We start from the raw sequence: 56,873 nt of genomic DNA, 5'->3' as shown, positions 1-56,873 counted from the left end.
TTGTTCACGTCGTTGAAGTCGCAGCCGTTGCTGGTGTTAGCGATGTTTGTCACTTACCTGCTGTTCAAGCGCATGGCGCCGCGCTATGCGGTATTGGCGGTACTGGTGTGTGGGGTGAGCATCGCTGTCTTCAGTGGCGAATTGAATAGTTCTGCACTGGTGGTCGGCTTGGCGACGCCGGTCTGGACCCTGCCAGCGTTCAGCTGGCATGCGCTGTTGAGCATCAGCCTGCCGCTGGTGATGGTGGCGCTGACCGGGCAGTTTGTCCCGGGTATCGCCGTGTTGCGCAATGACGGCTATCAAACGCCAGCCAGTCCGATCATTGCCAGCAATGCCTTGGCCAGTGTGCTGCTGGCGCCTTTTGGTTGTCATGGCCTGAACCTGGCGGCGATCACGGCAGCCATCTGCACAGGCCGCGAAGCCCATGACGATCCGCGCAAGCGCTATTGGGCAGGCGTAAGCGGCGGTGTGTTGTACCTGTTGCTGGGCGTGTTCGGGGCAACGCTGGTCTCACTGTTCACTGCCTTTCCAGCAGCCCTGATCGCCGCGTTGGCCGGGCTGGCCTTGTTCGGTGCGATTGGCGGCGCGTTGGCAGGGGCGATGAGTGTACCGAGCGATCGAGAAGCGGCGCTGATCACCTTTTTGGTGACGGCTTCGGGGATGTCATTTCTGGGCCTGTCGGCGGCGTTCTGGGGGCTGATCTTTGGCTTGTTCGCCCACCTGCTGCTGAACCTGCGGCGACCAGCGCCGCAGGTGAGCAGGTCAGAGCTGCGAGCTGACTGAGGTCAGATCTGCATGGCCATGCCTTCGACGTTCATCGCCGCCTGGCGCAAGGCTTCGGAACGGGTCGGGTGCGGATGGCAGGTGAGGGCGATGTCTTCCGCCGACGCCGAGAACTCCATGGCCACGCAGAACTCACCGATCATTTCGCTGACGCTCGGGCCGACCAGGTGTACGCCGAGTACCTCGTCGGTCTTGGCGTCGGCCAGGACTTTGGCGAAGCCTTCGGTCTCATGGTTGATCTTGGCCCGGCTGTTGGCGGTGAAAGGGAACTTGCCGACTTTGTACTCGCGGCCTTCGGCCTTGAGCTGCTCTTCGGTCTTGCCAACGCTGGCCAGTTCCGGGCGGGTGTAGATCACCCCGGGAATCAGGTTGTAGTTGACCTCATGGGGTTTGCCGGCAATCCGCTCGATGCAGGCCACTGCTTCATCTTCGGCCTTGTGCGCGAGCATCGGGCCAGAGGTCACGTCACCGATCACCCACACGCCTGGCACTGAAGTGCAGTGATGTTCATTGCTGAGCATGCCACGCTTGTCGGTTTCCAGGCCGACGCTCTCCAGACCCAGGCCCTGGGTGTAAGGGCGACGGCCAATGGCGACCAGTACGTAGTCTGCTTCGAGGCTTTCGCTGGCCCCACCTGCGGCAGGTTCCAGGCTCAGGCTGACGGTCTCTGCTGAGGCGGTGGCTTGAGTGACCTTGCTGCCCAGCTTGAAGCTGATGCCTTGCTTGGCCAGTGCGCGCTGCAGGGTCTTGGCAGTTTCTTCATCGGTGCCTGGGCAGATGCGGTCCAGGTATTCGATCACCGTGACCTGGCTACCCAGGCGCCGCCACACCGAACCCAACTCCAGGCCAATCACTCCCGCACCAATCACCACCAGGTGCTTGGGCACGTTGGGCAACGACAAGGCGCCGGTGGAGTCGATAATGCGTTTGTTGTCGATGGTCACACCTGGCAACGGGGTTGGCTCGGAGCCCGTCGCGATGACGATGTCCTTGGCCTGCAGTTTAGTGACACTGCCATCCTCGGCACTGACATTGACTCGCCCCGGCCCTGCCAACTGACCCCAACCCTTGATCCAGTCGACCTTGTTCTTGCGGAACAGGAACTCGATGCCCTTGGTCAGGCCGGTCACGCTTTCATCTTTTTGCTTCATCATCTGCGCGAGATTCAAGGTCGGCTTGACCTCGATACCGAGGTTGGCGAACTCGCTGCCGACGGCTGCTTCATAAAGTTCCGAGGCATGCAGGAGCGCCTTGGATGGCATGCAACCGACGTTCAGACAGGTCCCGCCCAAGGTTGCACGGCCTTCCACACAAGCTACGCTCAGGCCCAACTGGCCGGCACGAATAGCAGCGTTATAGCCGCCGGGGCCACCGCCGATGATCACCACATCATAGGTTTTCATTGTTTTACTCCAGGATGAAGAATCGACAATGGCGCCAAGATTAGTCTGCCAGGCGACTGATTGTATACAATTTATCGTGTGGGTAGAGTGCTCTGGGAGGGTCTGGAACAGAGGGAATAGGCTCAGACTATGGTCATGATGAGCTGAAGTTTTCCGCAGATGAACTACCCTTTTGCGGTGACGACCGACGAAGAAAGGGAGGCTCCCTTCATGCTTTCGCAACTTCCACCTGTTCTGCAAAGCCTGCGACTGCCACTGCGCCTGAAGCTGTGGGATGGTCATGAGTTCGATCTGGGGCCCAAGCCGCAGGTCACCATCCTGGTCAAGGATCCACAACTGATCTCACAGCTCACCCATCCAAGCCTGGACGAGCTGGGCGCTGCCTTCGTTGAAGGCAAGCTGGAGCTGGAGGGCACCATCAGTGAGGTGATTCGGGTTTGCGATGAATTGAGTGAAGCGCTGCTTAAGGATGAAGTCGACAACCAACCCGTGCGCCGTGAGCACGACAAGGCCACCGATGAGGCGGCGATCTCCTACCACTACGACCTGTCCAACGACTTTTATCAGCTGTGGTTGGACCAGGACATGGCCTATTCCTGCGCTTACTTCAAAAGCGATCAGGACACCCTGGAGCAAGCCCAGCAAAACAAGTTCGAGCATCTGTGCCGCAAGTTGCGCTTGCAGAAGGGCGACTACCTGCTCGACGTCGGTTGCGGTTGGGGCGGGTTGTCGCGCTTTGCTGCGCGCGAATTTGGCGCCAAGGTCTTTGGTATCACCTTGAGCAAGGAGCAGCTCAAGCTGGGTCGCCAACGGGTCAAGGCTGAAGGGTTACAGAAGCAGGTCGATCTACAGATCCTCGACTATCGTGATCTGCCTCAGGATGGCCGCTTCGACAAGGTGGTCAGCGTCGGTATGTTCGAGCACGTCGGCCATGCCAATCTGGCGTTGTACTGCCAGCGCCTGTTCGGTGCGGTGCGTGAGGGTGGCCTGGTGATGAACCATGGCATCACCGCCAAGCATGTGGATGGCCGTCCCGTAGGGCGGGGTGCGGGGAGTTTCATTGAGCGTTATGTGTTTCCCCACGGCGAGCTGCCACACTTGTCGATGATCTCTGCCCGTATCAGCGAAGCGGGCCTGGAGATTGTCGATGTCGAAAGCTTACGCCTGCACTATGCGCGTACGCTCCAGCACTGGAGTGACCGACTGGAGAACCAGTTGCAGAAGGCTTCGACGCTGGTGCCGGAAAAAGCACTGCGCATCTGGCGCCTGTACCTGGCGGGTTGTTCCTACGCCTTCGCCAAGGGCCGGATCAACCTGCACCAAATCCTCGCGGTCAAACCTTTCGCTGATGGACACCACGATCTGCCGCTGACCCGCGAGGATCTTTACCGCTAGACAAGCCTAGAGAATCGGCGAGATCAGTCGGGCAATGCGCATCCCCAGTTGCTGCAGGCGATGGGTGTCCTGGCTGTCTTCGGAAGTGATTTCCCGGGCGAGTTCGAAGTCATGGATGAGCATGGCTTCGACCTGATCGGAGAAGGTTCGGTCGACCGTCAGCAACATCACTTCAAAGTTGAGTCGGAACGAGCGGTTGTCCAAGTTGGCACTGCCAATGGCACTGATCTCGTTGTCGATGAGCACCACCTTCTGGTGCAGGAACCCCGGACCGTAACGGAACATCCGAACGCCAGCGCGCACCGCTTCGAACGCGAACAAGCTGGAGGCGGCATAGACGATGCGATGGTCTGCGCGCGATGGCAGCAGGATGCGTACATCCACACCGCGTAGCACGGCCAGACGCAAGGCGGCGGTCACCGCTTCATCGGGGATGAAGTAGGGGCTGGTGATCCACAGCCGTTCACGCGCCGAGTGGATGGCTTCGACAAAGAACAGCGAACAGGTTTCCTGAGGGTCGGCTGGGCCGCTGGCCAGTACCTGACAGAGCACGCCATCTTCGGGGTAGGTGTCGGGCAGGATCAGCGGCGGTAGCTGCCGTGCGGCCCAGAACCAATCCTCCGCGAAGGACTCTTGCAGGCAAGCCAGCACCGGGCCGCTGACTTGTACGTGAGTGTCGCGCCAAGGAGAGAGTTTAGGTTTGGCACCCATGTACTCGTCCCCCACGTTGTGACCGCCGACAAAGCCTTGTACACCATCCACCACGACGATCTTTCGATGATTGCGGAAGTTGACCTGGAAGCGGTTGAACCAGCCTCGGCGTGTGGCAAACGCACGAATGTTGACGCCGCCGTCGCGCAGGGTCTGGCTGTAAGCGGAGGGCAGGGCATGGCTGCCAACCCGATCGTAGAGTACATAGACCTTCACCCCCTCGGCGGCTTTCTTGAGCAACAACGCTTGCAAGGCGCGGCCAAGGTTGTCGTCGTGGATGATGAAGAACTGCACCAGCACCGTATCCCGTGCTTGTTCAATAGCGGCGAAGATTGCATCGAAGGTTGCTTTGCCGTCGATGAGCAGCCGTACCTGATTATTCGCCAAGCAAGGCATCCGGCCCAACCTGGGCATGGCCCGCAGCGCGCCATAGGATTCGGAGTTGCGTGCCGCCAAGGCTTCGTCGACCCAGGGTCGCCAGTTGAGGTCAGCCATGGCCACATGCATTTCGCGGTTGGCCTGGCGCCGGGCCTGAATGTAGGCGTCGAATGTGCGACTGCCGAATATCAGGTACGGGATCAAGGTGAAGTAAGGGATAAAGAGCAGCGACAAGGCCCAGGCGATTGCCCCCTGGGCAGTGCGCACGGTGAGCACCGCATGCGTAGCGGCGATAGCCCCGAGTAGGTGCAAGGCACCGATGAGGTAACCGAAGAAGTAGGGGCTGTGGTAATCCATATGCATCCTGCTGTCCAATGGCACTGCCCCTAACAGAGCATGTTCCACACCCTACTTGCAACCGAAAGGCGAAATTGGCGTCTAAGCTTTGTTCCAGCGTGGGGCTGGAGTTTCGAGGAGCCATTACATGAAAAGTCGTCTGCCGATGCTGGCATTGGTCCTGGCGGTGTCGAGCCCATTGGTGCACGCACAAATGCTGCAGCCAGGGTTGTGGGAGCTGACTACCAGCAACATGCAGGTGGATGGCAAGGCACTCCCGGACATGGGCTTTATGCTCGGACAGCTGAAGAACCTGCCGCCCGAGCAGCGGGCGATGATCGAAGGTGGCTTGGCCAAGCAGGGTATCAGCGTGGCCGGTAAGGGCGTGCAGTCTTGCCTGACGCCTGAGCAGGTCAAAACTGACGACATTCCCCTGCAAGACCCGAAGTCTGGCTGTACCCAGAAGATTACCGAGCGCAATGGTAACGTCTGGAAGTTCACCTTCAGCTGCCCCAAAGCACAGGGAGCAGGTCAGGCTACTTTTGTCAGCGACCGTGAGTTCACTACAACGGTCAACGGCACTTTCAATGCCTCCGGGGTTCAGCAACAGGGCAGCATGAATACCCGAGCCGTTTGGGTGGGAAGCGAGTGTGGTAGCGTCAAACCGCGTACCTAGAGCTCGACTACCAATGCCACTGGCTAGCGGCGACAGCATCGTGGGCATGCAAACTTTCCGCGTGTTCCACGCGCAGGTCAAACCCGCTTAGCCAGTTCATCCGTTGCAGGGCCAGATGCAAACGCCGTGCAGCATCTTCACAGAACATCAGGTTCTGACCGTTGGCCAAGGCAAAGGCCTGTTCATCTGCTCGTTTCACCGCCGTCTGCACGGCGGTGCCTAGCGCGGTTTCAGCCTCATCAATCAATGCCACGATCGGCAATTCATTGACCCCATGCCCCAAACGTACCTGCAATAGCGCCACGCTGCGCTGGCTGTGAGGTGTCGCCACCACGCCTTGGGCGCTGCCCAACCAGCTGAGTACCGCCTCATGGCTGAGGCTACGATTGCCAAAATCGGTCAGGAATTGCTGTTGGATCAATTGCCTGGCTAACGCCGCTGAGCAGGGGCAAGTGGAGGAATAATCGACTTCCACTTTTAGTTCCACGTGGAACATTTCATCTTTTAGCTGCGCAGCAACGGTGACCGGATAGGCCTTCCATCCTGCTAGCGGGCTGATCAAAGCGGGCCGTTTTAGCATCAAATCAAAGCGCAAATTCAAATAAGCGCCCGCCGATAACCCAGCATGACTCTGCAGAAACTCATCCAGCACTTGTTGGAAGAGCATGGGCGTTAAGGGCTGATGCTCAAAAACTTCAAGCGCCAGATACAAGCGTGACATATGGATGCCACGTGAATTGCCATCGTCGAGGCTGACGCCAGCGTCGGCACTGGCACGCAGCGTGCGGTCAGCAAACAGAACAGGCAAGGCGATGTTGCACATACCTACCCAGTCCAGTGGCAGCGAGGTTTGGGTAACTTGCGTGGCAATATCCGGAAGATTAAGAACGCTCATGGACAGCTCGTTATTCAGGGTGGCAATAGCGATTACTGGCAGCCGCTCAGGCGATTGCAGCGCAGATTAAAGCGTTGCCCGCTGGAGCTGAAGACCCGGTTGAACGTGGTCCAGCCGATTTTACGGCTGTAGCCCACCCAGGTTTCACCGTCGCTGGCCAGGCCGGTATAGAAAGTTAGCTGCCCGTAACGGCTGTTGGTTTGTGTCCACAGTCGCTTTCCTTGCACTTCATAACCACGCAGGTACGTTGTTTGGCCATCGGTTCGCACGCTGTAGTAGTTACCTTGAGCGTCGCCGCAGGCGAGCAATGTGGCGCTGCGGGTGCATAACGCCAATCCCTTGCTCAAAGGACCGGCAACGGCGCCAACAGGCAGGCACAGTAGTAATGCGACAGCGGCACGCAACAACTTCATTTTTTAGCGTCCTTCGTCGAGGCTTCTGGTCGTGTTCAGGTAAAGCAGCTTGGCGAAATTGTATTGTTATAATATAACATTGCGCAATGCATCATTTGAATACGCTCGCCCTGATGAGGACCTGATCATGCCCAATCGCCTTCCTGTTACCGTGCTGTCCGGCTTTCTGGGTGCCGGTAAAAGTACGCTGCTCAACCATGTCTTGCGCAACCGCGAGAACCTGCGGGTAGCGGTGATCGTCAACGATATGAGTGAAATCAACATCGACGCGAGCGAGGTGCAACGCAATGTCAGCCTCAATCGTGCCGAAGAAAAACTGGTGGAGATGAGCAACGGCTGCATCTGCTGCACCTTGCGTGAGGACTTGCTGGAGGAAGTCAGCCGACTCGCGCAGGAAGGTCGTTTTGATTACCTGTTGATTGAGTCCACGGGTATTTCCGAACCCTTGCCGGTTGCCGAGACGTTTACCTTTCGTGATGACCAGGGCCGTAGCCTGGCCGACCAGGCACGCCTCGATACCATGGTCACGGTTGTCGACGGCCTGAACTTCCTGCGCGATTACCAGGCAGCTGAAAGCCTGGCCGGTCATGGCGAAACCCTGGGAGAAGATGATCAGCGTTCGATCAGTGACCTGCTGATCGAACAAGTGGAGTTCGCCGATGTCATCCTGCTCAGTAAGGTCGACCTAATCAGTAGTCACGAGCGTGAAGAGTTGAGTGCCATTCTGCGTCGACTCAACGCCCACGCGCGGATTGTCCCAATGCTGATGGGTCAGGTGCCTTTGGCGGAAATTCTCAACACGGGCCTGTTTGACTTTGAGCGTGCCGCCCAAGCGCCAGGATGGCTGCAGGAACTGCGCGGTGAACATGTGCCGGAAACCGAAGAGTATGGCATCGCAGCCACTACCTGGCAGGCCCGTCGTCCGCTGCATCCACAGCGCTTCTTCGACTTTATTAACGGTCCATGGAGCAACGGCCGATTGCTGCGCTCCAAGGGTTTCTTCTGGTTGGCCAACAAGCACCAGGATGCGGGAAGCTGGTCTCAGGCCGGGGGCATGATGCGTTATGGTTTTGCCGGACGCTGGTGGCGCTATGTACCGCGTCAGCACTGGCCGCAGGATGAACAGAGCAGCGCAGCGATCCTCAAGAACTGGACGGCTGAACAGGGGGATTGCCGTCAGGAACTGGTGTTCATCGGTCAGAATATCGACTTCTCCCGACTCAAATCCGAACTCGATGCCTGCCTGCTGAGTGACGCGGAAATGGCCGAAGGTGTCGATAGCTGGCGTCAGCTGCCGGATCCTTTTGGGCCTTGGTACGAAGAGGAGGCGGCATGAGATGGGCGTTAGCAGCTATTGACTGAATGCACTGAGATCAAGGCATAGTGACGAAAATCCCAGGTGCCTACTTTCACATGCTGCAGAACATCCCTACTCACGTCATTGCCGGTCCTTTGGGGGCCGGCAAGACGAGCCTGATCTGCCAGTTGCTGGCTCAACGGCCTGCTAACGAGCGCTGGGCGATCTTGGTCAATGAGTTCGGCCAGATCGGTCTGGATGCGGCGCTGCTCAGTACTGATGATCAGGGTATCGCTATGGGGGAGGTGGCCGGCGGCTGTCTATGTTGTGTGAATGGAACGCCATTTCAGGTCGGTTTGGGCCGTTTACTGCGCAAAGCCCAGCCACATCGGTTGTTTATCGAACCGTCGGGTTTAGGGCATCCGTTGCAACTGTTGGAGCAGCTCAAACAGTCGCCATGGCGCGGGGTGTTGACTGTACAGCCAGCGATCATGGTGTTGGATGCCCAGCAACTTGCTGCGCACAGGGCGTTGCCTCCGGCGCAGGAAGAGGCGCTGAGCAGCGCGGGCTTGTTGGTGCTGAACAAGTCGCAAGGGCTGGATGACCAACAACGCTTGTGGATAAGTTCACAGCTACCCCATCAGCCTATGTTTTGGACCGAGCAGGGGCGACTGCCGTTATCAGCTTTACCCATCCAGGTAGAGGTACCGGCTGCATTTGAGGTTGTGGATAAGCCTGCTTTGCCCACTGTTGATGGGCCTCTAGCGACCCTGTGGACAACTCCTGACGAGCCCATCTGCAGCATTCAGGAGGCTACCGAGGGGTGGAGTATCGGCTGGCGCTGGCATCCCCAGCAGGTCTTCGAACGATCAAAAATTGAACAGTTCTTGGGTGATTTTGACTGGCGCCGGGCCAAGCTAGTTATCCACAGCCCTCAAGGTTGGCAGTCTATCAATGCCTTGCAGGGGCAGAGTGCTCTGCAGTGGCAGCCTAGTGAATGGCGCCGTGACTCGCGCATTGAGCTGATTTTCGCCACCGTTCAGGACCGCAATCTGTTGCAGCAGGCCATGCAGGCCTGCCGGATCTAGTTACGCCAGCGGTTATGATCCTGGCGCCACTGCTTCATCTCGATGACGTTGTCGACATGCTCAACCGGTTTGATCTCGAACGGGTAGGGCGCCAGTTCGATCTGCATGCTATGGGCGCCAAACTGGGTGACAGTACCGGGGTGACGCTGCTCACCGGTGACGGTGAATTCGAAGTTATACACACGCGCCAGGCGCTTGCGACCCTGAGCATCGCGAACAAAGCCGATGCGCTTGAGCGCGACATTGCCATCGAGCAGTTCCAGATCGAGCTTTGCACAGTGCTGCTTGACCCGTTCCAGGGCCTTTTCACGCAATCCGTGGTTGTGCCACAGCCAGGCGCCGGCGGTAGCCAGCAACATCAGCACGGCGAGATTACCCAGGGTCAACATTTACCAATGCTCCAACAAAGTATACCCAGCTTAACCGCCTCCCTGGTCTGTCGTACAGGTGGCTTTTAGCGCCATACTGCGCGCCTTGTCTTTCATTCTTGCTTCGGAAGTTTTGCATGAAACGTACGCCGCATCTGCTCGCCATCCAGTCCCATGTAGTGTTCGGCCATGCCGGTAATGGCGCGGCGGTATTCCCGATGCAGCGGGTCGGTGTGAATGTCTGGGCGCTCAATACCGTGCAGTTCTCCAACCACACTCAGTATGGCCAGTGGACGGGAGAAGTGCTTGCGCCAGTTCAAATTCCGGCACTGGTAGAAGGCATTGCGGCGATTGGCGAACTGGGCAACTGCGATGCGGTGTTATCCGGTTACCTGGGTAGTGCCGAACAGGGGCGAGCCATTCTCAGTGGCGTCGCACGTATCAAGGCGGCTAATCCCAAGGCCTTGTACCTGTGTGACCCGGTCATGGGGCATCCGGAAAAGGGCTGCATCGTACCTGCTGAAGTGAGTACCTTCTTGCTCGAAGAAGCGTTAACGGTCGCTGACGTGTTGTGTCCGAACCAGCTGGAGCTGGACAGCTTCTGCGATCGTCGACCAGCGTCCTTGGACGATTGTGTAGCCATGGCGCGTAGCCTGCTGGAGCGGGGGCCGAAAGCGGTGCTGGTCAAGCACTTGGCTTATCCGGGGCGCGCGGCGGAAGATTTCGAGATGCTGCTGGTTACTGCCCAAGGCAGCTGGCACCTGCGCCGACCGCTGCTGGCCTTTCCACGGCAGCCAGTGGGTGTCGGCGACCTGACCTCAGGACTGTTCCTTGCCCGCGTGCTGCTGGGTGATGATTGGCTGGCCGCGTTCGAGTTTGCCGCCGCTGCGGTGCATGAGGTGTTGCTGGAAACCCAGGCCTGCGCCAGCTACGAACTCGAACTGGTGCGGGCCCAGGACCGCATCGTGCATCCACGGGTGCGTTTTGAAGCGCGTCGCCTGAGTTGTTAAAGGGCGTCGCCCTTGAGTTCCTGGTAGCGCTTTTCCAGCTCCTGGCGAATCAATCGACGCTGCTTACCCTGCAGGAAGCGGCGTTTTTCTTCGCTGCTTTCCGGTTGGCGTGGAGGCACGGCAACGGGTTTACGGTCGTCATCGACGGCGACCATGGTGAAAAAGCAGCTGTTGCTGTGGCGCACTGAACGCTCGCGAATGTTTTCGGTGACGACCTTGATGCCAACCTCCATCGAGGTATTGCCGGTGTAGTTGACCGAGGCCAGAAAGGTCACCAGTTCGCCGACATGCACCGGCTCGCGAAAGACCACCTGGTCGACCGACAAGGTCACCACATAGCGCCCTGCGTAGCGGCTGGCGCAGGCGTAGGCGACTTCATCGAGGTATTTGAGCAGCGTGCCGCCATGAACGTTGCCAGAAAAGTTGGCCATGTCCGGGGTCATCAGGACGGTCATCGACAGCTGGGCGTTTCCAGGTTCCATAGTGTGCTCACGGTGAGGTTGCGCTGAGGCGGGGTGGCGACTGGTGTTCACGCTTCTTTCCCCTATTACGATTCCCATCTAAAGACGGGACGCTGACAGCGGCCTTGCCGTCACGCTGTTTGTGCCATTTACGGCGTTGATTTGGTCGATCTGTTTCCACTTATTGCATCGGCTTTTCGCGACAGGCGGCGGTGTTAACCTGAGGAGACCCATGCAAGGTGGGCTCTTACATTAAAAACACTATGTACCCGCAACTCAATCAGTCAATTCCGGGGGTGAGTGGCGGTTTGTCTTTCGTCATAAGGTAAGGAGTGCCACGCCGTGCATGCCATCAGCTTTATCCAGGACTTGGCAGTGATCATGCTGGTCGCCGGTGTGGTCACCATCCTTTTCCACCGGTTCAAGCAGCCGGTGGTACTGGGTTACATTGTCGCCGGCTTTATTATCGGCCCGCACACCCCACCATTTGGCTTGATTCACGACGAAGTCACGATTAAGACGCTCGCTGAGCTGGGGGTGATCTTCCTGATGTTCTGCTTGGGCCTGGAGTTCAGCCTGCGCAAGCTGTTCAAGGTGGGGGCCACTGCGTTTATCGCAGCGTTCCTGGAAATCGTGCTGATGATCTGGATCGGCTTCGAGATCGGCCGCTGGTTCGGGTGGAGCACCATGGATTCGCTGTTCCTCGGTGCGATTCTGGCAATTTCCTCTACCACCATCATTGTCAAAGCGCTCAATGACCTGAAGATGAAGAATGAGCGCTTTGCTCAGCTGATCTTCGGCGTACTGATCGTCGAGGATATTCTTGGCATCGGTATCATCGCCTTGCTCTCAGGGATCGCTGTCAGTGGCTCGGTAAGCTCCGGTGAGGTGTTCTCCACGGTCGGTAAGCTGTCATTGTTCATGATTGTGGCGTTGGTCATCGGTATTCTGCTGGTGCCGCGCCTGCTGGCTTATGTAGCCCGTTTCGAAAGCAACGAGATGCTGCTGATCACGGTGTTGGGGTTGTGTTTCGGCTTCTGTCTGTTGGTGGTCAAACTCGAGTACAGCATGGTGCTCGGCGCCTTCCTGATTGGCGCAATCATGGCCGAATCTCGACAACTGGTGAAAATCGAGCGCCTTATCGAACCGGTTCGCGACCTGTTCAGTGCGATTTTTTTCGTTGCCATCGGCATGATGATCGACCCTATGGTGTTGGTCGAGTACGCCTGGCCGATCGTGGTGATTACGGTCGCGGTGGTGCTAGGCAAGATGCTGTCCTGCGGCATGGGGGCCTTCATCGCCGGTAATGACGGGCGTACTTCGCTGCGTGTCGGGATGGGCCTGTCTCAAATTGGCGAATTCTCGTTCATCATTGCTGCGTTGGGCATGACACTGCAGGTGACCAGCGACTTTCTCTATCCGGTCGCGGTAGCCGTGTCGGCTATTACCACCTTGCTAACGCCCTACCTGATCCGTGGCGCCGACCCCTTGTCGCTGAAGCTGGCCAAGGTCATGCCGCGGCGCCTGACGCGGGTTTTGTCGTTGTACGGAGAGTGGTTGCGCAGCATCCAGCCCCAGGGCGAGGGGGCACTGCTGGCGTCGATGATCCGCCGTATCCTGTTGCAGGTAGGGGTGAACCTGGCTTTGGTGGTGGCGATCTTTTTCAGTGGTGGTTACTTCGCTGCGCAAATTGGTGAGTATCTGGGCGAATGGATCAGTGACGTCGGCCAGCAGAAGGCGTTGATCTGGGGCGCGGCATTGCTGTTGTCGTTACCATTCCTGATCGCCGCTTATCGCAAGCTCAAGGCGCTGTCGATGCTGCTGGCGGAGATGGGGGTCAAGCCGGAAATGGCTGGGCGCCATACCCAGCGCGTGCGTCGGGTAATTGCCGAGGTGATCCCCCTGTTGTCATTGCTGGTGATCTTTCTGCTGCTGTCGGCGCTTTCGGCAAGCATTCTGCCCACCAGCGAGTTGCTGGTGCTGATCGTGGTGGTAGCGGCGGGGGTGGCGGCATTGCTCTGGCGCTGGCTTATCCGCGTGCACACGCGGATGCAGATCGCCTTGCTGGAGACGCTGGACAATCATCAGGAGAATCACCGCTAGGGTGAGGAGGAAACGCTTCCTGCGCGGACGATTCGAATGTCCGAGGGGATGGAGCGGTAACGAAATCGCCACGCACAGGAAGGCATGGCGATTCTACGAACATTAATGGCCAAGGGCCATTAATTTGTGCGGATATTTCTCATTCAGCTTTCCAGCCAGACATCTCGTGCCCAGTGCCAGACCGATTCCCAGCTTTCTTCGGTGACGAGCTCTTCTTCGCCGGACCACAGCACGACTGTGCCGTCTTCCTCGACGCAGTAGTAATCGTCGCCATCCTGGCAGATTGGGATCAGGTCCCGCGGGACGCCGGAATCCCAGGCGTTGGCCGCTACCTCTGGCAGGTAGGTGTGCGACTGCGGATCGGTGACAGTCACGGGTTCCAGGCTGCCATAGACCACATCGCTGACCGTCAGCAGGAATTCCTTGAAGACGAACGGAATGTTGATGAACAACTCTTCTTCGATTTCGACCAACTGATCTTCGTCCGGTAATTCCAGTGGCACCGGTACCGGTTCATTGGCTTCTCGGAGCTGTTCGATGACTTCTTCCACGGTTCTATCCTCTAACCTTTACGACACGCTGCGCGTTATACCCTAGTAGCCCGCTGCGCTAAAAGCAAAACCCCGGGACAAGCCCGGGGTTTTTTTGTGCAATGCCTCAAGATCAGCCGTTCTGGCGGATCCCGGCGACCAGCCAAGGCTGGTTTTCGCCCTGAGCGCGTTCCATGTTCCAGCTTTCGCTGAACACTTCGCCCTGGTCGAAGCGCGAGGTCTTGGACACACCGCTGAAGGTCAGGGTGGCGATGGTCTTGTCGGCACGATCATCAACACCGTCAAGTTGCACATCCAGGTTGTCGATGTAGGTGGACTGGAAGCCGTCACCCAGCTCAGCACGTTCCTGCTTGAGGAACTGCAGCATCTGCGGGGTGACGAACTCGGCGATCTTGTCCATTTCGTTGGCGTCCCAGTGCTGCTGCAGCGTCTGGAAGTGGTTGCGGGCAGCTGCCAGGAAGCTTTGCTCGTTGAACCAGGCCGGCGCATTGATGACCGGACGGGCAGCCGCGGCAGGTGCGGCGGAGCCACCGAAGATCGACGACTGAGCAGGTTGCTGGTGCGCTTCACGCTGGAACGGCGCGTGACCGGCGGCGGCCATTTGTGGCTGCTGCTTGCGGCGACGGGCGGCGATGAAGCGGAACACCAGGAAGGCGATCAACGCGATGATCAGGATGTCGAAGATCTGCATGCCATCGAAGCCATCGCCCATGAACATCGAGGCCAGCAGGCCACCGGCGGCGATACCGGCCAGAGGGCCGAGCCAGCGCGAGGCACCGCTGGCAGCGGCAGGTGCGCGACCTGGAGCGGTTGGCGAGGCGGCCGGTGTAGTCGGGGCAGCCTGGCGGGTCTGGTGCATAGGCGCGGCGCCCGAGCTTTTACCGCCGCCCATGCGTTTGGCGTTGGCGTCGAGGCTCATCGTCAGGCCGATGCACAACGCCAGGGCGATGCTAAGAAAACGTTGCATAGAAGGGTATTCCCGTTTTGTGGATTGCACGCGCGTCATGGTGCACAGGTTGTAGGACACATGACCAGCGCCAAGATGTTTCCATCTTTTGCCTAATTTTGACTGCTTTTGTGGGCGCCAGCCAGGCTGACGCCCACAATAGAGCAGCAAGCCCCTGCTACAGGGCTTCCAGCTTGGCGTAGCCGAGCATCAGCCATTTGCTGCCTTCGGCGAAGTTGACCTGCACCCGTGCCTGGGCGCCGGAACCTTCAAAATTGAGGATCACGCCTTCGCCGAACACCGCGTGTTGCACACGCTGGCCAAGGTTGAAGGCGGTCTGCGGAATATTCGCGTTGGCGAACAGGCTGCTGGTGTTTTGCTTCTGGCCGGAACCGAAAGGGCGGCTGACGCTGTTGGACAAGCGCACTTCCTGAATCAGTCCCGCCGGAATCTCGCGTACGAAACGGGAAACCTTGTTGTAGGTTTCGCTGCCATATAGGCGACGGGTTTCGGCGTAGGTCATGACCAGTTGCTGCATGGCCCGGGTGATACCGACATAGGCCAGACGGCGCTCTTCCGCCAGACGGCCAGGCTCTTCCAGGCTCATCTTGTGCGGGAACAGACCCTCTTCCATGCCGACCAGGAACACATGCGGGAACTCCAGGCCTTTGGCGCTGTGCAAGGTCATCAGCTGGATACTGTCTTCGTGCTCGTCAGCCTGGGCATCGCCGGCTTCCAGGGACGCATGACCGAGGAACGCGGCCAACGGTGAAAGCTCGGCGTCTTCTTCGCTGGTTTCGAAGTTGCGCGCGGCGCTGACCAGTTCCTCAAGGTTTTCTACCCGTGCCTGACCCTTTTCACCTTTTTCTTCCTGGTGATAGATGATCAGCCCGGACTGCTCGATGACCGTCTGGGTCATCAAGTGCAGCGGCATTTCCATGACCTTGGCGGCAAGGTTTTCAATCAGTTCGATAAACGCCGCCAGGGCGCTGGCAGCGCGGCCTTTGAGCGCCTTGTTGGCGATCAGCAGGCTCATCGATTCCCACATCGACACTTCGGCGTGCCGAGCGTGGTCGCGAATGGCTTCGACGGTTTTCTCGCCGATTCCGCGTGGCGGTACGTTGATAACCCGTTCTAGCGCTGCGTCGTTACCGCGACCTTCAAGCAGGCGCAGGTAAGCCATGGCGTTCTTGATCTCGGCACGCTCGAAGAAGCGTTGGCCACCGTAGATACGGTAGGGAATGCGCTCACGCAGCAAGGCTTCTTCCAGCACCCGCGATTGGGCGTTGGAGCGATAGAGGATGGCAATGTCGCTACGGGCCAGACCGGTCTTGAGCGCGCTTTCGATGGTTTCTACCACATAGCGCGCTTCATCGTGTTCGTTGAAGGCCGCGTACAGGCTCAAAGGTTCGCCATCGCCGCCATCGGTCCATAGCTCCTTGCCCAGACGATCGCTGTTGTTGGCGATCAGGGCGTTGGCAGCCTTGAGGATGCCAGCGGTGGAGCGATAGTTCTGCTCGAGGCGGATCATTTCGGCGTCGGGGAAGTCGGCGCTGTACTGGTGGATGTTCTCGATCTTGGCACCCCGCCAGCCGTAAATCGACTGGTCGTCGTCACCAACCACCATCAGGCTGTCGCCACCTTTAGCCAGCAGACGCAACCAGGCGTACTGCACGGCGTTGGTGTCCTGGAATTCGTCTACCAGCACATGACGGAAGCGCCGCTGGTAGTGCTCCAACAGGCCCGGGTGATCGCGCCACAGGTCCAGGGCACGTAGCAGCAGCTCGGAGAAATCGATGACCCCAGCGCGCTGGCAAGCGGCCTCATAGGCCTCATAGATGCTGCGCATGGTGCCCAGGTACAGATCGCCACTGGCCTGGATGTGTTGCGGGCGCAAGCCCTCGTCTTTCTGCCCGTTGATGAACCATTGCGCCTGGCGTGCTGGCCAGCGCTGTTCGTCGAGGCCCAGTTCGCGGATCACGCGCTTTACCAAGCGCTGCTGGTCATCGCTGTCGAGGATCTGGAAGTTCTGGTTCAGCCCGGCTTCTTGCCAGTGTGCTCGCAACAGACGATGGGCCAGGCCGTGGAAGGTGCCTACCCACATACCGGCAGGATTGATGCCCATCAGCTGCTCGATACGCTGGCGCATCTCGGCGGCAGCCTTGTTGGTGAAGGTCACTGACAGGATCGAGTGTGGCGAGGCCTGCTCGACCTGGATCAACCAGGCGATGCGGTGCACCAGCACTCGGGTCTTACCAGAGCCGGCACCGGCCAGGACCAACTGACGACCGACGGGGGCCGCTACGGCCTGGCGTTGGGCGTCGTTGAGGGAGTTCAACAGGAGAGAGAGATCATCGCGCATTCGACCATTTTAGGGGCGCGGGCAACCCTTGGGCAAATATACAGTAGAAAAACTTGGCAGCAGCGACCGACCGGTCACCGACCGCTAGCCCAAGGCCTGCGCGCTTGAGCGCTTTTCGTCGGAAAACCGGCTGGCAGAATAATGATCCAGAGCAGTTTGGCCCAGGCGCTGGCTTGTGTATGCTCCGTGCTCGTTTAGGGCTAACCATTACAAGAACACTGCCTATGACATCGGGTTTTAGCTCCGTCGACGTGCCACTGGGGACACGTGGGAGTATTCGTAAGCAATTCGCAACGCAGTTGGCGGTAGAGCGCACCCGTCTGCTCTATCAAGGCTCACTGCTGCCTACCTTGTTCATGCTGCTCAACGGACTGGTCTGTGCCTGGTTGCTCTGGAGCCCGGCGCGATCGCTGCTGGTCAGCGTTTGGGTGGTCTGGCTAATGGCGTTGGTTGCCTTACGAGTTATACAGGTAGCTGCCTTTGACTCGGCCATGCCTGAACGTCAGGCTCAGCCGAGCTGGTGGCGAATGTTTCTGCTGGGCTCGGCCTTCAGTGGCTTGACCTTGGCCAGTGCAGCGATCGCTCTGGTCCCTGTGGATAACTTCGTACAGCAGGCGTGGGTGTTCGGCTTGCTCGGGGCGGCGACGCTATCGGCGAGCATTGCCTATGCCGTCAGCCTGCCAGCCTTTCTCAGCTTTACCTTGCCCTGTCTGTTACCGCCGATCGCTTTTCTATTCTTCAATGGCGACCAACACCAATGGGGATGGGGCTGGCTCGGGCTGATATTACTAGGTGCATTGCTGGTGGTGGCTTGGCAGGTTAATCGCCTGATTGAGCGCGGCCTACTCAAACGCTTTCAGAATCAGGCACTGATTGAGCATCTGCAGAGCGCCCAGCAACGTAGTGAGCGGCTCAATCAGGCGTTGGCAGGCGAAGTCCAGCACCGACGTTTGATCGAGGAGCAATTGCGTGAGGCACAGGCTGGCCTGGAGTCGCGCTTGGCGCTGGCGCTAGAGGCCAGTGAATTGGGGCTGTGGGATTGGAATCTGGAGACTGATGAGATCCACCATACCCAGCTACGCGAGCTGTTTGGGCTTGATTCGGCCCAGGTACGCAGTGTGCGCAATGACCTCAAACCGCGTCTGCATCCGGACGACCTGCCGTTGCTGAAGCGGACGCTGGTCGAGCACCTCAAGGGCCGCACCGAGGACTACCGCGTCGAGTACCGTGTACGCCACAGCCTGGGCCACTGGTGCTGGATTGAAGACCGCGGTCGGGCCGTGCAGCACGGTGCTGATGGCAGGGTCCTGCGCATGCTGGGCACGCGCCGCGACATTTCCGCGCAAAAAAACCAGGAACAACAGCAACGTCTGGCGGCCACGGTATTTGAGGCGGCGAGCGAAGGCATTGCCATCCTCGACCCGGACTTCCTGCTATTGGCCGTCAACCAAGCGTATTGCGAAGTCACCGGTTATTGCCGTGAAGAATTGCTCTCGCGCAATGTGCTGGAGCTGCCTTGCAGTCGCGATGCGCGGCGCCATAGTGTGGCCATTGAGCAAGCGCTGGACCAGCAGGGCCGCTGGCAGGGCGAGCTGGTGGAAGCGCGCAAAAATGGCGAGCTATACCCGCAGTGGCTGCAACTCAATGGGGTGCGTGATGCCCGCGGCAATATCAGCCATGTTGTCGGCTTTTTCACCGACCTGTCGGCTCGCCGGGAATCGGAAGAGCGTTTGCGTTATCTGGCGCATTTTGACGAGCTGACCGGGCTGGCCAACCGCGCACTGTTCCGCCTGCGCTTACACGATGCAGGGCAGCGAGTACGGTTGAACGGTCGCAGCCTGGCGCTGCTGCACATAGACCTTGATCGCTTCAAATTGCTCAATGAAAGCCTGGGCCATGAACTGGCCGACCAATTGCTCAAGCAGATGGCCCAACGTATCGCCAACGCTGTGCCGGAAGCCGATACCGTGGCGCGTTTGTCCGGTGATGAATTCGCCGTGTTGTTCGATGGCTACACCAATCTGTCCAGCCTGGTACGGGTAACCACGCGGTTGCTGGACAAGCTGCGTGTGCCGCTGCGCCTGGAGGGTCACGAGATGGTGATCAGCGCCTCGGTGGGTATCAGCTTGCTCTCAGATGCTACTTTCGACCTGAAAGCGCTGATCAGCCAGGCGGATATGGCCAAGCAACATGCCAAGCATCTGGGTGGTAACAGCTTCCAGTTCTACACCGAAAACTTGCGGGCCAGCACTCTTGAGCGCCTGCAGTTGGAGAATCACCTGCGCAAGGCCATCGAGGAGCGGCAGTTGTTGGTCTACTACCAACCCAAGCTGTGCTTGCGCCAAGGGCGGCTGCTTGGCGCCGAAGCCTTGGTGCGCTGGCAACACCCGCAGTGGGGCATGGTGCCGCCGAGTGAGTTCATCGGTTTGGCCGAAGAGACCGGATTGATCGCTCCGATTGGCGAGTTCGTCCTGCGCCAGGCGTGTTGGCAGGCCTGCGAGTGGCAGCGCCAAGGTCTGGCGCCGATTCGTGTCTCGGTGAATCTGTCGGTGTACCAATTGCGTCAGGGAAAACTGGTCAGTCTGGTGCGCCAGGTCCTGGAGGAGAGTGGCTTGGCCCCGCAATTGTTGGAGCTGGAGCTGACCGAGAGCCAGTTGCTCGATAGTGTCGAGCACATCATTACCACGTTTGAGCAATTGCATGCGCTTGGCGTCAAACTGGCGATTGATGATTTTGGCACCGGCTATTCATCGCTCAGCTACCTCAAGCGTTTTCCGGTGGATTACGTCAAAATCGACCAGGCCTTTATCCGAGGCCTGCACGAAGGCAGTGAAGACGCCGCGATAACCCGGGCAATTATTGCCATGGCCAAGAGCCTGGACTTGAAAGTGGTTGCCGAAGGCGTGGAAACCCCGGAGCAGTTGGCCTTGTTGCGTAAGCAGGGCTGTGACGAGGTACAGGGCTACCTGATCAGTAAACCCGTGGATGCCTGTGCATTCAGCGCTCTACTGGGGCGTAGCATGACCCGCTTTTTGCAGTAGCAGGCCTTGGAGGCCTGCTACAGAACGCGTCAGTTGGTGGTGATGACTTTTTTGATGGTAGTCAGCTGCTCACCTTCATGTATCACGTTCACCCACGGGATATAGCTGTGATCGCCGGACATTTCGAAGCAGACTTCTTTATCGGTCAGCATCTGCATGAACATGCCTTCTTCTTGCTCCAGTTGAAGCTCCAGGTTCAAGCCAAAAGATTTGTCCTGGATCTTGGCCTTTACCAGTACCGGTTTGATGCCTGGGTTGGCAACGGTGATGGTGCCTCGCACCCGAAAGCTTCCACCTCCGATGCCTGGCATCAGGTCATTTTGAATACTCCAATCCTTGGTTTTAATGGTCATGTCTTGAATCCTCGATAATGGTGTGCAACTCATGTTGCAAGCCCATCCTGCTGCTATCGAGGTCTGCGAAGGAGCTGGAAACCCTTCAGCCGTGCCAGCTACTACCCTGACGTGCCAGCAGGCTATGGGCCTGCTCCGGCCCATTGGAGCCGGCAGGGTAGGGCCTGGGCGCCTGGAAGTGCTCTTCCCAGCCGTTGAGGATTGGGTCGATCCAGGCCCAGGCCGCCTCGACCTCGTCACGGCGCATGAACAGCGTAGAGTCGCCTTCGAGCACATCCAGCAGCAGCCGTTCATAGGCGTCCCAGCGCCGAGTCTGGCCGAACACCTGAGCCAGGTTCAGGTTCAGTTCCACCGGCTCCAAGCGCATGCCCTTACCTGGCGTCTTGGTCATCATTTGCAGGCTGATGCGCTCATCCGGCTGCAGCTGAATCAGTAGCTGATTCGCCTGGTCGCCTTCGAACAGGCGATGGGGTACCGGCTTAAACTGGATGACAATCTGCGATGAACGCTTGGCAAGGCGCTTACCGGTACGCAAATAGAACGGCACGCCGGCCCAGCGCCAGTTATTGATATGCGCTTCAACGGCGACGAAGGTCTCGGTATCGCTGTCGTTGTCGACATCTTTCTCGAAGTAATACGCCGGAACTTCCTGGCCGCCGATTTTGCCGGCGCTGTACTGGCCGCGCACCGTCTTGTCCTGCACATCCTGGCCGGCAATGGGTTTGAGCGCCCTGAGAATTTTCACCTTCTCGTCGCGCACCGCTTCTGCTTCGAACTGCGCGGGCGGTTCCATGGCTACCAGGCAGAGGAGTTGGAGCAGGTGGTTTTGTAGCATGTCGCGAGTAGCGCCAGCACGGTCGTAGTAGGCGCCGCGGTTTTCTACGCCGAGTGTTTCGCAGACGCTGATCTGTACATGATCAACCTGATTATTGCGCCATACCGGTTCCAGCAGGGCATTGGCGAACCGCAGTGCCATGAGATTCTGCACCGTCTCCTTACCCAGGTAGTGATCGATGCGAAACACTTGGGACTCTGCAAACACCGCGCCGATGGCTTCGTTGATTGCGGTGGCCGATTCCAGCGAGTGGCCGATCGGTTTTTCCAGGACGATGCGCGCGTCATGATCGACCAGGCCGGCAATTTTCAGGTGGTTGGCGATGGGCACAAACAGGTTTGGTGCGGTGGCCAGGTAGTAGATCCGCGTCAGTCCGCCCGCTTCGCCGAGAAAACGCGCCAGACGCACGAAGTCAGCGCTTTGTGAGGCGTCCATGGGGAAGTAGTCGAGGCGCGCGCAAAAGCGCGCCCAAACGTCGTCGTCGAAGTCAACGCGGGCAATCTGTGCCCGACAGCGGCGTTCGGCGAGCTTGAGAAATTCAGTACGTGGCAGTGCGCTGCGCGCCAGGGCAATGATGCGCACGGCGGGGTGCAGGCGAGCCTCACGATACAGATGGTAGAGCGCCGGAAGCAGTTTGTGCAGGGCCAGATCACCGGTGCCGCCGAACACCATGATGTCGCAAGGGATAGTCAATACCACCACTCTCCTAGTTCGTTTAGCTGGGCGGGTCGCCGGTCATGTAGTATAACTACAAGAAAGCTACAACCCGGTCAGTCGATCATAACCGAGTCCTGCCCTTGAATCTGTTGCAACACATCGCCCAGTCGCGCCATCTGCTACGCAAATCGGAACTGAAGGTTGCCGATCACGTGCTGCTTGATCCCGCAGCCGTCATGCACAGCTCCATGGCCGATCTTGCCCATAGCGTTGGTATCAGCGAGCCGACCATCGTGCGCTTTTGCCGAGCCATTGGTTGCTCCGGGTTCCAGGATCTCAAGCTCAAGCTGGCCCAAAGCCTGGCGGCGGGTGCCAGTTTTGGCCAGTTCGCTATTCATGAAGACGACTCGGTCGCTGACTACAGCCTGAAGATTTTCGACACCACCCTGCATACGCTGATGGAAGTGCGCGAGCACCTTGACCCTCAGGCCTTGCAGCGGGCAGTTTCGGCCATGGCCCAGGCTCAACGCGTCGAGTTTTATGGTTTTGGTGCTTCGGGTGCAGTGGCGGCTGATGCCCAGCACAAGTTCTTCCGCCTGCTGCTGACGGCAGCGGCGTACTCTGATCCGCATATGCAGGCAATGTCGGCAGTAACCCTCAAACCGGGTGATGTAGCCATCTGCATCTCGCAATCGGGGCGTTCCAAAGACCTGCTGATCACGGCCAACCTGGTTCGTGAAAGCGGCGCCACCCTGATTACCCTGTGCCCGAGCCAGACACCGCTGGCTGAGCTGTCGACGGTCAATCTGGCGATCGACGTCCACGAAGACACAGAGATCTACACTCCGCTGACTTCGCGTATCGCCCACCTGGTAGTGATTGATGTGCTCGCCATGGGTGTGGCCATGGCCCGCGGTCCGAGCCTGGTCAATCACCTCAAGAGCGTTAAACGCAGCTTGCGCAGCCTGCGTTTGTCACCCAAGTCAGTGAAGGCAATGGACGACTGAAGCGCCCTGGGAGCAGGTTTAACCCACCTGTAACCGCCGCGCCGCCAAACTGTAACCCGCACGCGCCACGCTGAACTCCCGCACTCGATCAGGGAGATATGCAATGGCTCGTGAACTCGATGGCTCGTACCAACCCAACGCAAAATCCCGCAAACAGCAGGAGAAAGATCAGCGCCGCATGGAGTTTCGCCGCGCGATCGAAAGTTACTCCGAACAGCGCCGCCTGCTCCAGGAAATAGCCGACTATCCCGAATTGCAGGCCATCAATGTGTGGCAGGTATCGGCGGCAGGTTCCCCGAAAAGCGTTCAACAAGCGCGCTGATTTGCGCACGTTCGCTACGGATGAACGCAAGAAAGGCCAAGGCCACCGGCGACTGCCGCTTGGCCTTGGCTTGCACTACACACCAACTGCGATACAACGGAAGCTCTTCAACCGGTAATTCGCAAAGCACGCCAGTGGCCAATTCCAGATTCAGCGCATGGCGGGTCAGCAGAGCGATGCCGAGGCCGGCAATCACACACTCGCGCTGGGCATCCGTGGAGGCAACTTCCAGGGTTTGGGTGAAGTGCACGCGTTTTTCCTTGAAGTACTCCTCGCATGCTTTTCGTGTCCCTGAGCCTTGTTCGCGTACTAATAACGTATGGGGCTCCAGGTCCTGCAGGCGCAGCTTTTCCAGTTTGCACAGGGGATGATCGGGGGGGGCAACGGCGACGATGGGGTTATTGAGGAAAGGTAAGAACTCCAGCCCCATGTCTTGCGGCACCATCGACATGATGATCAGGTCGTCGCGGTTGTCGGAAAGTCGCCGGATGGCCTGGGCGCGGTTGACCACGGTGAGGGTAAGATTGACCTCTGGATGCATGCGCTTGAAGGCAGCGAACAGGTGCGGCACGAAGTATTTGGCGCTGGACTCAACCGCCAGCTTCAAGTGCCCCTGCAAGGACCCCTGCATGTCGGAGAGCTGCATATCAAGGCTTTCCAGGCGGCCAAAGATGTCGCGGCTGGCACGCTGCAGGGCTTCTGCAGCTTCGGTAAGGTACAGCTTCTTGCCGACATACTCGAACAACGGCTGCCCCACCAGTTCTTCGAGCTGACGGATTTGTAGACTAACGGCGGGTTGTGTCAGGTTCATCTCCTCAGCCGCCCGGCTGTAGGAGCGTAGGTCACAGACCTCATTGAAGATTTGTAGTTGACGCAATGTCATACGCATCAATGACTTACGCATTTTGTCTCTGCCCTGGCAAAACCTTGTAACAGCACTATAAGCTTTTGCTTATGCACGCCCTAATAAATATTGATTTTTGTTTATCCAGAGACAGCGCTAGGGTAAAGATGCGACTGGCCAGCGACGATTGGTCACGCGCCGACCGGCGGTGCCGGATCGTTTGTTCTAGCGGCCTTGGGAATACTCCAGTGATAAAAAAAATCCTGATCGCCAACAGGGGTGAAATTGCAGTTCGGATCGTGCGTGCCTGCGCCGAGATGGGCATTCGCTCCGTGGCGATCTACTCCGACGCCGACCGCCATGCCTTGCACGTTAAACGTGCCGATGAGGCCCATAGCATTGGTGCTGAGCCTCTGGCCGGCTACCTCAACCCGCGCAAGCTGGTGAACCTGGCTGTGGAAACCGGTTGTGATGCCTTGCATCCCGGTTATGGCTTTCTGTCTGAGAACGCTGAACTTGCGGACATATGCGCCGAACGTGGGATCAAGTTCATTGGCCCTGCTGCTGAAGTCATTCGCCGTATGGGCGACAAGACTGAAGCTCGTCGCAGCATGATCAAGGCCGGTGTCCCGGTGACCCCTGGCACTGAAGGCAACGTTGCCGACATCCACGAAGCCCTCGAGGAAGGTGATCGCATCGGTTATCCGGTGATGCTCAAGGCCACCTCCGGTGGTGGCGGGCGTGGCATTCGTCGCTGCAATAGTCGCGAGGAGCTGGAGCAGGCATTCCCGCGGGTGATTTCCGAAGCGACCAAGGCCTTCGGTTCGGCGGAAGTGTTCCTGGAAAAATGTATCGTCAACCCGAAACATATCGAGGCGCAGATCCTCGGTGACAGCTTTGGTAACGTTGTGCACCTGTTCGAGCGTGACTGCTCGATCCAGCGCCGCAACCAGAAGCTGATCGAAATTGCCCCAAGCCCGCAGCTGACCCCTGAACAGCGCGCCTATATCGGTGATTTGTCGGTGCGCGCAGCCAAGGCCGTGGGTTACGAGAACGCCGGTACCGTGGAGTTCCTGCTCGCCGATGGCGAGGTGTACTTCATGGAGATGAACACCCGGGTGCAGGTGGAGCACACCATCACCGAGGAAATCACCGGTATCGACATTGTTCGTGAGCAGATCCGCATTGCTTCGGGCCTGCCGCTGTCGGTCAAGCAAGAAGACATCCAGCACCGCGGCTTTGCCCTGCAGTTTCGGATCAACGCTGAAGATCCAAAGAACAACTTTTTGCCCAGCTTCGGCAAGATCACCCGTTACTACGCACCCGGTGGCCCCGGCGTACGTACCGACACAGCGATCTACACCGGCTACACCATTCCGCCGTTCTATGACTCCATGTGCCTGAAACTGGTGGTCTGGGCGCTGACCTGGGAAGAAGCCATGGACCGCGGCCTGCGGGCCCTGGACGACATGCGCGTGCAAGGGGTGAAAACCACGGCCGCTTATTACCAGGAAATCCTGCGCAACCCAGAGTTCCGCAGCGGTCAGTTCAATACCAGCTTCGTTGAAAGCCATCCGGAACTGACCAACTACTCGATCAAGCGCAAACCCGAAGAGCTGGCCCTGGCCATCGCTGCCGCCATTGCCGCCCACGCAGGCCTGTGAGGAATTCCATAATGTCCAAGAAAATCTTTGTTACCGACACAATCCTGCGCGACGCCCACCAGTCCCTGCTGGCCACCCGCATGCGCACCGAAGACATGCTGCCTATTTGTGACAAGCTCGACAAAGTCGGCTACTGGTCGCTGGAAGTCTGGGGCGGTGCGACCTTCGACGCTTGCGTGCGCTTCCTCAAGGAAGACCCGTGGGAGCGCCTGCGTAAACTGCGCGCAGCCCTGCCTAACACGCGTCTGCAAATGCTTCTGCGCGGGCAAAACCTGCTCGGCTATCGCCACTACAGCGATGACGTGGTCAAGGCTTTCGTGGCCAAGGCCGCCGTCAACGGTATCGACGTGTTCCGTATCTTCGACGCCATGAACGACGTGCGTAACCTGCGCGTTGCCATTGAAGCTGTTAAGGCTGCTGGCAAGCACGCTCAGGGCACTATTGCTTACACCACCAGCCCAGTGCACACCATCGACGCTTTCGTGGCTCAAGCCAAACAGATGGAAGCCATGGGTTGCGACTCGGTGGCAATCAAAGACATGGCTGGTCTGCTGACTCCTTACGCCACCGGCGAACTGGTCAAGGCACTTAAGGCTGAACAGTCGCTGCCAGTGTTCATTCACTCGCACGATACCGCTGGCCTGGCTGCCATGTGCCAGATGAAGGCCATCGAGAATGGCGCCGATCATATCGACACCGCCATCTCCAGCTTCGCCTGGGGCACCAGCCATCCTGGTACCGAATCGATGGTTGCGGCGCTCAAGGGCAGTGAGTTTGACACTGGCCTGGATCTGGAATTGCTGCAGGAAATCGGCCTGTACTTCTACGCCGTACGCAAAAAGTATCACCAGTTCGAAAGCGAGTTCACCGCGGTCGACACCCGCGTGCAAGTAAACCAGGTCCCTGGCGGGATGATTTCCAACCTGGCCAACCAGCTCAAGGAGCAGGGCGCACTCAATCGCATGAACGAAGTGCTGGCCGAGATCCCGCGGGTCCGTGAAGACCTCGGTTTCCCGCCGCTGGTGACCCCGACTTCGCAGATCGTCGGTACCCAGGCGTTCTTCAACGTACTGGCTGGCGAGCGCTACAAGACCATCACCAACGAGGTGAAGCTGTACCTGCAGGGCGGTTACGGCAAAGCCCCGGGTGTGGTCGATGAACAACTGCGTCGCCAGGCCATCGGCAGCGAAGAGGTGATCGATGTGCGTCCGGCGGACCTGCTCAAGCCGGAAATGACCAAGTTGCGTGCTGACATCGGCAACCTGGCTAAATCGGAAGAAGACGTGCTGACCTTCGCCATGTTCCCGGACATCGGGCGCAAGTTCCTCGAGGAGCGCGAAGCCGGCACCCTGACCCCTGAAGTACTGCTGCCAATTCCGGAAGCGGGCGCCGTGGCTTCGGCCAGTGGCGAAGGCGTACCGACCGAGTTCGTGATCGACGTTCACGGCGAAACCTATCGCGTCGACATCACCGGTGTTGGCGTCAAGGCCGAAGGCAAGCGCCACTTCTACCTGTCCATCGACGGCATGCCGGAAGAAGTGGTGTTCGAGCCGCTCAACGAATTCGTCGGCGGTGGCAGCAGCAAGCGCAAGCAAGCCAGTGCACCGGGCCACGTCAGCACCACCATGCCGGGCAACATCGTTGATGTACTGGTCAAGGAAGGTGACATGGTCAAGGCCGGTCAGCCAGTGCTGATCACCGAGGCGATGAAGATGGAGACCGAAGTACAGGCGGCGATCGCCGGCAAGGTCACTGCCATCCATGTGGCCAAGGGCGACCGGGTCAACCCGGGTGAAATCCTGATAGAGATCGAGGGCTGATTTTCAGGCCCTCATCTACAAGCGGTTAACCTCTGGGGAGCATTTGCTCCCCTTTTTTTGCCCATGTACATGCATTTAAATGCAGAAATAGGGAAAATCTTCAAAAGTATGTGCATTTTAATGCATATGCAGACGGTCGGTGGCAGGACGTCATGTCCCTGAACTTCGCGCAGCCAGCAAACGGTTTTCTGAGCCCCTGCGAACTCGTACTACAAAGCACTGCAAGCGCTGGGTATCGACACCGTCGCGACTGCAGAACTAGCCCTGGAAGAGGCAGCCAAGCCGAGCTTGTGGATGAAGCGCTTTGATCGCCAGGTCAGCTGAACTTCAGGCTGAAGTGCGGCAAGCCTCCAGCGTACTGCGTTGCCCCCCTGGTCGTTGATTATCAGCACTTAGCCAGCGCTCAAACCCCGCTGCAATCGTCGGCCACTCATCATCTGTTATCGAGAACCATGCCGTGTCGCGGTTGCGGTCCTTGATCACCATGTGTTTGCGCAATACCCCTTCGAAGGTGAAGCCAAACCGCAATGCAGCCCGTTTCGAGCGGGCATTGTCGTTATTGCACTTCCACTCCAGGCGGCGGTTACCCAATTCGAATGCCCGCTTGCCGAGCAAGTACACAGCTTCAGTGCCCTTGGGCGTACGCTGCATAGCGGCACCGAAGGCGATGTGGCCGATCTCGATACGGCCTTGCTCGGGAACGATCGACATCAGACTGAGGATGCCTTGGGTCTGGCCGTTGGCCAGGTCAATGACGCTGTAGAACAACGGGTCGCTGCTGGCTGCATTGCTGTCGAGCCAGTGATCGAAGTCTTCGCGCTCAGCAAACGGGCCGTAAGCCAGGTAATCCCAGAGTTTTGGGTCGGCTTCAGGGCCTTGGAACACCTGCCAGAGGTCTTCCCGGTCTCGTCGAGGATCGAGTTTCTCCAAACGAACGAAACGTCCGACTAAGGCTGTAGGCTGGGGGCGTTTGGCCGGATGCCAGTTTAACGATGCGCTCATAAGGTGGCTCCTGGGCTTACAGCGGTTTGCGAAACTGAATGAAGCCAGGCCGTTCGGCGACCTGTTCGTAGAGACTGATCGCGGTGGCATTGGTTTCATGCGTCAGCCAATGAACCTTGGCGCAGCCTGCTTCGCGAGCGGTGTCGTAAACATACTCGATCAGTTGGCGGCCAACTCCCAGACCACGTTGTTCGCTCTGCACGTAAAGGTCTTGGAGGTAGCAGGAGTTTTCGATGCTCCAGTTCGAACGATGATAGATCCAATGGACCATGCCCACCGCCTTGCCGTCGACCCAGGCCAGGGCAGCGTTGGTCGGCTCGTTGGCATCAAGCATACGCTGCCAGGCCACGGCGCTTACTTCATCGGCAATTCGGGTTTCGTAAAAGCGTTGATAGGCCTGCCACAGTGGCAGCCAGGCGCTATGGTCGTCGGCGGTGACTCGGCGGATGGTAACGGTAGACATGGGCGATTCCTTCAAGGTTGGCGCATCAACGCGGCCAGTTGGTTGTCCAGTGGATCGGTGCTGTTGGCCAGGCTCGTGCGTACGCCTTCAATGTCGATGGCCGAACGGTTCTGGCTGAGTTTGCGTGTGCCTTGCAGACGCTCAATGGGAAGGGCAAAGCCGACGATGGCCCTGAGCATCCCGGCCATGTAGTCGGCAGGCGCTTCCTCCACCGACCAGGGTTTGGCCTGGCGCTGTTCATGGTGGTCGCTCAGACGCCTGACGATATCCAACAGGCGCTCGGCATCGTGAAACACCTCGGCTTTGCCCCAGGCGTGTACGGCCAGGTAGTTCCAGGTGGGTACGGTGCGCGGGTCCTCAACCTTGCTTGGATAATAGCCAGCGCTGACATAAGCGTCGGGTCCGGCAAATACCACCAGGGCCTCGGCGCCGTTGGCCAATTCCTGCCATTGGCGGTTGGCATGGGCAAAGTGTCCATAGAGCGTGCCATTGCTGCCTTGGCTACGATCCAGCAGCAGCGGCAGGTGACTGGCTTGCAAACCCTGTTCGCCGTGGGTGACCAGCACGGCCAGGCGGGTTTGTTCAATCTGCTGCTGCAGCTGGGAAAGATTGGTTTCCTTGTAGCTCGAAGGTGTGAACATGAGGATTGTCCTTGGCGAATGGCTCAATCCTAGGCAGGCTATTGGTCTATGGTAAGAGCCATTTCCAGCTAATTTGATAGGTCCATTGTCATGAGCGTGCGTCCTTTCACCCTGCCATTCGACCCCACCGGTATTGTTCTTGATCGTCGCCAGGGTTTGAGCCGCCAGCTCTACCAGGCATTGCGCATACGGGTATTGGATGGCCGCTTGAGCAGCGGCACACGATTGCCGGCCACACGTGACATGGCCGCTGCATTGGCCCTGTCACGCAACAGCGTGGTGCGTGCCTATGACCAGCTGTATGCCGAAGGTTTTATCGAGAGTCGGGTGGGGGACGGGACTTATGTAAGTCAACTGCCGAAACTATCCACAAAAGTATCCACAGGGTTATCCCTGGGTTTTTCCACAGGGTTATCCACAAAATCGGTTGAAACAACTGAGATTTTATCCAGTAAAGTTATCCACAGTGGTCCCTTGGAGCGCCTGGAAAAGCACCACTTGCCTGCGCCAAAAAGCGGTCCGCCGCGGGCTTTTCGTGTCGGTTTACCAGCGCTTGATCTGTTCCCTTTCGACGTCTGGGCCAAGCTGCAGGCAGGATTTTGGCGCAACCCGGATGCCGCGGTGCTGGGTTATGGAGACCCTGCAGGTGAACCGCAACTTCGCGAGCTGATTGCTGCCTATTTGCGTCGATCACGCGGGCTTTCCTGCACCGCTGAACAAATTGTGATCACCAGTGGCGCACAGCAGGCAATTAGCCTTTGTGCACAGTTGCTGCTGGAGCCGGGTGATGTGGTGGCTGTGGAAAACCCCGGCTATCGCGCGGCCGGTAATGCCTTCGCCCTGACCGGCGCACAAGTGCGAGGTATTGCAGTCGACAATGAGGGCCTGGACTGCGCTGCATTGCATGACGTGGCGGATTGTCGCTTGAGTTACGTAACCCCTGCGCACCAGTACCCCACTGGAGTCACCATGAGCCTGGCGCGGCGTCTGGCGTTGCTGGATTGGGCACAGCGCAAGGATGGCTGGATCATCGAGGACGACTACGACGGTGAATACCGCTACAGCGGAGCGCCGCTGGCGCCGTTGGCGGCCCTGGATCGCAGTGGGAGGGTGCTGTACATCGGCACCTTCGGCAAGATCGCCTTTCCTGCGTTGCGTCTGGGCTATCTGGTGCTGCCGCAACAGTTGGTACAGGCCTTCTCTCGTTGTCGAGCATTGGCGGTCAGGCATTCAGAAGTAGGCACCCAAGCGGTAATGGCGCAATTTATGGCCCAAGGTCATTTTCAGCGACACATTCGTCGTGTACGTCGCGCTTCGTTGAATCGGCGCAACACGTTGCAGGCAGGCTGGCCTGTGGATATCTCAGGCCTCGGACCGATGCCTGAAGTGGCGGCGGGGCTGCATATGAAGGTTGACGTCGACAGTTATGAGCGTGAGCAGGAACTGATCGCTCGAGCTGAAGCCGTTGGCGTCGAGCTCAATGCGTTAAGCGACTACTGGTTACCAGACTCGACCACCCCTGTGGATAACCGTGCGGGATTGGTGCTGGGCTTCGCCGCAGTGGGCGAAGCGCAGATTGCCGAGGCCCTGGCACGCTTGCGGCGTGCCTGGGGTTGAAGTGGCTTATGCTCGGACGCGTTCGAAACCTTCCAGTACATTCACCGCATTGATCCCGATTTCCTCGACGGCGTAACCGCCTTCCATGACAAACAGGGTTGGTTTGCCCAGACGCGCAATGCGTTCGCCCATCTGCAGGTAGTCGGGGCTGTCCAGCTTGAACTGGGAGATCGGGTCGTCCTTGAAGGTATCAACGCCAAGCGATACCACCACCACATCTGGTGCATAGGCGGCGATGCGCTGGCAGGCTTGCTCCAGGGCGTTGCTCCAGGTTGGCCAGTCACTGCCGGCCGGTAATGGATAGTTGATGTTGTATCCCAGACCTTCTCCTTCGCCTAGTTCGTCGGCATAGCCGAGGAAGAACGGGAATTCGGCCTGCGGGTCGCCATGGATGGACGCGAACAGTACGTCGCTGCGCTGGTAGAAGATTTCCTGGGTGCCGTTGCCGTGGTGATAATCGACGTCAAGGATGGCTACTTTGCTGTGCCCTTGGTCGAGGAAAGCCTGGGCGGCAATTGCGGCGTTGTTCAGGTAGCAGTAACCACCCATAACATCGCTGGCGGCATGGTGTCCTGGTGGGCGGCACAGGGCAAAGGCGCTATGGGCGCCTGCTTGCACGGCGGCCTGGGCGGTCAGTGCTACTTGCGCTGCGCTGTAGGCTGCCTGCCAGGTACCTGCGGTAATCGGCGCTCCGGCGTCGAAGCTGTAATAGCCCAGTTCGCCATGCAGGCCAGTTGGTTTGACGCTACGCAAGGTACGTGCTGGCCAGGTGAAGGGCAGCAAGTCGCCGTCATGACCAAGGCTGGCCCAGCGCTGCCAGGCACCTTCAAAGAAATTCAGGTAGTCGGCGCTGTGCACCCGTAGCAATGGCGCACGGCCAAAATCTGCGGGACCTTGCACAGGCCCCAGTTCCCGGCTTTTGACCCGCTCCAGCACATGGTCGGCACGCGACGGCATTTCAAAGCATGGCATCAATTGCCCGTCGATCAGTTCACAGCGGCCGTGGTGCAGGCGATGGTCATCAGAATAAATGGTCAGCATTTTGTTGTTCTCTGGGAGTTCACTGGCGTGGGGTCCATTGTTGATGGACCGGCTCCGGTTCAGAACGACGTAAACGGCCAAAAGGGGATCGATGTGGCCAGCTTGGCTGTCCGGATTTCGCCCTCAGGCGCGGAAATGGCTTGGGGCGACACCGCTCCAGCGCAGAAAGGCGTGGCGGAAGCTGGCGGTTTCACTAAAGCCTAATGCTTCGGCAATTTGATAGATCGGCAACTGGTCCTCGGCCAGTAATTGCTTGGCCCGCTCGAAGCGCAGCTCATCGAGCAGTTGCTGGTAGCTGCTGCCCAATTCCTGCAGGTGGCGACGCAGGGTGCGTGAAGAGCAGTTCATCTGCTTTGCCAGGCCTTCCAGGCCAGGTGCAGCGTGCAGTTGCTCAAGCAGCAGCTGCCGGATTCGCCCCAGCCACGCCTGGCGCCCGGTGAACTCCAGGTTCTGCCGACGGCAGCGTTCACTCATGGCTCTATGGGTGATTTGATCGGCCAAGGGTAGCGGTGCGTCTAGCCAGCGGCGTTCGAAGGCAAAGGCGTTGTCGCTGGCCTCGAAGTGCAAAGGGCAGTTAAAGGTGTCCGCATACAGTGCCTGGTAATCCGGGGCTGTATGGACAAAACGTGACGCCAGCAGCGGTAGCGATTGGCCGAGCAAGTCATCGCAGATGACTTTCAGCGAGGTCAGGCAAAACTCGGCATTGAATGCTGCCAGGTGAGGGGCCTCGCGATAATTGCTGGCGCTGAACCATATGCGCTCGCCATCTTCGATCAGGCGCAACTGAAAAAGTGTTCCCAAGAGTGCTGGGTATTGCATCGCCAGGCGCAAAGCGTCACCTAAGGTGGCACTGGAAAGCAGGGCGTAACCGAGCATGCCGTAGCAGGAAACATGCATGCGTTTGCCCAGCGCCAAGCCCACATCACGGCGGCGCGCCACGGCATTGGCACACACCAGCAACTCCTGGCGTGTGGTGATGCGCGAGTCGGCGCGGCCCAGGTCCGCCGGGCTTATACCACTCCCTTCGAGCAGCGCTGCAGCGTCTACCTCATCGTCCTGAAAGGCTTGCAGAACCAGAGACACGGCGTTGAGGGTAGTGAGGTGCGAGTGGAGCATGGAGGGCTTCCTGCTAAAGGGCTGCCTGAAAGCGAGCAATATGTGTGCCTTGCCGCGATCAGCGCAGCTCTCCACAGAGGTCCAGTTCAATCAGGTGGCGCACTTCTTCGGTTGGCAAGCCTGCCCCGAGCAGTAGCTGCAATTTGCCGAACGCTGCTTCGCGGGTCATGCCGCCACCCGACAACACGCCGACCTGCCGTAGGCGACTGCCAGCTTCGTAGACATCCAGCTCGACCCCACCTTCGTGGCATTGGGTGATCGCTACCACCACGATGCCCTTTGCTTGCGCCTGGGCCAGGGCGTTGAGAAAGTCTGCGTTATCCGCGGGGCCGGTACCGTTGCCAAAACATTCCAGGATCAAACCTTGGGCACCGCTGTCGAGCGCGGCTCGCAAGAGTGCGGCGCCGAAGCCTGGTACCAATGGCAGTACCGCGACTGTCGCGGGCTGTCTTACCTGTCGATAGTCGAGCTCTTTTGGCAGCACCTTCACCCGGGGTGCACCACCGAAGCGCTTGAGCGTGACGAAAGGGTGCCGACCGAAGCTGCGCACCTTGGCGGTGCGATTGGGTTCGAGCAGTTCGCCGTGAAAATACAGCTGCACGCCAGGCGCCAGGCCTTGGGCCAATGCCTGCAAGGCGCCGGCAAGGTTCTCCCAGGCATCACTGTCGGTAACACCGGCTGGCAGCATGGAGCCTGTGAACAGCACAGGTGCCTGCAAGCCAAGGAGCTGGAAGCTCATGGCGGCGGCACTGTAGGCCAGGGTGTCGGTGCCGTGCAGGACCAATACCGCATCGCAGCCTTGGACATCGACGGCGTCGAGGATTGCCTGGTGCAGGCGCTGCCAGTACTGGGGCGTCATATTGGCGCTGTCGATCAGCGGCTGCATTTCACGAAATTGCCACTGTGGTAGTGCAGCCAGCCCGGTCAGTTGCTCGCGCATCCGCTGCTCGAAGCCTGAAGCCGGTGTCAGGCCATTGGCGCTGGCTTGCATGCCGATGGTGCCACCGGTGTACAACACCATAATGTTGCGAGCGGGGTGTGCGGTTGCCATGTGCTGTCTCCGTGGGTCGGCCAAGGTTTGGCTAGCCACACTACGTCATCAGTGGTGAGGCTGTCAGCGTTGCGGTGTCAGCTATTGCGCGGTGTTTGCATCGCAGGCAAGGCCAGCTCCCACAGAAACAGCGGTACGGTTAATGGGGAGTGAAGATCCGTTGCACACCAACGCCATCAAGCACTGCATCGATCAGCGCATGCGCCGCCTCGATATGCTGGCCGGCACCCGAGACGAGGGAGCGGTCGTTGTGCGTGAGATGATCAAGCGCATCGCTCACCGTGGCTTCGGCACAACGCAGCAGTTGGCAAGCGTGAAGCAAAGCTTCTTCGGCGGGTATGCCTTCGCGGACGTTGAACATGAGGTTGGTGCCGAACGGAGTGTTGGCGGTGGTTGCGTGAGAAAGGTCGAGAATGGGTGGATCGGGGACGATCTTTTTCATGGTTAGCCTCTATGTAAAAGTGAAGCAACCAGACTTCGCTGCTAAACGAAGGGTGGCAGCTGTACGCGGGTTAGCAGACCGGTCACAGAGGAACCCGGCGCACCCGAAGGCGCCCCACGTACAACCGCCATTTCAGCGGTGTGCCGTCGACCTCATATGAATGTTCCGGACTGCTAAATCCGATCGTTGGATTTTCCAACGACGGCAGCAGCCTAGGCCCATGAAGGGCCTGGTACAACAGAGCAACGGCGCCGAAAGTATGATTCAGAACGGTCCTACAGAAAACACCTACAGTCTCGCGATTTGTCGCTGCTTTTTGTGGGGCCGGGGGAGCAACTGTCTGAACTGGCCTCTTGTAGCCGCTGCCGTGAGGCTGCGATCGGGCGTGAAACGGCCGCAAGACCAGGTCACCGCGATTCGCCAGGTCCAACGAGGTGCCCGAGTTGCGACTGCTCTGCAGTCGATCGCAGCCTCGTACCTCGGCAGCGGCTACAGCAAGTGCTGCCGCTGATGGCGCAAAAAAAAAGGGCCCGGGGAGTGATCCCTGGGCCCTCAAAAGGTGAGAGGTGTCTAGTCCCTCGACCTGGTGAGCGTTTTACAGCATCGGTTACGCTTTGAGCGGAACCAGACGCGGAGCAATCATGTTTTCCGGACGCAGGATGTCGTTGAGCATCTCTTCGTCCAGCAGGCCTTCCTCGCGAACCAGTTCCAGCACACCACGGCCACTTTCCAGGGCGATGGCGGCGATACGGGTGGCGTTTTCGTAGCCGATGTAAGGGTTCAGGGCGGTGACCAGGCCGATCGAGTGTTCGACCAGTTCACGGCAGCGCTGTTCGTTGGCGGTGATGCCGACGATGCAGTGCTCGCGCAGCATGTCCATGGCGCGCTGCAGCAGGCGGATCGAGTCGAAGATCTTGTAAGCGATCAGCGGCTCCATCACGTTCAGTTGCAGTTGACCGCCTTCGGCAGCGACGGTCAGGGCCAGGTCGTTACCCATGATGGCGAAGGCCACTTGGTTGACTGCTTCCGGAATGACCGGGTTGACCTTGCCTGGCATGATCGAGCTGCCTGGCTGACGCGCTGGCAGGTTGATCTCGTTGATGCCGGTACGTGGGCCGCTGGACAGCAGGCGCAGGTCATTACAGATCTTCGACAGTTTGACCGCAGTACGCTTGAGCATGCCCGAGAACAGGACGAAAGCGCCCATGTCCGAGGTGGCTTCAATCAGGTCGGCAGCTGGTACCAGCGGCTGGCCGCTGATGGTCGCCAGACGCTGTACGGCCAGGGCCTGGTAGCCAGGGTCGGCGTTGATGCCGGTGCCGATGGCGGTACCACCCAAGTTGATTTCGGTCAGCAGTTCCGGAGCCAGCGAGCGCAAGCGCTGCAGGTCTTCGGTCATGGTGGTGGCGAAGGCGCGGAATTCCTGGCCCAGGGTCATCGGCACGGCATCCTGCAGCTGGGTACGGCCCATCTTCAGTACGTGGTCGAATTCCTTGCCTTTGGCAGCGAAGGCCTGAATCAGGCTGTCGAGGCTGGCCAGCAGGGCGTCGTGACCGAGCAGCAGACCCAGGCGGATCGCCGTTGGGTAGGCGTCGTTGGTCGACTGCGCCATGTTTACGTCGTTGTTCGGGTGCAGGTACTTGTACTCGCCTTTCTGGTGGCCCATGGCCTCCAGCGCGATGTTGGCGATCACTTCGTTGGCGTTCATGTTGGTAGAAGTACCAGCACCGCCTTGAATCATGTCGACCACGAACTGCTCGTGGTAGTCACCGCGAATCAGACGGGCGCAAGCCTCGCTGATGGCGGCGTGCTTGGCATCGCTCAGGTGACCCAGCTCACGGTTGGCGTCGGCAGCAGCCTGTTTGACCATGGCCAGGGCCACAACCAATTTAGGGTAATGCGACAGCGGCACACCGGAGAGGTGGAAGTTGTTGGCAGCGCGCAGGGTCTGGATGCCGTAGTAGGCATCAGCTGGGACTTCAAGGGTGCCAAGCAGGTCTTTTTCGACGCGGAACGATGCAGCAGCGGACATGATAAATATCATCTCGAGTTAGGCCCGGCACATGCCGGAATGGCGCTAATCCTAGGCCTGCGCCGATTTTGCGGCCAATGCTGTTGCACGCTAACCTATGCACAAACGGCATAATGGTTGATGTGACGCCAACCGACATTCGAGCGTGTGCCATTTTGGTGCGCGCCTGGAGAGACAGATGAACCTCGAAAGCAAATGGCTGGAAGACTTCAGTGCCCTGGCGGCGACCCGCAGCTTTTCCCAAGCGGCTGAGCGCCGCTTCGTGACCCAGCCGGCCTTCAGCCGGCGCATTCGCAGCCTCGAGGCGGCGCTGGGGCTGACCTTGGTTAACCGCTCACGCACGCCGATCGAGCTGACCGCAGCGGGTCAGTTATTTCTGGTGACGGCGCGGACTGTGGTCGATCAGCTGGGCGAAGTGCTGCGCCATTTGCATCACCTGGAAGGCGGGCAGGGTGAGGTGATTCAGGTTGCCGCAGCGCACTCGCTGGCCTTGGGCTTCTTTCCGCGCTGGATCGCCCAGTTGCGTAACGATGGCCTGAACATTGCCACTCGCCTGGTGGCGACCAACGTTGGCGACGCGGTGCATGCTTTGCGTGAAGGCGGCTGCGACCTGATGCTGGCGTTCTATGACCCCGACGCTGCCTTGCAGATGGACGCGGAGATCTTCCCTTCGCTGCACATGGGCAACACTGAAATGCTGCCGGTGTGTGCCGCCGACGCCGACGGCAAGCCACTGTTCGACCTCGAAGGCGAGGGTAGTGTGCCGTTACTGGCGTATAGCGCTGGTGCGTTCCTTGGGCGCTCGGTCAATCTGCTGCTGCGTCAGCGCGCCCTGCGGTTCACTACAGTGTATGAAACGGCGATGGCCGACAGCCTCAAAAGCATGGCCCTGGAAGGCCTGGGTATTGCCTGGGTACCGCGGCTTTCGGCGCGCGCCGAACTTGAGCGTGGTGAGTTGGTGATCTGCGGCGGCAGCCAGTGGCACGTGCCGCTGGAAATTCGCCTGTATCGCTGCGCGCTGGTGCGCAAGGCGAACGTGCGCCTGCTCTGGCGCAAGCTGGAGGGTGGGCCTTCAACAGCAGCTTGACTTGAAAGTCAGCCAAAGCCCCGAAAAATAAGGCCCCACAGTTGGTCGCCGGGGTGCCTTAAACGCACCTGGTTACGATATACTGCGCGGCCTTCGGTCGGTTTCAGCCGGCCCTAATTCGTATAACAAGCCACGCCGGTTGTCCCGCGTGGCTTGTTGTTTTTTGACGCGCCTGCGGGCGCCCAAGAGAAGAGGCTCGACGATGAGTGCACTGGTTGGCGTGATCATGGGCTCCAAGTCCGATTGGTCCACCCTTAGCCACACCGCCGATATGCTGGAAAAACTCGGCATTCCCTACGAGGTCAAGGTGGTTTCTGCCCACCGCACCCCGGACCTGCTGTTCCAGTATGCCGAAGAGGCCGAAGGCCGTGGCATCGAGGTGATCATCGCTGGTGCCGGTGGCGCTGCCCACCTGCCAGGCATGTGCGCCGCCAAGACCCACCTGCCTGTCTTGGGCGTTCCGGTACAGTCGTCGATGCTTTCGGGCGTCGACTCGCTGCTGTCGATCGTGCAGATGCCAGCGGGTATTCCGGTGGCCACCCTGGCTATTGGCAAGGCCGGTGCAATCAACGCCGCGCTACTTTCGGCGAGCATCCTTGGCGCCAAGCATCCGCAGTTCCACGCGGTACTCAAACAGTTCCGCGCTGAGCAGACAGACAACGTTCTGGACAATCCAGATCCGCGCCAGGCTTGAGGTCAATCGCATGAAAATCGGTGTAATCGGTGGCGGCCAGCTGGGTCGCATGTTGGCCCTGGCAGGTACCCCGCTGGGCATGAACTTCGCCTTCCTCGACCCTGCGCCGGACGCCTGCGCCGCGCCGCTGGGCGAGCACCTGCGTGCCGATTACGGCGACCAGGACCATCTGCGCCAATTGGCCGACGAAGTCGACTTGGTCACCTTCGAGTTCGAAAGTGTCCCGGCTGAAACCGTGGCCTTCCTGTCGCAATTCGTCCCGGTCTATCCAAGTGCCGAGTCGCTGCGCATCGCCCGCGATCGCTGGTTCGAAAAGAGCATGTTCAAGGATCTGGGCATTCCTACTCCGTCATTCGCCGACATCCAGTCGCAAGCCGACCTGGACGCCGCGGTGGCGAGCATTGGCCTGCCGGCTGTGCTTAAAACCCGCACCCTGGGTTATGACGGAAAAGGCCAGAAAGTACTGCGAACTGCCGAGGATGTTGTCGGCACTTTCGCTGAACTGGGTAGCGTTCCTTGCCTGCTGGAAGGCTTTGTACCGTTCACCGGTGAAGTGTCGCTGATCGCTGTGCGTGCCCGTGATGGCGAAACTCGTTTCTATCCGTTGGTGCACAACACCCACGAGAACGGCATTTTGCGCTTGTCGGTTGCCAGTGAAGATCATCTGCTCCAGGGCTTGGCCGAAGACTACGCCGGCCGCGTGCTCAAGCAGCTCGACTATGTCGGCGTGCTGGCGTTCGAGTTCTTCGAGGTCGACGGTGGCCTTAAAGCCAACGAAATCGCCCCGCGTGTGCACAACTCCGGGCACTGGACCATCGAAGGCGCCGAGTGTAGCCAGTTCGAAAACCACCTGCGCGCCGTTGCCGGCCTGCCGCTGGGTTCGACCGCCAAGGTCGGTGAGAGCGCGATGCTCAATTTCATCGGTGAAGTGCCAGCGGTGGACAAAGTGATTGCCATCGATGAATGCCACCTGCATCACTACGGCAAGGCCTTTAAGGTCGGGCGCAAGGTCGGTCACGCCACCCTGCGTTGTGCCGACATGGAGACTCTGGAACAGAAAATCCAGCAGGTCGAAGCCCTGATCCAAGGCTGAAGAGGGAACCTTCCTTCTTCGCGATCCCTCTGATGGCAGGATGCCAAAGCGCTGACTAGGCTTTGGCGTGCGCTATTTCATTCAGAGGGATTGCCATGGGTATCATCGGAACTATCTTCATCGGCCTGATTGTCGGTCTGCTAGCGCGCTTTCTAAAGCCTGGCGACGACAGCATGGGCTGGATCATGACCATTCTCCTCGGCATTGCCGGTTCGCTCGCGGCGACCTATGGCGGCCAGGCGCTGGGCATCTACCAGGCCGGAGAGGGTGCAGGCTTCCTGGGTGCGCTGGTGGGTGCGGTCGTTCTTCTGGTGATCTACGCCATGGTCAAAAAGAACTGATGACAGGCTAGAATGCTCGGCAATTCCTGTTGCCGAGCATTCTCATGCGCCGTGTACTACTGCTTTCTTTGCTGCTCATCAGTAGCCTTGCCCGCGCCGAGCTGGCTGAAACCGACTGGCTGGAGCTCATGCCCAAGTCGGACCAGAAAGCGTTGGAGCTGATGCCCGAAATCGATCACAACTCCCCGGAAGCCATGGGCACCTTCACCGAGAAAGGTGGCATGAAGCAGGCCAAGGGCTTGCCGGCGGTGATGTATTCGAGCAAGACCGTGCCTGCCATGAATGGCAAGCACATCCGTCTGGGTGGTTATCCGGTGCCATTGGAAAGTGATGCCAAGGGCAACAGCACGTTGTTCTTTCTCGTGCCCTATCCGGGCGCCTGCATTCACGTCCCACCGCCGCCGCCAAACCAGCTGGTGCTGGTGCGATACCCCAAGGGCCTGAAGCTTGAGGATATCTATACACCGTTGTGGGTCAACGGCACATTGAAGGTGGAGAAGGTCAGCAATGACCTGGCAGATGCCGCCTACGCAATGGATGCTGACAAGGTACGGGTTGTGGAAGACGCTGATCTTTGAAAGCGTGCCAGATTGTGTAGGAGCCCGCTGAGTGCGGGCTAGAGCGGTTCGCTACCGAGGGTCAGACTCAGTGTATGGGTAGCCCCCGGCGCCAAAGTGACCACGTCGTCCCACACATTGGCTGTCTCGATACACAGCATGCGCTGCCAGCCATCGTTGGCCATGTCAGTCAGTTGCGCCGCGCGATCCGTCCAGGGGTTCCAAATGACTGCAGAGCGCGAACCGCTACTGCTCAGATGGATGCGCCGATTCCAGGCTGGATCGACAATGCTTAGCTTCTTAGGCGCCTGCAGGTAAATGCGGTCGGTTTCACCAGCAAAACCCAAGTCGCCTTGCTGGGCGCGTGACTCCCAGTCGGCCAGGGTTTCGATATAGTGCAAGCCATCGACACCTTCGACGTTCACCTCACGCACATCGCTGACTGCAAAGTAGCTGTGCAGCGCCTGGCTGATGGTCACGGGCACGTTGTCGAGGTTGTAGCTGGTGAGGGCGATTGTCAGCTGCTCGCCCAATACGATGCTCAGTTTCAGCTCGACATTGTGTGGCCAGCCTGGGAGGTCGCCTTGGGTGTCGGGTAGATTGAAATCAACCCGCACCGTATCGCCTGTTTCAGCAATCCCCAACAATTGCCAGTCGCGACCGCGGACCAGGCCATGAGCAGGTGGCTCAGCGCCTTGATACATGGCCTGCACCGCCTGCGGATTGCGACTCAGTTGGCCAAACCAGGGCCAGCACACCGGTACCCCGGCACGCACGGATTTGCCCTGCTTGAAGATGGCCTGTTCGCTTAACCACAGCAACGGCGGCTCGCCGAGTCGCTGGTAGCTCAACACCTGCGCGCCCTGCTGGGCGACCAGCAGTTCGGCACTGTCAGTGGTGATGCGCCAGCAATTGAGCTCGCCGTGCTGTTCGGATTCGACCTTGGGTGTGGACATGCGCTTGATCTCGTTGGTTTGCCGTACGGTTTTGGACCGCTTGCATGCCTTCGAGTTTACCGCGCAGGCGACTCAGCGACGAGGAGGAACCGAACGGGTACGGCCGCTGCCATCGATGGCAACGAACACAAATACCGCTTCAGTCACTTTGCGCCATTCGCTGGACAGCGGGTCGTCGCTCCACACCTCGACCATCATCTGGATCGAGCTGCGGCCGATTTCCAGGGTCTGGGTATAGAAGGACAACTGGGCGCCAACGGCGACAGGGACCAGGAAAGCCATACGATCGATCGCCACGGTAGCAACGCGGCCACCGGCGACGCGACTGGCCATGGCGGTGCCGGCCAAGTCCATCTGAGCGACCAGCCAGCCGCCAAAGATGTCGCCGAAACCATTGGTTTCACGCGGTAGTGCAGTGATTTGCAAGGCCAGGTCGCCTTGCGGAATAGGATCTTCTTGTTCGAGTTCAATCATGCCGGGGGTGCCTCTGACCCGTGACGCTTCGTTGGTTGGCGCTAATACAGACGCCTCGAAAAACGATTCAGCACAACCATACTACGCTGCTTTCGCTTTGCCAGGCGGCGAAGGGAAACTCTGCGAAACCGACTAAGCATATCTAGCGGCGTTTTCGCACAACATCCTTCATATGACCCAACCTTTTCCTACAAGCGGGCAGTATATAGAGGCGAAAGCGCAACGACGACCATGGCGTCATGAATACTTGTATTGAAAATGTACTGCTATGTGCTTTTTCCGGCAATTTGCTATCGTTCGGGGCTTCCCAGGCTGAAACACGCGTCTCAGACGGCCTGCAGTATCAATAAAGAGATACCAATAAGAGAGACCTATGACCTCCGTGCCCGGCAGTATCGCGCAGCCTTCGAGGCCGCTCACCCGCAGTGACTATAAGACCCTGTCGCTTTCCGCTTTGGGCGGTGCGCTGGAGTTCTACGATTTCATTATTTTCGTATTCTTCGCCACGGTGGTCGGCAAGCTATTTTTCCCTGCCGATATGCCGGAATGGCTACGGTTGATGCAAACGTTTGGGATTTTTGCCGCCGGTTACCTGGCGCGGCCGCTGGGTGGCATCGTCATGGCCCACTTCGGCGACCTGTTGGGGCGCAAGAAGATGTTCACCCTGAGCATTTTCATGATGGCCGTACCGACGCTGATCATGGGCCTGCTGCCAACCTACGCGCAGATCGGCATGTGGGCACCAATCCTGTTGCTGCTGATGCGGGTGATCCAGGGCGCAGCGATTGGAGGGGAGGTGCCAGGTGCCTGGGTGTTCGTTTCCGAGCATGTGCCTGCACGCAATACGGGCTATGCCTGCGGCACTCTGACTGCCGGGCTTACCGCCGGGATCCTTTTGGGTTCGTTGGTGGCCACACTGATCAACAGTATCTATACCCCGGAGGAAGTCGCTGACTACGCATGGCGAATTCCATTCCTGCTCGGCGGGGTGTTCGGCTTCTTCGCGGTGTACCTGCGCCGCTGGCTGCACGAAACACCGGTATTTGCTGAAATGCAGGCGCGCAAGGCGCTGGCCGATGAAGTACCGCTGCGTGCGGTATTGCGTGACCACCGGGGCGCCATTGTCATCTCGATGCTGCTGACCTGGCTGCTGTCGGCCGGCATTGTAGTGGTTATTCTGATGACCCCGGCACTGCTGCAGAGCCTCTATCAGGTCAGCCCGACTGATTCGCTCAAGGCCAACAGCCTGGCGATTGTCCTGCTTAGCCTGGGCTGCATTGGCACGGGAGCACTCGCAGATCGCTTGGGTGCCGGCCGGGTGTTCATCGTCGGCAGCCTGTTGCTGCTGATTTCGTCCTGGACCTTCTACCACAGCCTGCCAACCCATCCTGAGTGGATGTTCCCGCTGTATGCCCTGACGGGCTTGTGTGTCGGCATCGTCGGCGCCGTGCCCTACGTGATGGTCAAGGCCTTCCCACCCGTGGTGCGTTTTAGCGGTCTGTCTTTTTCTTACAACCTGGCTTACGCAATCTTCGGTGGTCTGACCCCGATGGTAGTGACCGCCCTGCTCAAACTCAGCCCTATGGCACCGGCCTATTACGTCGCCGGAATTTGCACCATTGGTCTGCTGGTTGGCCTCTATCTGCTGGCCAAGAAACGCTGACGCCGCTCTAGCGCAACCCTCGCAACATTTTGAAAAGGCCATCCTCGAGATTCGATGATGGCCTTTCATCTAATTGTCATATTCCATTCATAGAGTAGTCATGCGGCCTGCAGATACTTGGGCCCGATCCATCTCACCCCAATTCCTGCTAGGAGTAAGGCATGAAACTGAAGCGTTTGATGGCGGCCCTGACTTTCGTCGCCGCTGGCGTTGCCACCGCCAATGCGGTCGCCGCTGTTGACCCTGCTATTCCGACCTACACCAAGACCACCGGTGTGTCGGGCAACCTCTCCAGCGTCGGTTCCGATACCCTGGCGAACCTTATGACTCTGTGGGCTGAGGCCTACAAGAAGGAATACCCGAACGTAAACATCCAGATTCAGGCTGCCGGTTCCTCCACCGCGCCACCGGCGCTGACCGAAGGCACCGCCAACCTCGGCCCAATGAGCCGCAAAATGAAGGACGTCGAGCTGCAGGCGTTCGAGCAGAAGTACGGCTACAAGCCAACCGCTATCCCGGTTGCCGTCGATGCCCTGGCCGTATTTGTGCACAAGGACAACCCAATCAAAGGCCTGACCATGTCCCAGGTCGACGCGATCTTCTCTTCGACCCGCCTGTGCGGTGCCAAGGCCGACGTGAAAACCTGGGGTGACCTGGGTGTGACGGGCGACCTGGCCAACAAGCCGGTTCAATTGTTCGGTCGTAACTCGGTATCCGGCACTTATGGCTACTTCAAGGAAGAAGGCCTGTGCAAAGGTGACTTCAAGCCTAACGTCAACGAGCAACCAGGTTCGGCTTCGGTCGTGCAGTCGATCAGCAGCTCGCTGAACGGCATCGGTTACTCGGGCATCGGCTACAAGACCGCCAGCGTTAAAACCGTGCCTCTGGCCAAGAAGGAAGGTGGCGCGTTCGTTGAAGACAACGAAGCCAATGCCCTGAACGGTACCTACCCGCTGTCGCGTTTCCTCTACGTCTACGTCAACAAGGCACCGAACAAGCCTCTGGCCCCGCTGGAAGCTGAGTTCGTCAAACTGGTGCTGTCGCAAGCAGGCCAGCAAGTTGTTGTGAAGGACGGTTACATCCCATTGCCTGCCAAAGTGGCCGAAAAAGCCCTGGCTGACCTGGGCCTGAACCACGCCACTAAAGGCGTCGCAGCAAACTAAGTGTGAGCTAGGCGGGGTCTGGAAATGACCGGATCCTGCCGCAAATTGCGAGTCCGCTGCCAGGCGTTTCTGAGCGGCGGGCTTTTTTGCGTCACTGCATTGTCATGTTTTTGTCATACGGGACCGCTAGGGTGTGCGCATGAATGATCTGGCCAACTCCACCATGACCCAAAATTCTCCCCCCGTGCGGATTGATTTCAATACGCCCGAACTGCAGCGCAAGCGTCGCTTGCGTGCGCTCAAGGATCGCCTGACTCGCTGGTATGTACTGGTGGGCGGGCTTGCCGTGTTGGCAGCGATTACCTTGATCTTCTTCTACCTGGCCTACGTGGTCGTGCCCCTGTTCCAGGGTGCCACGCTGACCAGCAAGAAAGCGCTGGAGCCGACCTGGCTGAGCCAGGATGCCGGCAAGCCGCTGATGATTGCTCTGGAAGAGCAGAATTTGGTCGGCATGCGTGTGTCCGACAAGGGGCAGGCGCTGTTCTTCGACACCAAGACGGGTGCTGAACTCAAGCGCGTTGACCTGCCGGTGCCTGCAGGTACTCAGGTAACTTCTATTGGCACCGACCAGCCGGGCAACCCGCTGGTGGTGCTGGGCTTGTCCAATGGTCAGGCACTGGCGTTCAGCCACAGCTACAAGATCACCTACCCGGACAACAAGAAGACCATCAGCCCGGCCATCGACTTCCCGTATGGTCAGGAACCGTTCGTACTCGACGAGCAGGGCCGTGCGCTTGAGCATGTCAGCCTCAATGTGAACGGTGAAACCCTGGTGGTTGCCGGTTCCACTGGCGCGCACCTGCAGGTGATTTCGCTGAGCCGCGAAGAAAACATGATGACCGGCGAGGTTACCAGCGAGCAGAGCCGCATTGACCTGCCGCAGATGACCGAGCCGGTCAAAGCGATCTTCATCGATCCGCGTCAGCAGTGGCTGTATGTGATCAATGGTCGCGCGCAGGCGGACGTCTTCAGCTTGCGTGACAAGAGCCTCAATGGCCGCTACAAGTTGCTGGACGACGGCAACGCCGAAGTGACTGCCAGCAACCAGTTGGTCGGCGGTATCTCGCTGATCATTGGCGACTCCAAAGGTGGCTTGGCCCAGTGGTTCATGGCCCGCGACCCGGATGGCGAACAACGCTTCAAGCGCATCCGCGAGTTCCAGATGGGCAAGGCGCCAATCGTCCAGATCGATGCCGAAGAGCGTCGCAAGGGCTTCGTGGCCCTGGATGCCAGCGGCGAGCTTGGCGTGTTCCACAGCACCGCGCATCGTACCTTGCTGGTCGAACCGGTCGCCGAAGGCGCTGGCATTCTGAGCCTGTCGCCACGTGCTAACCGCATCATCATCGAAGAAGGCGGCAAGCTTCTGCCCCTGACCCTGAAGAACCCGCACCCGGAAGTGTCCTGGAGCGCGTTGTGGAGCAAGGTCTGGTACGAGAACTATGACGAGCCGAAGTATGTCTGGCAGTCGACCGCCTCGAACACCGACTTCGAACCCAAGCTGAGCCTTTCGCCTCTGACCTTCGGCACCTTGAAAGCGGCGTTCTACGCCATGATCCTGGCTGCACCGCTGGCCATTGCCGCAGCCATCTACACCGCCTACTTCATGGCCCCGGGCATGCGCCGCAAGGTCAAGCCGGTGATTGAGCTGATGGAGGCAATGCCAACCGTAATTCTCGGTTTCTTCGCTGGCTTGTTCCTGGCGCCGTACCTGGAAGGGCACTTGCCGGGTGTGTTCAGCCTGTTCCTGCTGATGCCGATTGGCATCCTGGTTGCCGGTTTCACCTGGAGCCGTCTGCCTGAGTCGATCCGCCTGCGGGTTCCGGATGGCTGGGAAGCGGCGATCCTGATCCCGGTGATCCTCTTCACAGGTTGGTTCGCGCTGTACATGAGCCCCTTCCTGGAGACCTGGTTCTTCGACGGCGACATGCGCCTGTGGATTACCAACGATTTGGGCATCACCTACGACCAGCGCAATGCCCTGGTAGTCGGTATTGCCATGGGTTTCGCGGTGATTCCGAACATTTATTCGATTGCCGAAGACGCCGTGTTCAGCGTGCCGCGCAGCCTGACTCTGGGCTCCCTGGCGCTGGGTGCAACGCCATGGCAGACCCTGACCCGTGTGGTCATCCTCACCGCCAGCCCGGGCATTTTCTCGGCACTGATGATCGGTATGGGCCGTGCTGTTGGCGAAACCATGATCGTACTGATGGCCACCGGCAACACCCCGGTCATGGAGCTGAACCTGTTCGAAGGTATGCGCACCCTGGCCGCCAACGTTGCCGTTGAGATGCCGGAGTCGGAAGTCGGTGGCAGTCACTACCGCGTGCTGTTCCTCGCCGCGCTGGTGCTGCTGATGTTCACCTTCGTGATGAACACCTTGGCCGAGCTGATTCGCCAGCGTCTGCGCAAGAAATACTCGTCGCTTTGATAGAAAGGTAGAGATCCGTGAAAAAGGATTCCCTCAAAAGCTGGTTCAAGAGCGGCGCCCCTGGCGTCTGGATCAGCGGTGGCGCCGTCGCCATCGCTGTGATCATGACCATTGGTCTGCTCTCGGTGATCGCCGTACGCGGTCTGGGCCACTTCTGGCCGGCTGACCTGATTCAGGCCAGCTACAACGTACCGGGCCAGGCGAATCATATCGTCGTCGGCGAAGTGGTGCAGAAGGAAGAAGTGCCACGCGCGCGTCTCAAAGGTGCCGGCTTGCCGGTGCCGGACGAGGGTCCGGAGTTCATGACCCGTGAGCTGATCAAGGTCGGCAACCGTGACCTCAATGGCAGCGACTTCACTTGGGTGGTTGGCGAATGGCTGATCGATCAACAAAAGCCGGTCGACCTGATTGCACTGGAGCGTCGTGAGTGGGGTAACTTCTACGGCTACCTGGTCAGCGTCAAGGAAAACGGCAAGGTTGTCGCTGAGGGCCAGGCTGCGTGGACCGAGCTGCAGGCGCGCCTCAAACGTGCTGACAAGCTGGCTGGCGAGCTGCAACAGCTTGAGAAGAAGGACATCGGCGCCATCAACTACGGCCTTGAGCGTTTGCGCCTGCAGGCCCGTAAGCTGGAACTTGCCGGTAAGCTCGATGCGGCTGCCCAGGCAGACATGGATGCCGAACGCGCCGAGCTGAACAACCGCTACAAGGCCATCGAAGAGCGTCTTGGTAGCCTGCACCAGGACTTCGGTCGTGACAGCCTGGTTGCAAAGGATGGCAACGGCCGTGAGGTCGAGATCAACCTGAGCAAGGTGGTTCACGCCTACCAGCCTAATGGCATGGGCTTTTTCACCAAGATGGGTGTGTACTTCGCCAAGGTCTGGGAGTTCCTCAGCGACGACCCGCGTGAAGCCAATACCGAAGGCGGAATCTTCCCGGCCATCTTCGGTACCGTGATGATGACCCTGATCATGGCCGTGATCGTCACCCCGTTCGGCGTGCTGGCGGCGGTGTACCTGCGTGAGTATGCGCGTCAGGGGCCGGTCACTCGTTTGATTCGTATCGCGGTGAACAACCTCGCCGGTGTTCCGGCCATCGTATACGGTGTGTTTGGTCTGGGCTTCTTTGTCTATGTACTGGGTGGCTCGCTTGACCAGCTGTTCTTCCCTGAGGCATTACCTGCGCCGACCCTTGGCACTCCGGGCCTGCTCTGGGCCTCGCTGACCCTGGCGTTGCTGGCGGTACCGGTGGTGATTGTGGCCACTGAAGAAGGTTTGGCGCGTATCCCGCGTACAGTCCGCGAAGGTTCGTTGGCACTGGGTGCGACCAAGGCGGAGACGCTGTGGAAGATCGTCCTGCCAATGGCCAGCCCGGCGATGATGACCGGCATGATTCTCGCCGTGGCTCGTGCCGCAGGTGAAGTGGCACCGCTGATGCTGGTGGGTGTAGTGAAACTGGCGCCATCACTGCCAGTGGACGGCAACTACCCGTACCTGCACCTGGACCAGAAAATCATGCACCTGGGCTTCCACATCTACGACGTCGGCTTCCAGAGCCCCAACGTCGAGGCTGCGCGGCCGCTGGTTTATGCCACTGCGTTGCTGCTGGTGCTAGTAATCGCCACGCTCAACCTGTCGGCGGTATGGATTCGTAACCACCTGCGCGAGAAGTACAAAGCGCTGGATCATTGATCGATACAACATTTTGCAAGTGCCGCCTGTGTGTTGTGCCGGGCGGTTCGATGAAACGAAATTGATAGCGTATGGAGTCTGACCATGCAGCATGAATCCCACGCCCACGGCATCGATATGTCGGCCCTGGGTCGCACCAAGCAGAGCCTGCAATTGGCTGATGAAACCGTGGCCATCGAAGTGCCGGGTCTGAGCCTGTACTACGGCGAAAAACAAGCCTTGTTCGACGTCAGTATGAACATCCCGAAACAGCGCGTGACAGCCTTCATCGGCCCGTCCGGCTGCGGTAAGTCGACCTTGCTGCGTACCTTCAACCGCATGAACGACCTGGTTGACGGTTGCCGTGTTGACGGCGCGATCAACCTCTACGGCAACAACATCTACCGCAAAGGCGAAGACGTTGCCGAGCTGCGCCGCCGGGTTGGTATGGTGTTCCAAAAGCCTAACCCGTTCCCTAAGACCATCTATGAAAACGTGGTCTACGGCCTGCGCATCCAGGGTATCAACAAAAAGCGCGTGCTCGACGAAGCGGTGGAGTGGGCACTCAAGGGCGCAGCCCTGTGGGAAGAGGTCAAAGACCGTCTGCACGAGTCGGCGCTGGGTCTGTCCGGTGGTCAGCAGCAGCGTCTGGTGATTGCCCGTACCATCGCCGTAGAGCCAGAAGTATTGCTGCTCGACGAACCGTGCTCGGCACTCGACCCGATTTCGACACTGAAAGTCGAAGAACTGATCTACGAGCTGAAGTCCAAGTACACCATCGTCATCGTTACCCACAACATGCAACAGGCGGCGCGGGTCTCCGACTACACCGCGTTCATGTACATGGGCAAGCTGATCGAGTTTGGTGATACCGACACGCTGTTCACCAACCCGGCGAAGAAGCAGACCGAAGATTACATCACCGGTCGGTATGGCTAGGTTTCAATGATTGAACGCCGCCTGATCGCACTTACCGGACGCTCCAAGGATTTCTCATGATCAATAAAGACAGCCTTACCCACCATATCTCCCAGCAGTTCAACGCCGAACTCGAAGAGGTTCGCAGCCACCTCCTGGCGATGGGCGGCCTGGTCGAGAAGCAGGTTAACGACGCAGTCACTGCGCTGATCGAGGCCGACTCCGGCCTTGCCCAGCAGGTGCGGGAAGTCGATGAGCAGATCAACCAGATGGAGCGCAACATCGACGAGGAATGTGTGCGCATTCTCGCTCGTCGTCAGCCTGCCGCTTCCGACCTGCGTCTGATCATCAGCATTTCCAAGTCGGTAATCGACCTGGAGCGTATTGGTGACGAGTCGACCAAGATCGCCCGCCGGGCCATTCAGTTGTGCGAAGAAGGCGAGTCGCCACGTGGTTACGTCGAAGTCCGGCACATCGGTGATCAGGTGCGCAACATGGTGCGTGATGCCCTGGATGCCTTTGCCCGTTTCGATGCCGATCTGGCGCTGTCGGTAGCACAGTACGACAAGACTATCGACCGCGAGTACAAGACCGCGCTGCGCGAGCTGGTCACCTACATGATGGAAGACCCGCGCTCGATTTCGCGGGTGCTTAGCGTGATCTGGGCCCTGCGTTCGCTGGAGCGTATTGGCGACCACGCACGCAACATCTCCGAATTGGTGATCTACCTGGTGCGCGGTACCGACGTGCGTCACCTGGGCCTGAAGCGGATGAAGGAAGAGGTCGAGGGCGGCAGCGAAAAGGCTAATGTTCCGGCTGAAACTGACGATAAGTAAGACTGCCCCGAGTAACAACGCCCGGCCTTAGCCGGGCGTTTTCGTTTGTGGGGCGAGCACCTCAAGGCAGCCGCGAACGAAACCACGAGTCCCGGCGTGAGCCAATGTTTGGCAAATGGCCATCAGTCAGCGTTATGCTAGTCGGGATTCAATAGGAGTGGCGATGAGTAAAGTCAGTGTGTTGGTTGTGGATGATGCGCCGTTCATTCGCGACCTGGTGAAGAAGTGCCTGCGCAACTATTTCCCGGGGATTGTCATTGAGGACGCGGTCAACGGCCGCAAGGCCCAGACTTTGCTGACTCGCGAAGCCTTTGACCTGGTCCTGTGCGACTGGGAAATGCCGGAAATGTCCGGGCTGGAGCTGCTGACCTGGTGCCGACAGCAGGAGTCGATGAAGACCCTGCCGTTCATCATGGTGACCAGCCGTGGTGACAAGGAGAATGTGGTTCAGGCGATCCAGGCGGGCGTCTCCGACTTTGTCGGCAAGCCGTTCACCAATGAGCAACTGCTGACCAAGGTGAAGAAAGCTCTGACCAAGGTTGGCAAGCTCGATACCTTGCTGGCCAGTGCGCCGACCCGGGCTAATTCAGCCTTTGCCAACGACTCGCTGAGCGCCCTGACCGGCGGGCGGGCCGAAACGGTAAAACCTGCGGTGTCGGCGGCGCCCGTGGCAGCGGCCAAGCCGCTGGTCAATGCGCCCAAGCCTGCTGCTGCCGCACCTGCGGGGCGTGGCCAGGGGCAGTTGCGCCTGCCAAGCGGTGTTCAACCCTGCGTGATCAAGGCACTGAGTCTCAAGGAGGCGCTGCTGGTGGTACGCCGTGGCGAAACCCTGCCTCAGGTACTCGAGGGGGCGGTGCTCGACCTGGAGCAGGGCGAGAACGCCGAGATCGCCCGTCTCAACGGTTATCTGCATGCGATTGCAGCGCTGGAGCCCAAGCCGGACAGTGATTGGTTGCAGTTGACCTTCAAATTCGTTGACCAGGATGCGCAGAAGCTCGATTACCTGTCGCGGCTGATTGCCCGCGGGACGGCACAGAAGCACTTTGTGCCCGGAGCCTGATCGGCTTCTCAATTGCTCGCATTGGCCTCATCGCTGGCAATGCCGGCCCCCACAATAATTTGCAGTTCCTCCTGTGGGAGCCGGCATTGCCGGCGATGGGGTCGCCGCTCGTCTTCTGGTACAGCGCGGAAACACTCGCAGCATCCCCCCAGCAAAATCTGCTGCTAGGCTTCGACAGATCACTAACTGTCAAAAAGCCACTATTCATGCCAGCACGCTCGCTGCTGTTCTACGCCTTGCTCTTGGCCTGCGGGCCCGTGCTGGCTACGACGATTTACAAAAGTACCGATGCCTACGGCGTTGTTTCCTATTCGGATCGGCCAATGGTCGGCGCCAAGGCTTTAGTCTTTCGTGATCGTATGCTCGAAACGCTAGAAGGCCAGGTCCAGCTACAAGCCAACCAGGTGGCAACAGGCGTGCGCTTCAGTGCGCGTAACGATACCTATGCACCGGTAGAGGTGGAGTTGCGCCTGGAGCGCTTGAGTAATGCTCAGGGTGGTACATCACGGCTTGTCCGGCGCGTGGTGCCCGCACGCTCGACAGTGGAGCTTACGGTCGTCAGTGCCCGGCAATCGGGCAAGCCGGTGGGCTATCAAGAGAAATTCAAGTACGCCTTGGGTAACCCCGCACAACGCCACAACGCTTTCCGTTACCCCTTACCATGGCGCGGTGGACCGTTTCGCTTGACCCAAGGGGCAAACGGACGCTACAGCCACTTTGGGCCCAAAGGGCGCTACGCCATGGACATTGCCATGCCTGAAGGCACACCGATCATTGCCTCTCGCGCGGGCATCGTGATCAAGACCGAGAACAGTCAGAGTGGGCGCGGGACGCACCCGGCGGGCAATTTCGTGCGGATTCTGCATGACGACGGCACTATGGGCGTCTATCTGCACTTGATGCGTGGTTCAGTGGTAGTCGGCGAGGGCCAGCGCGTGGTGTATGGGACACCGCTGGCGAAATCCGGCAACACTGGCAACAGTACCGGTCCACATCTGCATTTTGTCGTGCAGCGCAACGTGGGGTTGGCGCTGGAGTCGATTCCTTACCAGTTCAACCAGTCGCTCGATGGGTTGCCGAACTTTACTGCCGGCAACCCATGAAGCGTATCAATCGAGCTTGAGAACCTTGGCCAGGACGATTTTCGGCCCTTTCATCTTCTTGATGATAATGCGCAAGCCTTCAACTTCCAGGAGCTCTTCTTCTTCCGGTACCCGTTTGAGAGTCTCGTAGACCAGGCCGGCAAGGGTTTCCGCCTCGATATGATCGAGGTCCACGCCAAGCAGACGCTCGACCTTGAACAGCGGCGTGTCGCCACGTACCAGCAGCTTGCCAGGCTGATAGGCGAGGATGCCACGTTCAGCTTTACGGTGTTCGTCCTGGATATCACCTACCAGTACTTCCAGCACGTCTTCCATGGTCAGGTAGCCAATCACCTTGCCATCTGCTTCTTCGACCAGGGCGAAATGCGCGCCGCCTTTGCGGAACTGCTCCAGCAGGTGGGCCAGGGGCATATGGCGAGATACGCGTTCCAGCGGCCGGGTCAGTTCAGCAAGGTTGAAGGACTCCGGAATATGGTCGAGGTCAGCCAGTTCCAGCAGCAGGTCTTTGATGTGCAGCAGGCCAACGAACTCGCCGCGTTCGGCATCGAATACCGGGTAACGGCTGAATTTGTGCCGACGGAACATCGCCAGGATTTCCTTGAGCGGCGCATGGGCGTCCAGGCAGACCATGTCTTCACGGGAGTTGGCCCAGTCGACCACTTCCAGTTCGCCCATTTCCACGGCCGAGGCCAACACACGCATGCCTTGGTCGCTGGGGTCCTGGCCACGGCTGGAGTGCAGGATGAGTTTCAGTTCATCGCGGCTGTAATGGTGTTCGTGGTGCGGGCCTGGCTCACCCTGGCCGGCGATACGCAAAATCGCGTTGGCGCTGGCGTTGAGCAGGTAGATGGCCGGGTACATCATCCAGTAGAAGAGGTACAGCGGTACGGCGGTCCACAGCGACAGCAGTTCTGGTTTACGGATTGCCCAGGATTTGGGCGCCAGTTCACCGACCACAATGTGCAGGTAGGAGATCACAAAGAAGGCGCTGAAGAACGATACCGCTTTGATCACCTCCGGTGATTGCACGCCGACAGCGGCCAGCAAGGGTTCGAGCAGGTGCGCGAAGGCTGGTTCACCGACCCAGCCCAGGCCCAGGGAGGCCAGGGTGATACCCAGCTGGCAGGCAGATAGGTAGGCGTCTAGCTGATTGTGTACGGTGCGCAGGATCTGCCCACGCCAGCCATGCTGCACAGCAATCGACTCGACCTTGGTCGAGCGCAATTTGACCATGGCGAACTCGGCGGCAACGAAAAAGCCGTTGAGCAGCACCAGCAGCAGAGCAAAAAGAATCATGCCGAAATCGGCGAAAAGTGAGGTGAGGCTAATACCAGGGGAAGGGTCCATGATGGGGTTTTACGGGGTCCGTCGTTTGAAAAAAGAGAGAAATGCAGTGCCAGCAGTCGCTGGCACAGGTCCGTCAATGTAGCGGGTGAGGGCGCGATTGCCTAGGGGCGAGCCTTCACGAGGCTAGACGCTGGGCAATCTGCATGGGGGCGAAATGGCAGGTAAAGGTGCTGCCATGACCGGGTACGCTACTGATTTCCAGGCGCGCTCGATGGCGCAAAAGTACGTGCTTGACGATCGCCAGGCCCAGGCCGGTGCCGCCGGTGTTGGAGGCGCGGCTGGAGTCGACCCGGTAGAAGCGCTCGGTCAGGCGTGGCAGGTGCTTGGCGTCGATACCGATGCCTGAGTCCTGCACGCTAAGGTGCGCGCCCTGTTCGTCGGCCCACCAGCGAATGCGGATCTGCCCTTCGTCCGGGGTGTACTTGACCGCGTTGAAGATCAGGTTGGAGAACGCGCTCCGTAGCTCCGCTTCGCTGCCCTTGAGGTATATACCTGGCGTGGCTTCCAAGGTGATGCGCTGGTTACGCTGCCCGGACAAGGCCTGGGCATCACCTTTAATCGATTGCAGCAGGGCGTCGACCGCTACCGGCTGGTTATCCGAGGGGTAGTCGGTGGCTTCAAGCTTGGCCAGCAACAGCAGGTCGTTGAGCAACGTTTGCATACGTCCGCCTTGCTGCTGCATCTGCTGCAGCGCCCGCACCCAGCGTGGATTTACCTCTTCGACGTTGTCGAGCAGGGTTTCCAGGTAGCCAGCAATTACCGTCAGTGGTGTACGTAGTTCGTGCGAGACGTTGGCAACGAAATCCTTGCGCATCTGTTCCAGCTGATGGATGCGGGTAACGTCGCGCACCAACATCAGGTGTTCGTTATTGCCATAGCGGGTGATGTGCAACTGCACACGCAGGCGATCATTGATCGGTGAGGGGATCTCCAGCGGTTCGAGGTAGTTCTCCTGTTCGAAGTACTCCTTGAAACGTGGGTGGCGAACCAGGTTGGTGACAGGCTGGCCGCTATCCTGTGGGGTTTTCAGGCCCAGCAGGGTTTCGGCGGCACGGTTCCACCATTCCAGATTGCCGTCGCTGTCGAGCATGATCACCGCGTCCTTGAGCGCAGCGGTGGACTCTTGCACCCGATCGATCACTGCTTGCAGGCGGCCGCGCACACGTTGATCGCGACGTTGCAGGTGATAAATGCTGTCGAACACCTCGCCCCACAGACCATAACCGTCAGGTGGTGCCTCATCGGGCTTGTGCAGGCGCAGCCACTCATGCAAGCGCAGCAATTGCTTGAGGGTCCAACCCAGGTAGAGCGCCAGGCCCACGGCCAGACTCCAACCGTAGTAGCCGCTGATCAAGCCAACCAGCAGGCAGGCGGTAATCAGCAATAGCATGTGGCGAATCAGGGTGCCATGCCAGTTCTGGTTCAATTAACGACGCGTCCTTTCCAATACTTCGGCGTAGATAGCGGTTCAGCTCTTGGTGGAAAAGCGATAACCGGTGCCACGGACGGTTTGTACCAGATTTTCGTAAGCCTCACCCAGCGCCTTGCGCAGACGACGGATGTGCACGTCGACGGTGCGTTCTTCGACATAGACATTGCCGCCCCAGACCTGATCAAGCAACTGGCCCCGGGTATAAGCGCGTTCCTGGTGGGTCATGAAGAACTGCAGCAAACGGTATTCGGTTGGGCCCATTTCGGCCGGTTTACCATCGATGGTTACCCGGTGGCTGATCGGGTCGAGCAGCAGGCCCCCCACCTCAATCGGTGCCTCGCCATCGCTTGGCCCGGCGCGGCGCAGTACTGCCTTGAGGCGGGCTACTAGCTCACGCGGGGAGAACGGCTTGGTGATGTAGTCATCAGCGCCGACTTCAAGCCCCTGGATCTTGTTGTCTTCCTCACCCTTGGCGGTGAGCATGATGATTGGAATATCGCCCGTCAGTTCATCGCGCTTGAGGCGTCGGGCCAGCTCGATGCCCGACGTGCCCGGGAGCATCCAGTCGAGCAGGATCAGGTCCGGCTTGCGGTCGACGATGATGGCGTGGGCCTGCTGAGAGTTTTCTGCTTCCAGGCAGTCATAGCCGGCCATTTCCAATGCAACGGCGATCATCTCGCGAATTGGCGCTTCGTCGTCAACGATCAGAATGTTTCTGCCAACCATGCTTGAACCTCTTCCATTAACGGTGTCTTGGCCCGCATTAGATAACGGAATTATTGCAGTCGTGTGACAGGTCGTGGGCAGCGCTGCAACATTCAGTTACTGGGCTAGGCTTAAATTCCCTCTCCCGAGAAACACGGTGGATCCAATGACACGACATACGCTGAACTGGATGGCGCTTTGCACTGCAGTGGCTCTGGCCTTGCC

52 protein-coding genes (2 of these 52 only partly in view) are annotated in these 56,873 nt (G+C 59.0%); 27 read left to right on the top strand and 25 right to left on the bottom strand.

The genetic code is table 11. The features are described 5' to 3' along the window. Positions 1-783, top strand: partial view of a benzoate/H(+) symporter BenE family transporter gene (locus CX511_RS00550; RefSeq protein WP_101293855.1) — the 3' portion only. It extends 423 nt beyond the left edge of the window; the window shows 783 of its 1,206 coding nt (coding positions 424-1,206); the start codon falls outside the window, past its left edge; it ends in the stop codon at positions 781-783. A 2-nt stretch (positions 784-785) separates the two neighbouring features. On the opposite strand, the gene lpdA is transcribed toward CX511_RS00550, so the two are convergent. After that, positions 786-2,186 (bottom strand): dihydrolipoyl dehydrogenase, encoded by a 1,401-nt coding sequence (lpdA, locus tag CX511_RS00545; RefSeq protein WP_101293856.1) that lies wholly within the window; start codon positions 2,184-2,186, stop codon positions 786-788. Positions 2,187-2,396: 210 nt separating this feature from the next. Between lpdA and cfaB the strand changes: the two genes are divergently transcribed. Continuing rightward, positions 2,397-3,581, top strand: a complete 1,185-nt coding sequence (cfaB, locus tag CX511_RS00540; RefSeq protein ID WP_045186276.1) for a C17 cyclopropane fatty acid synthase CfaB — start codon at positions 2,397-2,399, stop codon at positions 3,579-3,581. Between the two features lie 6 nt (positions 3,582-3,587). On the opposite strand, the gene cls is transcribed toward cfaB, so the two are convergent. After that, positions 3,588-5,027, bottom strand: coding sequence for a cardiolipin synthase (cls, locus tag CX511_RS00535; protein WP_045186274.1), 1,440 nt, complete (start codon positions 5,025-5,027; stop codon positions 3,588-3,590). Positions 5,028-5,154: 127 nt separating this feature from the next. Between cls and CX511_RS00530 the strand changes: the two genes are divergently transcribed. Beyond that, positions 5,155-5,682 carry a DUF3617 domain-containing protein gene (locus tag CX511_RS00530; protein ID WP_045186272.1) on the top strand — a complete coding sequence of 176 codons (528 nt, stop codon included), beginning with the start codon at positions 5,155-5,157 and terminating at the stop codon, positions 5,680-5,682. Positions 5,683-5,689: 7 nt separating this feature from the next. Here the strand turns inward: CX511_RS00530 and folE2 are convergent, their stop codons facing one another. Together folE2 and CX511_RS00520 are read right to left on the bottom strand one after the other, a co-directional pair. Next, a complete protein-coding gene (gene folE2, locus CX511_RS00525; RefSeq protein ID WP_101293857.1) occupies positions 5,690-6,577 on the bottom strand; it encodes a GTP cyclohydrolase FolE2 in 888 nt (295 codons plus the stop codon). A gap of 32 nt (positions 6,578-6,609) precedes the next feature. Further along, complete coding sequence (locus CX511_RS00520; protein WP_101293858.1) at positions 6,610-6,990, bottom strand: glutamine synthetase; 381 nt, start codon at positions 6,988-6,990, stop codon at positions 6,610-6,612. A 127-nt stretch (positions 6,991-7,117) separates the two neighbouring features. Here CX511_RS00520 and zigA point away from each other — a divergent pair, with 127 nt between their 5' ends. Beyond that, positions 7,118-8,326, top strand: coding sequence for a zinc metallochaperone GTPase ZigA (gene zigA / locus CX511_RS00515; protein ID WP_101293859.1), 1,209 nt, complete (start codon positions 7,118-7,120; stop codon positions 8,324-8,326). 77 nt (positions 8,327-8,403) lie between these two features. After that, on the top strand, positions 8,404-9,375 hold the full coding sequence (locus tag CX511_RS00510; protein ID WP_101293860.1) for a CobW family GTP-binding protein: 972 nt from the start codon (positions 8,404-8,406) through the stop codon (positions 9,373-9,375). Here CX511_RS00510 and CX511_RS00505 read toward each other — a convergent pair. Continuing rightward, complete coding sequence (locus CX511_RS00505; RefSeq protein ID WP_045186262.1) at positions 9,372-9,764, bottom strand: DUF3301 domain-containing protein; 393 nt, start codon at positions 9,762-9,764, stop codon at positions 9,372-9,374. The genes CX511_RS00510 and CX511_RS00505 overlap by 4 nt on opposite strands. Positions 9,765-9,880: 116 nt before the next feature. Here CX511_RS00505 and pdxY point away from each other — a divergent pair, with 116 nt between their 5' ends. Then, on the top strand, positions 9,881-10,753 hold the full coding sequence (gene pdxY, locus CX511_RS00500) for a pyridoxal kinase PdxY (protein ID WP_045186259.1): 873 nt from the start codon (positions 9,881-9,883) through the stop codon (positions 10,751-10,753). Here pdxY and CX511_RS00495 read toward each other — a convergent pair. Beyond that, positions 10,750-11,235, bottom strand: a complete 486-nt coding sequence (locus CX511_RS00495) for an acyl-CoA thioesterase (RefSeq protein ID WP_045186257.1) — start codon at positions 11,233-11,235, stop codon at positions 10,750-10,752. The genes pdxY and CX511_RS00495 overlap by 4 nt on opposite strands. Before the next feature lie 321 nt (positions 11,236-11,556). On the opposite strand from CX511_RS00495, the gene CX511_RS00490 reads away from it, so the two are divergent. Continuing rightward, the gene (locus tag CX511_RS00490) at positions 11,557-13,317 is read left to right on the top strand and encodes a cation:proton antiporter (RefSeq protein WP_045186254.1); all 1,761 of its coding nucleotides are present in this window, start codon (positions 11,557-11,559) and stop codon (positions 13,315-13,317) included. Positions 13,318-13,460: 143 nt separating this feature from the next. On the opposite strand, the gene CX511_RS00485 is transcribed toward CX511_RS00490, so the two are convergent. The 3 genes from CX511_RS00485 to uvrD form a co-directional block, all read right to left on the bottom strand. After that, positions 13,461-13,868, bottom strand: coding sequence for an SMI1/KNR4 family protein (locus CX511_RS00485; RefSeq protein ID WP_045186253.1), 408 nt, complete (start codon positions 13,866-13,868; stop codon positions 13,461-13,463). A 112-nt stretch (positions 13,869-13,980) separates the two neighbouring features. Next, positions 13,981-14,835 (bottom strand): Tim44 domain-containing protein, encoded by an 855-nt coding sequence (locus CX511_RS00480; RefSeq protein ID WP_045186251.1) that lies wholly within the window; start codon positions 14,833-14,835, stop codon positions 13,981-13,983. Positions 14,836-14,992: 157 nt separating this feature from the next. After that, complete coding sequence (gene uvrD / locus CX511_RS00475; RefSeq protein WP_101293861.1) at positions 14,993-17,176, bottom strand: DNA helicase II; 2,184 nt, start codon at positions 17,174-17,176, stop codon at positions 14,993-14,995. A 224-nt stretch (positions 17,177-17,400) separates the two neighbouring features. On the opposite strand from uvrD, the gene CX511_RS00470 reads away from it, so the two are divergent. Beyond that, positions 17,401-20,217, top strand: a complete 2,817-nt coding sequence (locus CX511_RS00470) for a putative bifunctional diguanylate cyclase/phosphodiesterase (protein WP_045186247.1) — start codon at positions 17,401-17,403, stop codon at positions 20,215-20,217. A gap of 29 nt (positions 20,218-20,246) precedes the next feature. Here the strand turns inward: CX511_RS00470 and CX511_RS00465 are convergent, their stop codons facing one another. Together CX511_RS00465 and zwf are read right to left on the bottom strand one after the other, a co-directional pair. Next, entirely contained in the window at positions 20,247-20,570 is a 324-nt protein-coding gene (locus tag CX511_RS00465) for a hypothetical protein (RefSeq protein WP_045186246.1), read from the bottom strand. Between the two features lie 85 nt (positions 20,571-20,655). After that, positions 20,656-22,098 carry a glucose-6-phosphate dehydrogenase gene (zwf, locus tag CX511_RS00460; RefSeq protein WP_101293880.1) on the bottom strand — a complete coding sequence of 481 codons (1,443 nt, stop codon included), beginning with the start codon at positions 22,096-22,098 and terminating at the stop codon, positions 20,656-20,658. A gap of 104 nt (positions 22,099-22,202) precedes the next feature. Here zwf and hexR point away from each other — a divergent pair, with 104 nt between their 5' ends. Next, positions 22,203-23,069 carry a transcriptional regulator HexR gene (gene hexR, locus CX511_RS00455; protein ID WP_045186245.1) on the top strand — a complete coding sequence of 289 codons (867 nt, stop codon included), beginning with the start codon at positions 22,203-22,205 and terminating at the stop codon, positions 23,067-23,069. Positions 23,070-23,172: 103 nt separating this feature from the next. Then, a complete protein-coding gene (locus CX511_RS00450; protein WP_082071375.1) occupies positions 23,173-23,391 on the top strand; it encodes a PA3496 family putative envelope integrity protein in 219 nt (72 codons plus the stop codon). Here CX511_RS00450 and CX511_RS00445 read toward each other — a convergent pair. Then, positions 23,333-24,280: a LysR family transcriptional regulator gene (locus CX511_RS00445; RefSeq protein ID WP_177327803.1), complete on the bottom strand. Its 948-nt coding sequence runs from the start codon at positions 24,278-24,280 to the stop codon at positions 23,333-23,335. The genes CX511_RS00450 and CX511_RS00445 overlap by 59 nt on opposite strands. A gap of 203 nt (positions 24,281-24,483) precedes the next feature. Between CX511_RS00445 and CX511_RS00440 the strand changes: the two genes are divergently transcribed. Both CX511_RS00440 and oadA read left to right on the top strand, forming a co-directional pair. Next, entirely contained in the window at positions 24,484-25,899 is a 1,416-nt protein-coding gene (locus tag CX511_RS00440) for an acetyl-CoA carboxylase biotin carboxylase subunit (protein ID WP_045186243.1), read from the top strand. An 11-nt stretch (positions 25,900-25,910) separates the two neighbouring features. Beyond that, positions 25,911-27,719, top strand: a complete 1,809-nt coding sequence (gene oadA / locus CX511_RS00435) for a sodium-extruding oxaloacetate decarboxylase subunit alpha (protein WP_045186242.1) — start codon at positions 25,911-25,913, stop codon at positions 27,717-27,719. Positions 27,720-28,046: 327 nt separating this feature from the next. On the opposite strand, the gene CX511_RS00425 is transcribed toward oadA, so the two are convergent. From CX511_RS00425 to CX511_RS00415, 3 genes are read right to left on the bottom strand one after another with little or no spacing between them, the layout of a single operon-like run. Beyond that, the gene (locus tag CX511_RS00425; RefSeq protein ID WP_045186240.1) at positions 28,047-28,721 is read right to left on the bottom strand and encodes a GNAT family N-acetyltransferase; all 675 of its coding nucleotides are present in this window, start codon (positions 28,719-28,721) and stop codon (positions 28,047-28,049) included. Positions 28,722-28,737: 16 nt separating this feature from the next. Then, a complete protein-coding gene (locus tag CX511_RS00420) occupies positions 28,738-29,184 on the bottom strand; it encodes a GNAT family N-acetyltransferase (RefSeq protein WP_045186238.1) in 447 nt (148 codons plus the stop codon). 11 nt (positions 29,185-29,195) lie between these two features. Beyond that, positions 29,196-29,825 (bottom strand): FMN-binding negative transcriptional regulator, encoded by a 630-nt coding sequence (locus CX511_RS00415; RefSeq protein ID WP_101293863.1) that lies wholly within the window; start codon positions 29,823-29,825, stop codon positions 29,196-29,198. A 90-nt stretch (positions 29,826-29,915) separates the two neighbouring features. Here CX511_RS00415 and pdxR point away from each other — a divergent pair, with 90 nt between their 5' ends. Next, positions 29,916-31,442 carry a MocR-like pyridoxine biosynthesis transcription factor PdxR gene (gene pdxR, locus CX511_RS00410; RefSeq protein ID WP_101293864.1) on the top strand — a complete coding sequence of 509 codons (1,527 nt, stop codon included), beginning with the start codon at positions 29,916-29,918 and terminating at the stop codon, positions 31,440-31,442. A gap of 6 nt (positions 31,443-31,448) precedes the next feature. Here pdxR and CX511_RS00405 read toward each other — a convergent pair whose 3' ends face one another. The 5 genes from CX511_RS00405 to aspA form a co-directional block, all read right to left on the bottom strand. After that, positions 31,449-32,483 carry a histone deacetylase family protein gene (locus tag CX511_RS00405; RefSeq protein WP_101293865.1) on the bottom strand — a complete coding sequence of 345 codons (1,035 nt, stop codon included), beginning with the start codon at positions 32,481-32,483 and terminating at the stop codon, positions 31,449-31,451. A gap of 123 nt (positions 32,484-32,606) precedes the next feature. Next, entirely contained in the window at positions 32,607-33,599 is a 993-nt protein-coding gene (locus tag CX511_RS00400; protein WP_045186233.1) for an AraC family transcriptional regulator, read from the bottom strand. Between the two features lie 58 nt (positions 33,600-33,657). After that, the gene (locus tag CX511_RS00395) at positions 33,658-34,650 is read right to left on the bottom strand and encodes an asparaginase (RefSeq protein WP_101293866.1); all 993 of its coding nucleotides are present in this window, start codon (positions 34,648-34,650) and stop codon (positions 33,658-33,660) included. Positions 34,651-34,789: 139 nt separating this feature from the next. Next, a complete protein-coding gene (locus CX511_RS00390) occupies positions 34,790-35,092 on the bottom strand; it encodes a DUF6124 family protein (protein ID WP_052675580.1) in 303 nt (100 codons plus the stop codon). A 607-nt stretch (positions 35,093-35,699) separates the two neighbouring features. Further along, positions 35,700-37,124, bottom strand: coding sequence for an aspartate ammonia-lyase (gene aspA / locus CX511_RS00385; protein ID WP_045186229.1), 1,425 nt, complete (start codon positions 37,122-37,124; stop codon positions 35,700-35,702). A gap of 178 nt (positions 37,125-37,302) precedes the next feature. Here aspA and CX511_RS00380 point away from each other — a divergent pair, with 178 nt between their 5' ends. From CX511_RS00380 to CX511_RS00360, 5 genes are all read left to right on the top strand, one after another. Beyond that, the gene (locus CX511_RS00380) at positions 37,303-38,211 is read left to right on the top strand and encodes a LysR substrate-binding domain-containing protein (protein ID WP_045186227.1); all 909 of its coding nucleotides are present in this window, start codon (positions 37,303-37,305) and stop codon (positions 38,209-38,211) included. Positions 38,212-38,413: 202 nt separating this feature from the next. Beyond that, positions 38,414-38,905 carry a 5-(carboxyamino)imidazole ribonucleotide mutase gene (purE, locus tag CX511_RS00375; RefSeq protein ID WP_101293868.1) on the top strand — a complete coding sequence of 164 codons (492 nt, stop codon included), beginning with the start codon at positions 38,414-38,416 and terminating at the stop codon, positions 38,903-38,905. A 10-nt stretch (positions 38,906-38,915) separates the two neighbouring features. Beyond that, positions 38,916-39,998, top strand: coding sequence for a 5-(carboxyamino)imidazole ribonucleotide synthase (locus CX511_RS00370; protein ID WP_045186224.1), 1,083 nt, complete (start codon positions 38,916-38,918; stop codon positions 39,996-39,998). 95 nt (positions 39,999-40,093) lie between these two features. Next, positions 40,094-40,339 carry a GlsB/YeaQ/YmgE family stress response membrane protein gene (locus CX511_RS00365; protein WP_045186222.1) on the top strand — a complete coding sequence of 82 codons (246 nt, stop codon included), beginning with the start codon at positions 40,094-40,096 and terminating at the stop codon, positions 40,337-40,339. A 44-nt stretch (positions 40,340-40,383) separates the two neighbouring features. Next, a complete protein-coding gene (locus CX511_RS00360) occupies positions 40,384-40,917 on the top strand; it encodes a DUF3299 domain-containing protein (protein WP_045186221.1) in 534 nt (177 codons plus the stop codon). Positions 40,918-40,955: 38 nt separating this feature from the next. Here the strand turns inward: CX511_RS00360 and CX511_RS00355 are convergent, their stop codons facing one another. Continuing rightward, positions 40,956-41,852, bottom strand: a complete 897-nt coding sequence (locus CX511_RS00355) for a D-hexose-6-phosphate mutarotase (RefSeq protein WP_101293870.1) — start codon at positions 41,850-41,852, stop codon at positions 40,956-40,958. Positions 41,853-41,924: 72 nt separating this feature from the next. Continuing rightward, positions 41,925-42,326 carry an acyl-CoA thioesterase gene (locus CX511_RS00350; RefSeq protein ID WP_009402429.1) on the bottom strand — a complete coding sequence of 134 codons (402 nt, stop codon included), beginning with the start codon at positions 42,324-42,326 and terminating at the stop codon, positions 41,925-41,927. Between the two features lie 373 nt (positions 42,327-42,699). On the opposite strand from CX511_RS00350, the gene CX511_RS00345 reads away from it, so the two are divergent. The 8 genes from CX511_RS00345 to CX511_RS00310 all read left to right on the top strand — a co-directional run bounded on the left by CX511_RS00345 (position 42,700) and on the right by CX511_RS00310 (position 53,164). Beyond that, the gene (locus CX511_RS00345) at positions 42,700-43,989 is read left to right on the top strand and encodes an MFS transporter (protein ID WP_045186218.1); all 1,290 of its coding nucleotides are present in this window, start codon (positions 42,700-42,702) and stop codon (positions 43,987-43,989) included. Between the two features lie 161 nt (positions 43,990-44,150). Beyond that, positions 44,151-45,152, top strand: coding sequence for a phosphate ABC transporter substrate-binding protein PstS (locus tag CX511_RS00340; RefSeq protein WP_101293871.1), 1,002 nt, complete (start codon positions 44,151-44,153; stop codon positions 45,150-45,152). A gap of 139 nt (positions 45,153-45,291) precedes the next feature. Next, a complete protein-coding gene (locus CX511_RS00335; RefSeq protein ID WP_101293872.1) occupies positions 45,292-47,580 on the top strand; it encodes an ABC transporter permease family protein in 2,289 nt (762 codons plus the stop codon). A 17-nt stretch (positions 47,581-47,597) separates the two neighbouring features. After that, entirely contained in the window at positions 47,598-49,268 is a 1,671-nt protein-coding gene (gene pstA, locus CX511_RS00330; RefSeq protein ID WP_045186215.1) for a phosphate ABC transporter permease PstA, read from the top strand. Between the two features lie 84 nt (positions 49,269-49,352). After that, positions 49,353-50,186 carry a phosphate ABC transporter ATP-binding protein PstB gene (gene pstB, locus CX511_RS00325; protein WP_045186214.1) on the top strand — a complete coding sequence of 278 codons (834 nt, stop codon included), beginning with the start codon at positions 49,353-49,355 and terminating at the stop codon, positions 50,184-50,186. A 56-nt stretch (positions 50,187-50,242) separates the two neighbouring features. Further along, on the top strand, positions 50,243-51,001 hold the full coding sequence (gene phoU, locus CX511_RS00320) for a phosphate signaling complex protein PhoU (protein ID WP_038615977.1): 759 nt from the start codon (positions 50,243-50,245) through the stop codon (positions 50,999-51,001). A gap of 163 nt (positions 51,002-51,164) precedes the next feature. Then, on the top strand, positions 51,165-52,061 hold the full coding sequence (locus CX511_RS00315) for a response regulator (RefSeq protein ID WP_045186212.1): 897 nt from the start codon (positions 51,165-51,167) through the stop codon (positions 52,059-52,061). A gap of 206 nt (positions 52,062-52,267) precedes the next feature. Continuing rightward, a complete protein-coding gene (locus CX511_RS00310) occupies positions 52,268-53,164 on the top strand; it encodes a peptidoglycan DD-metalloendopeptidase family protein (protein ID WP_045186209.1) in 897 nt (298 codons plus the stop codon). Positions 53,165-53,170: 6 nt separating this feature from the next. Here the strand turns inward: CX511_RS00310 and CX511_RS00305 are convergent, their stop codons facing one another. From CX511_RS00305 to phoB, 3 genes are all read right to left on the bottom strand, one after another. Next, positions 53,171-54,511: a hemolysin family protein gene (locus CX511_RS00305; RefSeq protein ID WP_045186207.1), complete on the bottom strand. Its 1,341-nt coding sequence runs from the start codon at positions 54,509-54,511 to the stop codon at positions 53,171-53,173. A 115-nt stretch (positions 54,512-54,626) separates the two neighbouring features. Continuing rightward, a complete protein-coding gene (gene phoR, locus CX511_RS00300) occupies positions 54,627-55,937 on the bottom strand; it encodes a phosphate regulon sensor histidine kinase PhoR (protein ID WP_045186205.1) in 1,311 nt (436 codons plus the stop codon). 42 nt (positions 55,938-55,979) lie between these two features. Continuing rightward, a complete protein-coding gene (phoB, locus tag CX511_RS00295; protein WP_028942483.1) occupies positions 55,980-56,669 on the bottom strand; it encodes a phosphate regulon transcriptional regulator PhoB in 690 nt (229 codons plus the stop codon). A gap of 145 nt (positions 56,670-56,814) precedes the next feature. Here phoB and CX511_RS00290 point away from each other — a divergent pair, with 145 nt between their 5' ends. Then, a protein-coding gene (locus tag CX511_RS00290) for a COG4315 family predicted lipoprotein (protein WP_101293873.1) crosses the window boundary here: on the top strand, positions 56,815-56,873 show its 5' end (the start). The gene runs 313 nt beyond the window's last position; only the first 59 of its 372 coding nucleotides appear in the window; it begins with the start codon at positions 56,815-56,817; its stop codon lies off the right edge, out of view.

This window comes from Pseudomonas sp. S06B 330 (genome assembly GCF_002845275.2).
In the GTDB taxonomy this organism is placed as follows: Bacteria; Pseudomonadota; Gammaproteobacteria; order Pseudomonadales; family Pseudomonadaceae; genus Aquipseudomonas.
This window is presented reverse-complemented; position numbering and strand designations above follow the sequence as displayed.

What these genes read in the sequence shown, in the direction of transcription:
- lpdA (WP_101293856.1), bottom strand. Translation starts at nt 2,186, where the DNA reads ATGAAAACCTATGATGTGGTGATCATCGGCGGTGGCCCCGGCGGCTAT.
- cfaB (WP_045186276.1), top strand. Translation starts at nt 2,397, where the DNA reads ATGCTTTCGCAACTTCCACCTGTTCTGCAAAGCCTGCGACTGCCACTG.
- cls (WP_045186274.1), bottom strand. Translation starts at nt 5,027, where the DNA reads ATGGATTACCACAGCCCCTACTTCTTCGGTTACCTCATCGGTGCCTTG.
- CX511_RS00530 (WP_045186272.1), top strand. Translation starts at nt 5,155, where the DNA reads ATGAAAAGTCGTCTGCCGATGCTGGCATTGGTCCTGGCGGTGTCGAGC.
- folE2 (WP_101293857.1), bottom strand. Translation starts at nt 6,577, where the DNA reads ATGAGCGTTCTTAATCTTCCGGATATTGCCACGCAAGTTACCCAAACC.
- CX511_RS00520 (WP_101293858.1), bottom strand. Translation starts at nt 6,990, where the DNA reads ATGAAGTTGTTGCGTGCCGCTGTCGCATTACTACTGTGCCTGCCTGTT.
- zigA (WP_101293859.1), top strand. Translation starts at nt 7,118, where the DNA reads ATGCCCAATCGCCTTCCTGTTACCGTGCTGTCCGGCTTTCTGGGTGCC.
- CX511_RS00510 (WP_101293860.1), top strand. Translation starts at nt 8,404, where the DNA reads ATGCTGCAGAACATCCCTACTCACGTCATTGCCGGTCCTTTGGGGGCC.
- CX511_RS00505 (WP_045186262.1), bottom strand. Translation starts at nt 9,764, where the DNA reads ATGTTGACCCTGGGTAATCTCGCCGTGCTGATGTTGCTGGCTACCGCC.
- pdxY (WP_045186259.1), top strand. Translation starts at nt 9,881, where the DNA reads ATGAAACGTACGCCGCATCTGCTCGCCATCCAGTCCCATGTAGTGTTC.
- CX511_RS00495 (WP_045186257.1), bottom strand. Translation starts at nt 11,235, where the DNA reads ATGGAACCTGGAAACGCCCAGCTGTCGATGACCGTCCTGATGACCCCG.
- CX511_RS00480 (WP_045186251.1), bottom strand. Translation starts at nt 14,835, where the DNA reads ATGCAACGTTTTCTTAGCATCGCCCTGGCGTTGTGCATCGGCCTGACG.
- uvrD (WP_101293861.1), bottom strand. Translation starts at nt 17,176, where the DNA reads ATGCGCGATGATCTCTCTCTCCTGTTGAACTCCCTCAACGACGCCCAA.
- CX511_RS00470 (WP_045186247.1), top strand. Translation starts at nt 17,401, where the DNA reads ATGACATCGGGTTTTAGCTCCGTCGACGTGCCACTGGGGACACGTGGG.
- CX511_RS00465 (WP_045186246.1), bottom strand. Translation starts at nt 20,570, where the DNA reads ATGACCATTAAAACCAAGGATTGGAGTATTCAAAATGACCTGATGCCA.
- CX511_RS00450 (WP_082071375.1), top strand. Translation starts at nt 23,173, where the DNA reads ATGGCTCGTGAACTCGATGGCTCGTACCAACCCAACGCAAAATCCCGC.
- CX511_RS00445 (WP_177327803.1), bottom strand. Translation starts at nt 24,280, where the DNA reads ATGCGTATGACATTGCGTCAACTACAAATCTTCAATGAGGTCTGTGAC.
- oadA (WP_045186242.1), top strand. Translation starts at nt 25,911, where the DNA reads ATGTCCAAGAAAATCTTTGTTACCGACACAATCCTGCGCGACGCCCAC.
- CX511_RS00425 (WP_045186240.1), bottom strand. Translation starts at nt 28,721, where the DNA reads ATGAGCGCATCGTTAAACTGGCATCCGGCCAAACGCCCCCAGCCTACA.
- CX511_RS00420 (WP_045186238.1), bottom strand. Translation starts at nt 29,184, where the DNA reads ATGTCTACCGTTACCATCCGCCGAGTCACCGCCGACGACCATAGCGCC.
- CX511_RS00415 (WP_101293863.1), bottom strand. Translation starts at nt 29,825, where the DNA reads ATGTTCACACCTTCGAGCTACAAGGAAACCAATCTTTCCCAGCTGCAG.
- pdxR (WP_101293864.1), top strand. Translation starts at nt 29,916, where the DNA reads ATGAGCGTGCGTCCTTTCACCCTGCCATTCGACCCCACCGGTATTGTT.
- CX511_RS00405 (WP_101293865.1), bottom strand. Translation starts at nt 32,483, where the DNA reads ATGCTGACCATTTATTCTGATGACCATCGCCTGCACCACGGCCGCTGT.
- CX511_RS00400 (WP_045186233.1), bottom strand. Translation starts at nt 33,599, where the DNA reads ATGCTCCACTCGCACCTCACTACCCTCAACGCCGTGTCTCTGGTTCTG.
- CX511_RS00395 (WP_101293866.1), bottom strand. Translation starts at nt 34,650, where the DNA reads ATGGCAACCGCACACCCCGCTCGCAACATTATGGTGTTGTACACCGGT.
- CX511_RS00390 (WP_052675580.1), bottom strand. Translation starts at nt 35,092, where the DNA reads ATGAAAAAGATCGTCCCCGATCCACCCATTCTCGACCTTTCTCACGCA.
- aspA (WP_045186229.1), bottom strand. Translation starts at nt 37,124, where the DNA reads ATGTCCGCTGCTGCATCGTTCCGCGTCGAAAAAGACCTGCTTGGCACC.
- CX511_RS00380 (WP_045186227.1), top strand. Translation starts at nt 37,303, where the DNA reads ATGAACCTCGAAAGCAAATGGCTGGAAGACTTCAGTGCCCTGGCGGCG.
- purE (WP_101293868.1), top strand. Translation starts at nt 38,414, where the DNA reads ATGAGTGCACTGGTTGGCGTGATCATGGGCTCCAAGTCCGATTGGTCC.
- CX511_RS00370 (WP_045186224.1), top strand. Translation starts at nt 38,916, where the DNA reads ATGAAAATCGGTGTAATCGGTGGCGGCCAGCTGGGTCGCATGTTGGCC.
- CX511_RS00365 (WP_045186222.1), top strand. Translation starts at nt 40,094, where the DNA reads ATGGGTATCATCGGAACTATCTTCATCGGCCTGATTGTCGGTCTGCTA.
- CX511_RS00360 (WP_045186221.1), top strand. Translation starts at nt 40,384, where the DNA reads ATGCGCCGTGTACTACTGCTTTCTTTGCTGCTCATCAGTAGCCTTGCC.
- CX511_RS00355 (WP_101293870.1), bottom strand. Translation starts at nt 41,852, where the DNA reads ATGTCCACACCCAAGGTCGAATCCGAACAGCACGGCGAGCTCAATTGC.
- CX511_RS00350 (WP_009402429.1), bottom strand. Translation starts at nt 42,326, where the DNA reads ATGATTGAACTCGAACAAGAAGATCCTATTCCGCAAGGCGACCTGGCC.
- CX511_RS00345 (WP_045186218.1), top strand. Translation starts at nt 42,700, where the DNA reads ATGACCTCCGTGCCCGGCAGTATCGCGCAGCCTTCGAGGCCGCTCACC.
- CX511_RS00340 (WP_101293871.1), top strand. Translation starts at nt 44,151, where the DNA reads ATGAAACTGAAGCGTTTGATGGCGGCCCTGACTTTCGTCGCCGCTGGC.
- CX511_RS00335 (WP_101293872.1), top strand. Translation starts at nt 45,292, where the DNA reads ATGAATGATCTGGCCAACTCCACCATGACCCAAAATTCTCCCCCCGTG.
- pstB (WP_045186214.1), top strand. Translation starts at nt 49,353, where the DNA reads ATGCAGCATGAATCCCACGCCCACGGCATCGATATGTCGGCCCTGGGT.
- phoU (WP_038615977.1), top strand. Translation starts at nt 50,243, where the DNA reads ATGATCAATAAAGACAGCCTTACCCACCATATCTCCCAGCAGTTCAAC.
- CX511_RS00315 (WP_045186212.1), top strand. Translation starts at nt 51,165, where the DNA reads ATGAGTAAAGTCAGTGTGTTGGTTGTGGATGATGCGCCGTTCATTCGC.
- CX511_RS00310 (WP_045186209.1), top strand. Translation starts at nt 52,268, where the DNA reads ATGCCAGCACGCTCGCTGCTGTTCTACGCCTTGCTCTTGGCCTGCGGG.
- CX511_RS00305 (WP_045186207.1), bottom strand. Translation starts at nt 54,511, where the DNA reads ATGGACCCTTCCCCTGGTATTAGCCTCACCTCACTTTTCGCCGATTTC.
- phoB (WP_028942483.1), bottom strand. Translation starts at nt 56,669, where the DNA reads ATGGTTGGCAGAAACATTCTGATCGTTGACGACGAAGCGCCAATTCGC.